The 57,671-nt window shown below is 71.1% G+C and carries 47 protein-coding genes (2 of these 47 only partly in view); 28 read left to right on the top strand and 19 right to left on the bottom strand.

All coding sequences use genetic code 11. The annotated features are described in order from the left end of the window. The 13 genes from OG885_RS05825 to OG885_RS05885 form a co-directional block, all read left to right on the top strand. A protein-coding gene (locus tag OG885_RS05825) for a discoidin domain-containing protein (RefSeq protein WP_405727037.1) crosses the window boundary here: on the top strand, window positions 1–2,715 show its 3' portion. Its footprint begins 564 nt before the window's first position; the window shows 2,715 of its 3,279 coding nt (coding positions 565–3,279); its start codon lies off the left edge, out of view; the stop codon is at window positions 2,713–2,715. Further along, entirely contained in the window at window positions 2,712–4,202 is a 1,491-nt protein-coding gene (locus OG885_RS05830; RefSeq protein WP_405727040.1) for a family 43 glycosylhydrolase, read from the top strand. The genes OG885_RS05825 and OG885_RS05830 overlap by 4 nt, the downstream gene beginning before the upstream one ends. A gap of 127 nt (window positions 4,203–4,329) precedes the next feature. Then, a complete protein-coding gene (locus OG885_RS05835) occupies window positions 4,330–4,923 on the top strand; it encodes an acyltransferase (RefSeq protein WP_405727043.1) in 594 nt (197 codons plus the stop codon). Between the two features lie 281 nt (window positions 4,924–5,204). Continuing rightward, entirely contained in the window at window positions 5,205–6,371 is a 1,167-nt protein-coding gene (locus tag OG885_RS05840; RefSeq protein ID WP_405727046.1) for a hypothetical protein, read from the top strand. Beyond that, window positions 6,368–7,138 (top strand): WecB/TagA/CpsF family glycosyltransferase, encoded by a 771-nt coding sequence (locus OG885_RS05845; protein WP_405727049.1) that lies wholly within the window; start codon window positions 6,368–6,370, stop codon window positions 7,136–7,138. Before OG885_RS05840 ends, OG885_RS05845 begins: the two co-directional genes overlap by 4 nt. Then, window positions 7,138–8,397 carry a nucleotide sugar dehydrogenase gene (locus OG885_RS05850; protein WP_405727052.1) on the top strand — a complete coding sequence of 420 codons (1,260 nt, stop codon included), beginning with the start codon at window positions 7,138–7,140 and terminating at the stop codon, window positions 8,395–8,397. Before OG885_RS05845 ends, OG885_RS05850 begins: the two co-directional genes overlap by 1 nt. 3 nt (window positions 8,398–8,400) lie before the next feature. Further along, window positions 8,401–9,534, top strand: a complete 1,134-nt coding sequence (wecB, locus tag OG885_RS05855) for a non-hydrolyzing UDP-N-acetylglucosamine 2-epimerase (protein ID WP_405727055.1) — start codon at window positions 8,401–8,403, stop codon at window positions 9,532–9,534. Window positions 9,535–9,582: 48 nt separating this feature from the next. After that, window positions 9,583–10,452, top strand: coding sequence for a chain length determinant protein (locus tag OG885_RS05860; protein WP_405727058.1), 870 nt, complete (start codon window positions 9,583–9,585; stop codon window positions 10,450–10,452). A gap of 115 nt (window positions 10,453–10,567) precedes the next feature. Further along, window positions 10,568–12,097, top strand: coding sequence for a lipopolysaccharide biosynthesis protein (locus tag OG885_RS05865; protein WP_405727061.1), 1,530 nt, complete (start codon window positions 10,568–10,570; stop codon window positions 12,095–12,097). 5 nt (window positions 12,098–12,102) lie between these two features. Further along, a complete protein-coding gene (locus OG885_RS05870; RefSeq protein WP_405727064.1) occupies window positions 12,103–13,224 on the top strand; it encodes a hypothetical protein in 1,122 nt (373 codons plus the stop codon). After that, window positions 13,221–14,006 carry a glycosyltransferase family 2 protein gene (locus OG885_RS05875; protein WP_405727067.1) on the top strand — a complete coding sequence of 262 codons (786 nt, stop codon included), beginning with the start codon at window positions 13,221–13,223 and terminating at the stop codon, window positions 14,004–14,006. The genes OG885_RS05870 and OG885_RS05875 overlap by 4 nt, the downstream gene beginning before the upstream one ends. Window positions 14,007–14,061: 55 nt before the next feature. Then, a complete protein-coding gene (locus OG885_RS05880; protein ID WP_405727070.1) occupies window positions 14,062–14,739 on the top strand; it encodes a class I SAM-dependent methyltransferase in 678 nt (225 codons plus the stop codon). After that, window positions 14,733–15,710, top strand: coding sequence for an SAM-dependent methyltransferase (locus OG885_RS05885; protein ID WP_405727073.1), 978 nt, complete (start codon window positions 14,733–14,735; stop codon window positions 15,708–15,710). Before OG885_RS05880 ends, OG885_RS05885 begins: the two co-directional genes overlap by 7 nt. Before the next feature lie 82 nt (window positions 15,711–15,792). Here the strand turns inward: OG885_RS05885 and OG885_RS05890 are convergent, their stop codons facing one another. Beyond that, window positions 15,793–16,692, bottom strand: coding sequence for a glycosyltransferase family 2 protein (locus OG885_RS05890; RefSeq protein ID WP_405727076.1), 900 nt, complete (start codon window positions 16,690–16,692; stop codon window positions 15,793–15,795). Then, window positions 16,689–18,719 (bottom strand): O-antigen ligase family protein, encoded by a 2,031-nt coding sequence (locus tag OG885_RS05895; protein WP_405727079.1) that lies wholly within the window; start codon window positions 18,717–18,719, stop codon window positions 16,689–16,691. The genes OG885_RS05890 and OG885_RS05895 overlap by 4 nt, the downstream gene beginning before the upstream one ends. Before the next feature lie 89 nt (window positions 18,720–18,808). Between OG885_RS05895 and OG885_RS05900 the strand changes: the two genes are divergently transcribed. Further along, window positions 18,809–19,465, top strand: coding sequence for a hypothetical protein (locus tag OG885_RS05900; RefSeq protein WP_405727082.1), 657 nt, complete (start codon window positions 18,809–18,811; stop codon window positions 19,463–19,465). A gap of 17 nt (window positions 19,466–19,482) precedes the next feature. Here the strand turns inward: OG885_RS05900 and OG885_RS05905 are convergent, their stop codons facing one another. The 8 genes from OG885_RS05905 to OG885_RS05940 form a co-directional block, all read right to left on the bottom strand. After that, window positions 19,483–20,529: a glycosyltransferase family 2 protein gene (locus tag OG885_RS05905; RefSeq protein ID WP_405727085.1), complete on the bottom strand. Its 1,047-nt coding sequence runs from the start codon at window positions 20,527–20,529 to the stop codon at window positions 19,483–19,485. Between the two features lie 74 nt (window positions 20,530–20,603). Further along, complete coding sequence (locus OG885_RS05910; protein ID WP_405727088.1) at window positions 20,604–24,137, bottom strand: DUF4082 domain-containing protein; 3,534 nt, start codon at window positions 24,135–24,137, stop codon at window positions 20,604–20,606. A 133-nt stretch (window positions 24,138–24,270) separates the two neighbouring features. Then, window positions 24,271–25,392 (bottom strand): DegT/DnrJ/EryC1/StrS family aminotransferase, encoded by a 1,122-nt coding sequence (locus OG885_RS05915; protein WP_405727091.1) that lies wholly within the window; start codon window positions 25,390–25,392, stop codon window positions 24,271–24,273. Beyond that, window positions 25,389–26,072: an acetyltransferase gene (locus tag OG885_RS05920; protein WP_405727094.1), complete on the bottom strand. Its 684-nt coding sequence runs from the start codon at window positions 26,070–26,072 to the stop codon at window positions 25,389–25,391. The genes OG885_RS05915 and OG885_RS05920 overlap by 4 nt, the downstream gene beginning before the upstream one ends. After that, a complete protein-coding gene (locus OG885_RS05925) occupies window positions 26,069–27,211 on the bottom strand; it encodes a DegT/DnrJ/EryC1/StrS family aminotransferase (protein ID WP_405727097.1) in 1,143 nt (380 codons plus the stop codon). Before OG885_RS05925 ends, OG885_RS05920 begins: the two co-directional genes overlap by 4 nt. Next, complete coding sequence (locus OG885_RS05930) at window positions 27,208–28,182, bottom strand: SDR family NAD(P)-dependent oxidoreductase (protein WP_405727100.1); 975 nt, start codon at window positions 28,180–28,182, stop codon at window positions 27,208–27,210. Before OG885_RS05930 ends, OG885_RS05925 begins: the two co-directional genes overlap by 4 nt. A 32-nt stretch (window positions 28,183–28,214) precedes the next feature. Next, window positions 28,215–29,264 carry a Gfo/Idh/MocA family protein gene (locus tag OG885_RS05935; protein ID WP_405727103.1) on the bottom strand — a complete coding sequence of 350 codons (1,050 nt, stop codon included), beginning with the start codon at window positions 29,262–29,264 and terminating at the stop codon, window positions 28,215–28,217. A 113-nt stretch (window positions 29,265–29,377) separates the two neighbouring features. Beyond that, window positions 29,378–30,817 (bottom strand): sugar transferase, encoded by a 1,440-nt coding sequence (locus OG885_RS05940; protein WP_405727106.1) that lies wholly within the window; start codon window positions 30,815–30,817, stop codon window positions 29,378–29,380. A 366-nt stretch (window positions 30,818–31,183) separates the two neighbouring features. Between OG885_RS05940 and OG885_RS05945 the strand changes: the two genes are divergently transcribed. The 4 genes from OG885_RS05945 (at window position 31,184) to OG885_RS05960 (ending at window position 35,995) form a co-directional block, all read left to right on the top strand. After that, window positions 31,184–32,032, top strand: a complete 849-nt coding sequence (locus OG885_RS05945; protein ID WP_405727109.1) for a glycosyltransferase — start codon at window positions 31,184–31,186, stop codon at window positions 32,030–32,032. Between the two features lie 34 nt (window positions 32,033–32,066). Then, complete coding sequence (locus OG885_RS05950) at window positions 32,067–33,335, top strand: MFS transporter (protein WP_405727112.1); 1,269 nt, start codon at window positions 32,067–32,069, stop codon at window positions 33,333–33,335. A gap of 52 nt (window positions 33,336–33,387) precedes the next feature. Beyond that, entirely contained in the window at window positions 33,388–34,410 is a 1,023-nt protein-coding gene (locus OG885_RS05955) for a TolB-like translocation protein (protein ID WP_405727115.1), read from the top strand. A gap of 190 nt (window positions 34,411–34,600) precedes the next feature. Next, entirely contained in the window at window positions 34,601–35,995 is a 1,395-nt protein-coding gene (locus tag OG885_RS05960) for an MFS transporter (protein WP_405727118.1), read from the top strand. A gap of 42 nt (window positions 35,996–36,037) precedes the next feature. On the opposite strand, the gene OG885_RS05965 is transcribed toward OG885_RS05960, so the two are convergent. From OG885_RS05965 to lnt, 4 genes are all read right to left on the bottom strand, one after another. Then, a complete protein-coding gene (locus OG885_RS05965; RefSeq protein ID WP_405727121.1) occupies window positions 36,038–37,963 on the bottom strand; it encodes a helix-turn-helix domain-containing protein in 1,926 nt (641 codons plus the stop codon). Window positions 37,964–38,031: 68 nt separating this feature from the next. After that, window positions 38,032–38,832, bottom strand: coding sequence for a 3-hydroxybutyrate dehydrogenase (locus OG885_RS05970; RefSeq protein ID WP_405727124.1), 801 nt, complete (start codon window positions 38,830–38,832; stop codon window positions 38,032–38,034). Between the two features lie 54 nt (window positions 38,833–38,886). Further along, window positions 38,887–39,366: an NUDIX hydrolase gene (locus OG885_RS05975; protein WP_405727127.1), complete on the bottom strand. Its 480-nt coding sequence runs from the start codon at window positions 39,364–39,366 to the stop codon at window positions 38,887–38,889. 43 nt (window positions 39,367–39,409) lie between these two features. Continuing rightward, entirely contained in the window at window positions 39,410–41,020 is a 1,611-nt protein-coding gene (lnt, locus tag OG885_RS05980; protein ID WP_405727130.1) for an apolipoprotein N-acyltransferase, read from the bottom strand. Window positions 41,021–41,271: 251 nt separating this feature from the next. Here lnt and OG885_RS05985 point away from each other — a divergent pair, with 251 nt between their 5' ends. Further along, window positions 41,272–42,342 carry an O-antigen ligase family protein gene (locus OG885_RS05985; RefSeq protein WP_405727132.1) on the top strand — a complete coding sequence of 357 codons (1,071 nt, stop codon included), beginning with the start codon at window positions 41,272–41,274 and terminating at the stop codon, window positions 42,340–42,342. A gap of 7 nt (window positions 42,343–42,349) precedes the next feature. Here OG885_RS05985 and OG885_RS05990 read toward each other — a convergent pair whose 3' ends face one another. After that, a complete protein-coding gene (locus OG885_RS05990) occupies window positions 42,350–42,892 on the bottom strand; it encodes a hypothetical protein (RefSeq protein ID WP_405727135.1) in 543 nt (180 codons plus the stop codon). 105 nt (window positions 42,893–42,997) lie between these two features. After that, the gene (locus OG885_RS05995) at window positions 42,998–43,783 is read right to left on the bottom strand and encodes a glutamate racemase (protein WP_405727138.1); all 786 of its coding nucleotides are present in this window, start codon (window positions 43,781–43,783) and stop codon (window positions 42,998–43,000) included. Between the two features lie 57 nt (window positions 43,784–43,840). On the opposite strand from OG885_RS05995, the gene OG885_RS06000 reads away from it, so the two are divergent. Continuing rightward, on the top strand, window positions 43,841–45,016 hold the full coding sequence (locus tag OG885_RS06000) for a glycosyltransferase (protein WP_405727141.1): 1,176 nt from the start codon (window positions 43,841–43,843) through the stop codon (window positions 45,014–45,016). 12 nt (window positions 45,017–45,028) lie between these two features. Here OG885_RS06000 and OG885_RS06005 read toward each other — a convergent pair whose 3' ends face one another. Further along, on the bottom strand, window positions 45,029–46,327 hold the full coding sequence (locus tag OG885_RS06005; protein ID WP_405727144.1) for a TerD family protein: 1,299 nt from the start codon (window positions 46,325–46,327) through the stop codon (window positions 45,029–45,031). A 296-nt stretch (window positions 46,328–46,623) separates the two neighbouring features. Between OG885_RS06005 and OG885_RS06010 the strand changes: the two genes are divergently transcribed. The 4 genes from OG885_RS06010 (at window position 46,624) to OG885_RS06025 (ending at window position 51,252) form a co-directional block, all read left to right on the top strand. Continuing rightward, window positions 46,624–47,055 (top strand): DUF6643 family protein, encoded by a 432-nt coding sequence (locus OG885_RS06010; protein WP_329332307.1) that lies wholly within the window; start codon window positions 46,624–46,626, stop codon window positions 47,053–47,055. A gap of 42 nt (window positions 47,056–47,097) precedes the next feature. Further along, window positions 47,098–47,925 (top strand): MOSC domain-containing protein, encoded by an 828-nt coding sequence (locus OG885_RS06015; RefSeq protein ID WP_405727147.1) that lies wholly within the window; start codon window positions 47,098–47,100, stop codon window positions 47,923–47,925. Between the two features lie 174 nt (window positions 47,926–48,099). Next, window positions 48,100–48,705: a hypothetical protein gene (locus tag OG885_RS06020; RefSeq protein ID WP_405727150.1), complete on the top strand. Its 606-nt coding sequence runs from the start codon at window positions 48,100–48,102 to the stop codon at window positions 48,703–48,705. Window positions 48,706–48,813: 108 nt separating this feature from the next. Next, window positions 48,814–51,252, top strand: a complete 2,439-nt coding sequence (locus tag OG885_RS06025) for a right-handed parallel beta-helix repeat-containing protein (protein WP_405727153.1) — start codon at window positions 48,814–48,816, stop codon at window positions 51,250–51,252. A 7-nt stretch (window positions 51,253–51,259) separates the two neighbouring features. Here OG885_RS06025 and OG885_RS06030 read toward each other — a convergent pair whose 3' ends face one another. Further along, window positions 51,260–53,545 (bottom strand): hypothetical protein, encoded by a 2,286-nt coding sequence (locus OG885_RS06030; protein ID WP_405727156.1) that lies wholly within the window; start codon window positions 53,543–53,545, stop codon window positions 51,260–51,262. A gap of 268 nt (window positions 53,546–53,813) precedes the next feature. On the opposite strand from OG885_RS06030, the gene OG885_RS06035 reads away from it, so the two are divergent. Together OG885_RS06035 and OG885_RS06040 are read left to right on the top strand one after the other, a co-directional pair. After that, entirely contained in the window at window positions 53,814–54,626 is an 813-nt protein-coding gene (locus tag OG885_RS06035) for a DeoR/GlpR family DNA-binding transcription regulator (RefSeq protein WP_399954374.1), read from the top strand. A gap of 71 nt (window positions 54,627–54,697) precedes the next feature. Then, window positions 54,698–55,168, top strand: a complete 471-nt coding sequence (locus tag OG885_RS06040; RefSeq protein ID WP_405727159.1) for an SRPBCC family protein — start codon at window positions 54,698–54,700, stop codon at window positions 55,166–55,168. A 3-nt stretch (window positions 55,169–55,171) separates the two neighbouring features. Here OG885_RS06040 and OG885_RS06045 read toward each other — a convergent pair whose 3' ends face one another. Further along, on the bottom strand, window positions 55,172–56,305 hold the full coding sequence (locus OG885_RS06045; RefSeq protein WP_405727162.1) for a PLP-dependent cysteine synthase family protein: 1,134 nt from the start codon (window positions 56,303–56,305) through the stop codon (window positions 55,172–55,174). Window positions 56,306–56,653: 348 nt separating this feature from the next. Between OG885_RS06045 and OG885_RS06050 the strand changes: the two genes are divergently transcribed. Together OG885_RS06050 and OG885_RS06055 are read left to right on the top strand one after the other, a co-directional pair. Further along, window positions 56,654–56,977: a hypothetical protein gene (locus tag OG885_RS06050; protein WP_405727165.1), complete on the top strand. Its 324-nt coding sequence runs from the start codon at window positions 56,654–56,656 to the stop codon at window positions 56,975–56,977. 188 nt (window positions 56,978–57,165) lie between these two features. Continuing rightward, window positions 57,166–57,671, top strand: partial view of an ATP-binding protein gene (locus OG885_RS06055; RefSeq protein ID WP_405727168.1) — the 5' portion only. Its footprint extends 37 nt past the window's final position; 506 of the gene's 543 nt are visible here — the first part of the coding sequence; its start codon is at window positions 57,166–57,168; the stop codon falls past the right edge of the window.

Here is a 57,671-nt window from a genome sequence, read left to right on the forward strand (position 1 = left end):
CTGCGGGCGACCTCGCCCTACGCCACGACCGGCAGCGGCAGTGAGCTGACCGGCCAGGTCAACGCGTACAACAACCTCACCACCCTCCGCCCCCGCCTCACCGGCGACGGCTTCACGGTGTCGGGCGGTGGCCTGAACCGGTCCGTGACCATCGCGGCCGGCGCGACCGTGACCACCAAGGTGGTGATGGGCTTCGTCACCGACGAGATCCCCGAGTCGCTCACCGAGTACAGCGCCTACGCCGGCTACTCCCCCGCGACCGCCTTCGCCACCCACGTGCGCGCGTACAACCTGTGGTGGGCGCAGAACGTGCCCTACATCGACGTGCCCGAACCGGCGATCAAGAAGAACATTTATTACCGCTGGTGGCTGATGCGCTTCAACAACCTCGACGCGGACATCCCCGGGCAGACCTTCCAGTTCCCGACCTCCGTCGAGGGCGCCCTCGGCTACAACAACGCGATCGCGCTGACCCAGCCGATGCACATCGACGACCTCAAGTACCTGCGCAATCCGGCCTATTCGTACGGGGACTGGCTGAGCGTCGGCCAGACGTCCAAGGGCGCCCGGTTCCTCGACAACCCCGGCGATCCGGAGAACTGGTCCAACAGCTACACCCAGTACATCGCCGAGGCGGCCTGGAAGAGCTACCAGATCCACGGCGGCCAGCCCGCCATAGCCGCCCAGCTCGCACACTACGCCGAGGGCGATGTGAAGGGTCAGCTCGCCTACTACGACCACGACAACAACAAGCTCATCGAGTACGACTGGGGCGCGCTGACCGGCAACGACGCCGACGCCGTCTCCTTCCACTGGAAGTCCGGCACCATGGACCGCGCCGAGTCCGCCTACCAGTACAGCGGCGCGCTCGCCGCCGCGCAGGCCTACGAGGCGACCGGCAACACGGCCAAGGCCACGGAGATGCGCACGCTGGCGACGCAGATCAAGGATGCCATCGTCAACGTCCTGTGGAATCCGAACCGGCAGTTGTTCGAGCACCGGCTCAAGTCGACCAATGAATGGGTTCCTTGGAAGGAGATCAACAACTACTACCCGTTCTCGGTCGGCGCGATCCCCAACACCGACACCTACAAACAGGCGCTGCGGCTGTACGACGACCCGGCGCAGTACCCGGTGTTCCCGTTCTACACCGCCAACCAGGTCGACAAGCAGGCTGCGGCCGACGCCGGGAACCCCGGCTCCAACAACTTCTCGACCATCAACTCCACGGTCCAGTTCCGGCTGTACTCGTCGGTGCTGCGCAACTATCCCAACTCCTGGATGAGCGCGAACGACTACAAGAAGCTGCTGTACTGGAACACCTGGGCGCAGTACGTCGGCGGCAACACGCAGTGGCCGGACGCCAACGAGTTCTGGGCTGACTGGAACGGCAGCTCGATCGACTACCGCTCCTGGATCCACCACAACATCCTGGGCAGCAGCAACTGGACGGTCATCGAGGACGTGGCGGGGCTCAGGCCGCGCAACGACGCCAAGGTGGAGCTCTCCCCCATCAACATCGGCTGGGACCACTTCACCGTCAACAACCTGCGCTACCGGGGCGCCGACCTGTCCATCGTGTGGGACGACCCGGCCGACGGCGTGGTGCGCTACCCGGGCATCCCGGAGGGCTACTCGATCTACGTCGACGGCAACCGCGTCGCCACCGTCAACTCGCTGGTCCCCCTCACCTGGGACCCGGCCACGGGTGACGTGACCACCAGCGGCACGGTCACGCACCACATCGCGGTGCCCGGCCTCAAGGCCCCCAACCAGGTCGTGCAGGACAGCCCCCGCATGGTCGACATGCTCGCCAAGGCCGGCGTCGACCTCACCGCCGACCTGACCAACCTGGCCGCCGGGGCGACCGTGTCCGCCTCCTCCACCGGCTCCGGCAGCAGCGTGGCCGGCGCGGTCGACGGCTACCCCACCAACGAGCCCTTCTGGGGCGCGGGCGGCTCCGCCAACAACCAGGACTGGTACGAACTCAACCTCGGCACCGCGCGCACCCTCAACGAGGTGCGTCTGTACTTCAAGGACAGCCGCCCCGCGAGCACCACCTACCGGGCCCCCTCCTCGTACGCCGTCCAGTACTACAACGGCAGTGCGTGGGTGAACGTGCCGAGCCAGACCAGGAGTCCGGCCGCACCCCGCGCCAACTACAACCTGGTGCAGTTCCCGGCGATCAGCGCCCAGCGCGTCCGTGTCCTCGCCACCAACGCCTCCGGCGCCAGGACCGGCCTGACCGAGGTGAAGATCTACAACCGGGGCGGGGTGCAGCCACCCGCCAACCAGGCGACGTCGGCGACGCCGACCGCGTCGTACACCTCACCCTGGGAGGCCGTCACCGCGATCAACGACGGCGTCGATCCGCCGTCGTCCAACGACACCGTCAACCCGCGCTGGGGCACCTGGCCGGAGACGGGCCAGCAGTGGGCGGAGCTGACCTGGCCGACCGCCAGGGCGCTCAACAAGGCGGACGTCTACTTCTTCGACGACGACCAGGGCATCGACATGCCCTCCGCCTGGAAACTCCAGTACTGGAACGGCAGTTCCTACGTCGACGTCCCGGGCCCGAGCACGTACTCGCTCACCAGGAACCAGTACAACAGCGTCACCTTCACCGCGACGAGCACCACCCGACTACGGGTGCTGCTCACCAGCAACGGCACGAACTCCGTCGGCCTCCTGGAAGCAAAGGTGTACGGCCCGTGACCCGTTCCAGATGTCTGTCCGCGCTCATCGCCCTGCTCACGCTCGCGGTCGCCTTCCTGGTGGCGCCGTCGACCGCTGCCGCCGCCGTCGCGTTCACGTCGACCGGCGTGAACCAGAACGGCGGCAACTGCCTGGACCCGCCCGGCAGTTCGACCACGGCCGGTGCGCAACTGCGTGCGTTCACCTGTAGCTCCGGCGCGAACCAGAATTTCAGCTTCACGCCGGTCTCCGGGACGACCGACGTCTACACGATCACCACGCAGTCCGGCCAGTGCGTCGACGTGTACGGTGCCTCGACCGCCGACAACGCGGCGATCATCCAGTGGCCCTGCCACGGCGGCACCAACCAGCAGTGGCGGCTGGTGCCGGTGTCGGTGAGCGGTACCGACAGGACCTTCAACCTGGTCGCCGTCAGCTCCGGCAAGTGCGTGACACCGAGCGGGGGTTCGTCGGCGTCCAACACCAACCTGGTGCAGCTGCCGTGCAGTGCGGCGAACGGCAGGGTGTGGCGGCTGCCCGCGTTCACCGGGGGCGCGGCGAAGACGTACACCAACCCGCTCTCCCAGCACGGCCCCGACCCCTGGCTGACGTACTACGACGGCTCCTACTACCTGGCCACGACCACCTGGAACTCGACGATCACCATGCGCAGGTCCAGCACCCTCGCCGGGCTCGCCACGGCGACGGACCAGGTGATCTTCAACCTGACCCGGCCCAACGGGGCGGGCACCATGTGGGCGCCGGAGTTCCATCTGCTGGACGGTCCCAACGGCAAGCGGTGGTACTTCTACTACACCGCCGGGCGGGAACCGTACGACCTCGGCACCCAGCGCATCCACGTGCTGGAGAGCGCGGGCCTCGACCCGATGGGCCCCTACTCCTTCAAGGCCGATCTGCTCGACCCGACGCAGGACAACACCTGGGAGCTGGACCCGAGCATCCTCCAGCTCAACGGGCAGCTCTATCTGCTGGGCACCTTCTACAACGGCTCGCAGCCGATGTTCATCCGCCCGCTGTCCAACCCGTGGACCGCGAGCGGCACCCGCCGCGTCCTGTCCACGCCGACCTACAGCTGGGAGACGGTGGGCGGCGCGGTCAACGAGGGTGCGGAGGTGCTCCAGCGCAACGGGAAGACGTTCATCGTCTACTCCGCCAGCCACTGCTCCACACCCGACTACAAGCTGGGCATGCTCACCTACAACGGCGGTGATCCGCTCGACTCCGCGTCCTGGGTGAAGTCGCCGAACCCGGTGTTCCAGCGGTCCAACGCAGGCGGCGTCTACGGGCCCGGACACAACGGCTTCTTCAAGTCGCCGGACGGGACCGAGGACTGGATCGTCTACCACGCCAACAACTCCACGAGCGGCGGTTGCGACATGAACCGGACGACCCGGGCGCAGAAGTTCACCTGGAACGCGGACGGCACGCCGAACTTCGGGACACCGGTGGCCCTGGGGGTCGCACTACCGGCGCCTTCCGGGGAGTAGGCCCCGCGTTCACCCCGAGTGGCCGGATGCATGGCCATGACGCGGCGGAACCCTTCGACCCGTAGCCAGCGAGCGATCGGTGATCGATGATGAGCGCTCCGTGCGACTTGAAGAAGGGTTCCGCCCGATGAACGTCAGAATTCAGCCCACCGCCCAGGTCGACGAGACGGCCGTCCTCGGCGACGGGACGACGGTCTGGGACCTGGCCCAGATCCGCGAGGACGCCCGGCTGGGCGGCGGATGCATCGTGGGCCGGGGGGCCTACGTCGGTCCCGGGGTGCGGATCGGTGACAACGTGAAGCTGCAGAACTACGCCCTGGTGTACGAGCCCGCGGTGCTCGGGGACGGGGTGTTCGTCGGCCCGGCGGCCGTGTTCACCAACGACTACTTCCCCCGTTCCGTGGATACCGAGGGGAAGCTGAAGCGCGGCGGTGACTGGGAGGCGGTGGCCGTCACCGTGGCCGACGGGGCCTCCGTCGGGGCCCGTTCGGTCTGTGTGGCCCCGGTCCACATCGGTCGTTGGGCGTTGGTCGCGGCGGGGGCCGTGGTGACCAAGGACGTCCCGGACTTCGCACTCGTGGCGGGTGTGCCGGCGCGCCGGATCGGCTGGGTCGGGCGGGCCGGCGTACGCCTGGTGGAACGGGATCCGGGCACGTGGGAGTGCCCGGAGACGGGCGGGCTGTACGACGAGAAGGACGGCGGGCTCGTCGAGCGCGCATGACTCCTGTTTCCAGCCGTTCCCAACTGTTTCCCTCAAAGGCCAAATCATCGAACATCTACAGGCATAACATGTGTGCGAAGTGTGCAGACCATGCACAATGACCGCACAAGCCAGTAGTGCCCAGGGGGGGTTACGGGGTGGTGGGGACACCTGTGTCCGCGTCCAGGAGTGACAGCCGCTCCGGCGCCTGACGTCAGCCTTCCGTCGTTGGCCGAATGTGGCCCGACGTTTCACCAGTCTGTCCAACACAGGGCCCACAGGGGGGTTGGTGTGTCCCAAAGATGACCATGTCACGTCTGGCCGCGCTCGGTCGTGAAGAACCGTCGCTGCTCGCGCTCGCCCAACGTCTCCTCACGGTGGCGGAGTTGGGTCTCCCGGCGATGCTGCTGCCCGGCAAGGAGGCCTTCGCCTTCACCATGGCCGGGCGGCGGGCGCCCGACGGTTCCTGGACCCTGGACCAGCGCGGGACCAGCACCCGGTACGCGGCCATCACCGCGCTCGGCGTGCGCTTCCTGCCCGAGGACCGCCAGCGGGCGGCGCTCGGCGGGCGCACCGCGCAGGAGTTCACGGGCCTGCTGGTGGAATCCCTTCCCGGGGTGACCAACCTCGGCGACGCGGCGCTCATCGCCTGGGCCGCCGCCGAGACCGCCCACCCCAAGCTGTCCGACGCCCTCGCCCGGGTCGAGGCGCTGGACGCGTACGACAAGCCGCAGTACACCGTCGAGGCCGCCTGGGTGCTGTCCGCCTATGCGGCGGCCCGTGACACGGTCGACGTGGAGAGACGTTTCGCCTCGGCCCGCGACCGGCTGCTGCGGGCCCGTATCGGCGCCGGTCCGCTGTTCCCGCACGCGACAGCGCCCGGGCTGCTGCCCTGGTACCGGGCCCATGTGAGCTGCTTCGCCGACCAGACGTATCCGCTCCAGGCCCTGGCCCTCGCGCACGCGAGCGGCGACGGGGACGCCGAGGCGCTCGCCGCGGCCGAGGCCTGCGCCCAGCGGATCTGTGAGCTCCAGGGCGACGGCGGACAGTGGTGGTGGCACTACGACGCGCGCACCGGCGGGGTCATCGAGGGCTACCCGGTCTACAGCGTCCACCAGCACGCGATGGCTCCGACCGCCCTGTTCGACCTCACGGACGCCGGCGGCAGCGACTTCGGCGCGGCGATCCGCAAGGGCCTGCGCTGGATGACGGACGTACCGGAGCTGTCCGAACGCCCGGATGTCCGCGAGCCGTTGATCCTGGACGACCTCGGCGTGACCTGGCGCAAGGTCTACCGGGGCGACCCGAAGAAGGCCGTGCGCGCCGCCCGGGGCCTGACCACCCGGGCCGTTCCGGGCCTGCGCCTTGGGGTCCTGGACCGGGTCTACCGCCCGCTGTCCGTGGACCGTGAATGCCGGCCGTACGAGTTCGGTTGGATGCTCCACGCCTGGCAGGGGGGCCGCATATGAGTGGCAGACGGACGCTGTTCGGCGTCGAGCTGGACCCACTGACCATGGACCAGACCGTCGAGCGCTGCCTCGAAGCGGTGCGGGACGGCAGGCAGTTGGAGATCGGTGTCGTCAACGCCGCGAAGCTGGTGAACATGCGGCGCGACGAGCGCCTCGCCAAGGCGGTGTCCGGCTGCGATCTGGTCCTCGCCGACGGACAGGCCGTGGTCTGGGCCGGGCGGGTGCTGAAGGCCCCGCTGCCGGAGCGGGTGGCCGGGATCGATCTGTTCCTGCGGCTGCTGGCCGAGGCGGAGACGGCGGGCATGTCGGTCTACTTCCTCGGCGCCAAGGAGGAGGTGCTGGCGGAGATGGTGCGGCGGGTCGCCGCACGTTTCCCCGGCCTGAAGGTGGCGGGCCACCGCAACGGCTACTTCGACGACTCCGAGCAGGCGGCGATCGCCGATTCGATCGCCGACAGCGGCGCCCAGATGCTCTTCCTTGGCATGACCTCGCCGAAGAAGGAGATCTTCACCGCCGCGTACGGCGAACGCACCGGCGCCCGTGTGGTGCACGGCGTCGGCGGCTCCTTCGACATCCTGGCCGGGATCACCAAGCGGGCCCCGGCCGCCTGGCAGCGCCTGGGCCTGGAATGGCTCTACCGCGTGCTCCAGGAACCGCGCCGCCTGGGCCGGCGCTACCTCACCACCAATGCTGCCTTCCTTCTCATGACGGCGCGCGAGCGTTTCCGGCTCACCCCGTCGACCGCTCCCGCGAACAGGAGTCACTGATGCGTGTCGTCGTGGTGGGACAGGGATACGTCGGACTGCCGCTGGCCATCCGCGCCGCCGAGGTCGGACACGAGGTGATCGGGTACGACGTCGACGCGCGCCGGATCAAGAGCCTCGCCGCCGGTGAGTCCTTCGTGGAGGACGTCTCCTCGGAGCGCGTCCGCGCGGCGCTGGACAACGGCACCTACCGGGCGAGCGAGTCGGCCCGCGACTGCGGCGGTTTCGACGTCGCCGTCGTGACCGTGCCGACCCCGCTGCACGAGGGCACGCCCGATCTGCGGTACATCAAGGAGTCGGCGGTCACCCTCGGCCGTTATCTGCGCCCCGGCGCCACGGTGGTCCTGGAGTCGACCACCTACCCCGGCACCACCCAGGAGCTGTTCGCGCCGCTGCTGGAGGAGGGCTCGGGTCTCACCGCGGGCGCCGACTTCCATCTCGGGTACAGCCCGGAGCGGATCGACCCCGGCAACACGGTCTGGGGCTTCAAGGAGACGCCGAAGGTCGTCTCGGGAGTCAACGAGGCGTCCCTGAAGGCCGTACAGGACTTCTACGCCCAACTCGTCGACACCACCGTGCCGGTGAGCTCGCCGAAGGAGGCCGAGCTCGCCAAGCTCCTCGAGAACACCTTCCGGCATGTGAACATCGCGCTGGTCAACGAGATCGCGATGTTCGCCCACCACCTGGACATCGACGTGTGGCAGGCCATCGACGCCGCGTCCAGCAAGCCCTTCGGCTTCATGAAGTTCACGCCGGGACCCGGCGTCGGCGGTCACTGCCTGCCGATCGACCCGTCGTACCTGTCCTGGCGGGTGCAGCGCGAACTCGGCCAGAGCTTCCGGTTCGTGGAGCTGGCCAACGACATCAACAACCACATGCCGGAGTACGTGGCCCGGCGCGTCACCGACCTGTTCAACGCCAGACGCAGATCCGTCAACGGCTCGCGCGTCCTGCTGCTCGGTCTGGCGTACAAGAAGAACACCGGTGACGCCCGCGAGTCGCCGGCCCTGCGCATCTCCCAACTGCTCCTCGACATGGGGGCCCAGGTCAGGGCCGCCGACCCGCATGTCGTCGAGGGGTTGCCGGTGGACGCCCGGCTGGTCCGGGTCGAGCCGGACGCGGAGGAGCTGGCCGCCGCCGATGTGGTGGTCCTGCTCACCGACCACGACGGCTTCGACTACGAACTCATCGCCGAACAGGCCCCGTTCGTCCTCGACTGCCGTCGTCGCCTGACCCCCGGACCCACGATCGAGGTGCTCTGAACCATGCCGCGCATCGTCTGCGTAGCCGGGGCCCGCCCCAACTACATGAAGATCAAACCGGTGATGGACGCCCTGGAGCGCCGCGGCGCCGAGGTGCTCCTCGTCCACACCGGGCAGCACTACGACCCGGCCATGAACGACGTGTTCTTCGCCGACCTCGGCATCCGGCCGCCCGACCGCTTCCTCGGCGTCGGCTCCGGCAGCCACGCCGAGCAGACCGGGCGCGTGATGACCGCGTTCGAGCCCCTGCTGGTAGAGGTCGCGCCGGACATCGTCGTCGTGGTCGGCGACATCAACTCCACCCTCGCCTGCGCCCTGGTCACCGCCAAGGCGGGGCCACTGCTCGCGCATGTCGAGTCCGGGCTGCGCAGCCGCGACTGGAGCATGCCGGAGGAGGTCAACCGGGTCGCCACCGACCGGGTCAGCGACTATCTGCTGGCCCCCTCCCCCGACGCGGTCGAGAACCTGCGCGCGGAGGGGTACCGGGAGGACCAGATCCATCTGGTCGGCAACGTCATGATCGACACGCTGCTGGTCAACCTGGACCGGGCCCGCGCCTCCGACGTCCTGGACCGGTACGGGCTGACCCGGGGCGAGTTCGGTCTGGTGACCCTGCACCGGCCCGCCAACGTGGACGACCCCGAGATCCTCGCCGGGCTCCTCAAGGCCCTCGGCGAGATCGCGGGCCGCTGCCCGCTCGTGCTGCCCGTGCATCCCCGCGCGGCCGGCAAGCTGGCCGAGCTGGGCGCCCCCGGTGGCATCCAACTCGTCCCGCCCGCCGGGTACCTGGACTTCATCGCACTCCAGGACGCCGCCCGTGTCGTCCTCACGGACTCGGGCGGTGTGCAGGAGGAGACGACCGCGCTCGGGGTGCCGTGCGTGACGCTGCGGGACAACACCGAGCGGCCCATCACCGTCGAGCAGGGCACCAACGTACTGGCCGGACGCGACCCCGACCGGATCGTGGCCACCGTGCACCAGGTACTGGACGCCCCGCCCGCGCCGCGCCGACCCGAGCTCTGGGACGGCAGAGCCAGCGAACGCATCGCCGAGGTGCTGCTGAAGGGAGGCACCTCGAGCACCCGCCCGAGACCCACCGATCAACCGGGACCCACGGACCGAACGCTCCCCATATGATCCGCTTGCAACATACGCTCGTCGAACATCTGGTCACTAGGGGGGACCATGGATCTCGCGGAGATCTTCCGCGTCATGCGCAGGCGCTGGTACGTCCTGCTGCCAGGGCTGCTGCTGACCGCGGGCCTCGTCTTCGGTGTGACCCTCGTGGTGCACGTCACCTACCAGTCGCAGAGCACGGTGGTGCTGCTCAACTCCCAGAAGGCGACGGTCGCTTACGACGGCAACCCCTTCCTGAGCACGCAGACCTCGCTCACCGGCATGGCCGACAGCCTGGCGCGCAACCTCAACTCCGACGACTCGCTGAGGGAGCTCAAGTCCCGTGGCGCGAAGGGCACGTTCGAGGCGAAGCTCGCCGACAACGCGCAGGGGCCGCTGCTGTGGCTGACCGTCACCGGCACCGACCAGGCCTCCGTGCTGTCCTCGGACAAGATCCTGACCGCCTACGCCAAGGAGCGGCTGGAGCAGTTCCAGCAGGATCAGTCGGTCGCCTCGAAGGCCATGATCCGTATGACGACGATCGTGGCCCCGCAGACCCCGGTCGCGCAGACCAAGACCCGGCTCGAGTACATGATCATGGCGGGTGGCGGGGGGCTGGTGCTCACCCTGGTGGCCGTCTTCTACGTGGAGGCGCGCAGGAGGCCGCGGCGTCCGGGTGCACCGGCCTCGCCCGACCTGCCGGACCTGCCGGACGAGGAGGAGTCGACCACCGTGCCGGTGGTGGAGGAGACGCTCGCCATCCGGCGTCCGCCGAGCTGGTCGCAGGCCGCCGAGCAGGAGCGGGCCGCCAAGGACGGACAGGCCGCCGCCCAGCCCAGAGAACCACGGCCCGTCATGGCCGGAGCATCCGCCGCAGAGCCGCGCGACGAGGAGTCGACCCATGGACATCGCCCGCGCACCGGACAGCGGGACCGGTGAGACGAGCGACGCCCCCGGTGGGACCGCTGTCGCGCCGGGTGGGACCGCTGTCGCGCCGGGTGGGACCGCTGTCGCGCCGGGTGGGACCGCTGTCGCGCCGGGTGGGACGGGCGACGTGTTCGCACCTCCCGCTCCGCCCTCTGGCTCAGAACCCGCCGCACCGTCCCTCGGCCGCAAGGTCCGTTCGGCGGCCCGCTGGAGTCTGATCAACACCGTCGTCCTGCGCCTGGGCAACTTCGCCACCGGCATCGTGCTGGCCCGCTTCGCCCTGGGCCCCGCGGAGTGGGGCGTCTACGGCATCGCCCAGACCGTGCTGCTGGTCCTGCTGTCCGCGAACGAACTGGGCGTGGGCCTGGCCATCGTGCGCTGGGAGGGGGACGCACGCCGGTTCGCGCCGACCGTGCTGACCCTGAGCACCCTCTCCAGCGGTCTGCTGTACGTGGCGCTGTTCGTGTCCGCGCCGACGGTGGCCGGTCTGCTCGACTCGCCGGACGCCGCGGGCGTGCTGCGGGTGATGTGCCTGTGTGTGCTGATCGACGGGGTGGCCCAGGTACCCGGCGGCTTCCTCACCCGCGAGTTCGCGCAGGGCAAGCGGATGGCCATCGACGGCCTCAACTTCGTCGTCGCCACCGGCGTGACCCTGGTGCTGGCCTTCGCGGACTGGGGCGCGATGAGCTTCGCCGTGGGGGCCGTCGCCGGGAACGTGGTGACGCTGATCGGCTGCGCGCTGGCCGCGCCGGGCACCCTGAAGTACGGCTGGAACCCCGAACAGGCCCGGGCGCTCCTGCGGTTCGGGCTGCCGCTGGCCGGGGCGAGCATGCTGGCCCTCGCGGTGGTCAACGTCGACACCATGGTGGTCGGCGCGACGCTGGGCAACATCTCCCTCGGGTTCTACGTCCTCGCCTTCAACATCTCCGGCTGGCCCGTGCGGATCATCTCCGAGGCCGCCCGCCGGGTCTCCTTCGCCGGCTTCTCCCGCCTGGCCGACACACCGCAGGCCCTCGCCCAGGGCTTCAGCCGCGCCCTCGGCGTCCTGATGACCGGCACCGTCCCCCTGTGCGTCCTGCTGGCCGGCCTGGCGGAACCCGTCATCCGGCTGATCTACGGCGACCAGTGGGCACCCGCGGCCAGTGCGCTGCCGTGGCTGATGGCCCTCGGGCTGATCCGGATCGGCAGCGAACTCGCCTACGACTGTCTCGTCGCGGTCGGCCAGCGCCGCTCGCTCTTCCTGGTGCAGGGCCTGTGGCTGGTCGCCCTGATCCCCGTACTGCTCGTCGCCGCCCGTCTCAACGGCACCGCAGGCGTCGCCCAGGGCCATGTCCTGGTCGCCGGCGGCCTGGTGGTGCCGGTGTTCCTGATCGCCCTCCGCCGGGGCGGCATCGGCGTCGGCCTGATCGCCCGGGCCTGCGCCTGGCCCTTCCTCGGCGGCGCCGTGATGGCCGCGGTCGTCCTCGGCCTGGAGCCCCGGTTCGGAGACAGCCGGCTCGCCCTGCTCGCCATCGGCACGATCGCCCTGGCCGGCTACACGGTGTGCGTCCTGCCCAGCCGCGGCTTCCTGCGCGGCGTCGACCCCGGCGAGCGGGCCCACCGCGGCCGGCACCGGGCGACCGCACCGGTCCGGTCTCCCCAACAGGACTTGAGGTGACCCGGATGTCACGGCCCACCAGCCGACGCTCACTCCAGGGGCTGCTGCTCGCGGCCTTACTGACGGTCGCGACCGCGGCCTGCTCGGGATCGGACAGGTCCGCGTCCGCGGGCTGCCCGAAAGACACACCGTCCTGCCGTACGAGCGCGTCCTCGACGGCGTCGAGCGCCACGCCGTCGGCCGAGATCGGCGACCCGACCGGCACCCCCGCCGCCTCGTCGCCCCCGCCGTCCTCCGCGTCCGCCTCCGCCTCCGCGAAGCCCTCGGCGAAGGAGTCCGGGACCGGCACGCCCGCGGCCCGGACCGGCTGCGCCTCCCCCGGAGCCTGCGGCTTCCCCGACGCCCGCACCACCGGACCCCGCACCCGCCTCACCCCCAAGAAGACCGGCTACAAGACCATCCGCACCGACGGCACGGTCATCCGGGGCCAGGACATCACCGGCGCGCTCGACATCTACGCCAACGACGTCACCATCATCGACACCAAGATCACCTCGGACAGTTGGTGGGGCGTCAACCTGCGCCCCGGCTTCAGCGGTCTGAAGGTTCTGCACTCCACGATCACGGCCGTGCCCGGCACCGGTCCTGACAACGGCGGTGTGGACTACGCGGTGTCGAACATGGGCGGCAGCTCCATCGAGGTCGGCTGGTGCGACATCTCGGTGTTCGGGGACGCCCTGTCCATGGGGCAGGGCAACATCCACGACAACTACGTCCACGACATCGAGCCGTTCGTGAACCTCGGCGGCGAGTGGCAGCACACCAACGCGGTGATCAGCGGCGGCGGCAACACCGGCCACCTCCTCATCCGCCACAACACCCTGCTCAACGAGACCAGCCTCAAGCAGGGCGCCTCCGGCAGCATCGGTCTGTTCGCGGACGTCGGCGTGGTCCGCAACGTCACCGTCGACGACAACTGGATCGCCGGCGGCGCCTACGCCCTCTACGGCGGTTCCACGGGCGCCACCGGGATCAGGGTCACCGACAACATCTTCTCGACCGAGTTCCATCCCGCGTCGGGCGGGTACGGCGTGGTCGCGCACTGGAACGAGAAGGGCGCCGGGAACGTGTGGCGCAACAACCGGCTCTCCACCGGCCGCCTCGTCACCCCGGAGCCCGCCTCGTGAGCCGCGTCGTCCGGATACCGTGGACGTTGCTCAAGGCGGTGTTCGGCTGGCTGGTGCTCTTCGAGGCCAGGAACAAGGTGCTGCTCGCGCCTTCCGCGGTCCGGCTGCGCCGGGTCGAGGACGCCGAGGTCCGGCGGCTGGCCGCCACCTTCCCGTCGCTGCCGTCGGCGCGGGTGGCGACGGTGATCGCCACCCACCGACGCCCGGAGGCACTGCTCGCCGCGGTGCGCTCGGCCCTCGGCCAGACCGTGCGCGACCAGGTCGTGATCGTGGTCGACGACGGCGCCGGACTGCCCGAACTCCCCGCCGACCCCCGGCTGTTCGCCGTCTCCCTGTCCCGCAACACCGGAGTGGCGGGCGTCGTGCGCAACGTCGGCATCCGCCTGACGCGTTCGCGGTACGTCGCGTTCCTGGACGACGACAACCTGTGGGAACCCGACCATCTGGAACGGGCGTTGGCGGTCCTGGACGCCTCCGACGGGCCCGACGCCGTCTACACGGCACTGCGCCGCGTACTGCCGGACGGCAGCGAGAAGGACATCCTGTCCGTCCCCTACGACCGGCGCCGCTCCGCCCGTGAGTCCTTCCTGGACACCAACGCCTTCGTCGCCCGCCGCACGCGCTCCCTGCACTTCAGCCGGCTGCGCCGGACACCGGAGGTGCTGCCCCGGGAGGACTGGGAGCTCATCCACCGTTACGGGCGCGGGCACCGGGTGCGTCATGTGCCGCATCCGACCGTCCGGTACCTGGTGAATCCGGCCAGCTTTTACACGGACTGGTGACAGCCCGTGCCCCTCCTCCCCTTCTCTCCCGCTCCGATCTCAGGTGGTTGATCCGATGGCCCCGTCCCGCGCCCTCAGAAACAAGTTCGTCGACGCCCCCGGCTCGCTGGGCGAACGGATGCGCGTCGCCCGCTGGGAGCGGTTCCGGCGCTGCTTCCCCGGCATCGAGGGCATGCGGGTCGTCGACCTCGGCGGCACGGCCGAGATGTGGCTGCGGGCTCCGGTGCGCGCCAAGCACGTCCACCTGATCAACCTGGAGGCGCACCCCGCCGACCTGCCCGACTGGATCACCGCGGAGAACGCCGACGTCACCGACCCGGAGATCGCCGCCGAACTGAGCGCCCAGGGCGGCTACGACCTGGTGTTCTCCAACTCGACCATCGAGCACGTCGGCGGCCACAGCCAGCGCCAGAGGTTCGTCGCCGCGGTCGAGCAGCTGGCGCCGCTGCACTGGATCCAGACGCCGTACCGCTACTTCCCCGTCGAGCCGCACTTCGTGGCGCCCGGCTTCCAGTTCCTGCCGCTCGCCGCCCGGGCCCGCCTCGTCCGGCGCTGGCCGCTGGTCCACAGCCGCCCCGACAGTCCGGAGTCGGCCATGAACGCCGTGATCAACATCGAGCTGCTGACCCGTACCGAGATGCGGTATCTCTTTCCGCGCTCGGTGCTCCTCAGCGAGCGGGTGCTCGGTGCCCCCAAGTCGCTCATCGCCGTGAGAACGGAGACCGCATGCTGAACAACCTGGTCAACAGACATGACGCGGACCGGCTCCTGCGCAAGGCGCGCAGACTCGAACTCGACTCCGTGCTGGCCAAGTTGCGGGTGCGGGGCGGCGCCCGGGTGGTGCAGCACTGGTCGCAGGTCGACCCGTCGCTGACCGAGTGGTGGGCGATTCCGTCGGTGATCAAGCGATGGAACCTGCTGATGACCGGTGACGCGCAGGTGTCCTTCCCCGAGTACGTGGCCGCCAAGCACTTCGCGCCGCGTACCGATCTGCGGGGTCTGTCGTTGGGGTGCGGGACCGGCGGCAACGAACTGCTGTGGGCGAAGACCGGTGCGTTCTCCCTGCTGGAGGGCGTGGACGTGGCGCCGGAACGCATCGACTTCGCCACGCGCGCCGCCGGCGAGGAGGGTCTGTCCGACGTCCTGCGCTTCCGGGTCACCGACGTCAACCGGATGACCGCGGACGGGGAACGCTTCGATGTGCTGCTGGGTTTGCAGTCACTCCACCACTTCGACCATCTCGACGAGACGCTGCCCCGTCTTGCCCAGCTCATCGAGCCGGACGGGCTGTTCGTGATCGACGAGTTCGTCGGCCCCACGCGGTTCCAGTGGACGGACGCCCAACTCGACGCGGCCAACGCGCTGTTGTCGTGGGTGCCGGAGGAGCGGCGACGGTTGGCCGACGGGCGGATCAAGCGGCGGGTCGTGCGGCCCAGTCGGATGGCGATGGTGCTGGACGATCCGTCGGAGGCGGTGGACGCGGCGGCGTTGCTGCCGGGGTTGCGGCGGGAGTTCGAGGTCGTGGAGGAACGGCCGTACGGGGGCACGGTGTTGCATATCGCGTTCTCCGGGATCGCCCATAACTTCCGGGATGGGGCGCCGGAGACGTTGGAGTTGTTGGAGCGGTGTTTTGCCGCGGAGGATGCGGCGCTGGCGGATGTGGGGCATGACTTTGTCGCGATGGTTTGCCGACGTCGGCCCTAGGTTCGTCTGCGGGTTCGTTGTGGCTGGTCCCGCCCACGCGGCGGAGCCGCAAATCGATACAGCCCCGCGCCCCTAAAAGACGTCAGGGACCCGGCGTTACATTCAAAGCGCCCGGTCTTGCCAAGGCTGCCGCTGCCGCTCGGCTCGCCTTGCGGCCCAGCGCCGCACGGGAGGTCTCCCTCAGGAGGACTGCCGCGCGGAAGGCCGTCGTGGACAGGCGACCATGCCTACGGCCGTACAGGCGGACCCGGTTGAGGGTGAGCAGCGTCCAGAGTCGGGGTGACACCTGGGAGTCGCCTCCCAGGTGCACCGCCTCGGCGGACGGCTCCAACTGGGTCGCGTAGCCCAGGTCCCGCGCCCGCAGGCAGAACTCCGTCTCCTCCGAGTAGAGGAAGAAGGACTCGTCCCACGGCCCGCAAGCCGCCGCGCACTCCCCCGAGATGGCCATCAGCGCGCCCGTCGCCCAGTCCGCGCGCGTGGGTCGCTGGTACGCGGCGGGGTCGGTGACCAGCTCGCTCAGGGCCGGGAAGCGTCCCGCCCGGGTGTTGCCGATGACCGCCTCGCCCAGCGCCCGCAGCACGGTCGACTCACGGCGCAGCGAACGATGCGGTACGTCCTGGCCCTCCTCGTACAGCAGGGGTACGGCGATCCCGACACCGCCCCCGAGGCTGTCCACCAGGCGTTTGGCGCAGCCCTGGCGCATTCTGACGTCGGGGTTGCAGATCAGCGCCACCTCGTGGTCGCCGGCCGCGCCCAGCGCCGCGTTGATCCCGGCCGCGTACCCGGCGTTGCGGCCGGTCTGGACGATCGTGGTGTCCGGGGCCAGCGTGCGCAGGACCTCCACCGTGTCGTCGGCCGAGTCGTTGTCGGCGACGACGAGCCGCCAGTCGAGGCCGGCCATGCCGTCGGGGAGCGCGGCGAGGAATCCGGGAAGCACCGCGGCGCTGTTCCAGGTGACGACGATGACGGCGACGGTGCTCATCGGGACTCCACGAGTTGGGGGAGCTTGGTTTCTTCGGTCGGCTTGCGGAGTGCGGGCACTTCGCGGGCTGCTTCCGCCTCGCGGCGGACGAAGCCGAGGTAGCTGCCGCCCGCGCCCAGCACCAGGAAGAACATCCCCGCGTACATGGGGAAGCTGAGCGCGTCGAAGGTGGCGCTGATGACTAGGGCGACCAGGGCCGAGGCGAGGAAGGCCTGGCCGAGTTCGCGGTCCGAGTCGGTGCGGGCGAGGCGGCGGATGGCGCCGCCGGTGTGCATCCCCGTGATGAAGAGGGCGAAGAGCGCGACCAGGCCCAGGATGCCCATCTCGGCCAGGGTGAGCATGTACTGGTTGTCCGTGAAGAAGTAGAGGTCCGGGGTGAAGGTGCCGAAGCCCCGGCCGAACCACGGGTGTTCATTGAAGTACGGGACGATCGCGCTGTACTTGACCGTGCGGGCCTGGGTGCTGCTGTCGGAGTTGGACAGGAAGCTGGCGAACAGGTTGGTGATCGTGCCGATCAGGCCGGGAATGATCACCTTGAACACGGCCACCGATCCGAAGACCAGGCCGATGGCGGCCCAGCGGCGCTGCGGCTTCCAGCGCGGGATCATCACCAGGATCACGATCAAGGCGCCGATGATCGACGTCCTGGACACGGTCAGCGGCAGGGCGCCCGCCATGATCGCCACGGGGGCCCACCGGCGCCACGCGCGCACGTGTCGCCGTACCGGGTCGAAGGCCTGGTGGACGGCGAAGGGGACCAGGATGGCCAGCATGCCGCCGAACTCCAGCGGGTGGGCCGTCGTGGAGCGGGGCCGGGTGAACGAGCCGCGGTCCATGGCGCTGATCCCGGCGGTGCTGGACTGGAGGCCGGGGATGTGGATGGAGTCGGCGATGTTGGTGGCGGCGAAGAAGTCGTAGTAGCCGATCAGGGCGACCACCGTGCCCATGACCACGAGCCGCCGCATCAGGGTCTCCAGCCGGCTGCGCTCCTGGATGCCGGCCGAGGCCAGCACCACCAGCGCCACCCAGACACCGAGCCCGATCAGACCACGGTCGGCGCCGAGGACCTCCTCGTGCGAGCTCTCCCGGGTCGCGTCCGCCAGGTAGGACAGGAGTACGGCCGCGGCGAGCAGGCACATCACCACGCGCACGAGCCGGGTGCCCCGGGCGGGCAGGATGCGGCCGCCGAGCCAGGTCGCGAGGTACCACAGAAGGCCGAGGAGGGCGAAGACGTTCGCCGGGGTGCCGACCCCGCCCAGTGCGGGCAGGGTGAGGTTCGACGGGACGAAGAAGGCCAGCGCCAGATAGCCGGTGAGGATCGTGGTCGCGTCCAGGCGCCGGGCCAGCAGCCCCTTGGGCCGCTCGGGGGGACTGGCCCGGTGGCGCCGGGGGACGTAGCCGGGCTGGGCGCGCCCTCGGCGCCGTACCACCGCGACGCCTTCGGCCAGGATCGACAGCAGGAACGCGCCGACCATCCCGACGATGACGACCGCCGCGATGTTCTGGTAGCGGCTCTTGGGCTGCGAGACCGGTGTCTGCGGCAGGACGACCGGCGCCGTCTGCACCGCGTAGACCGCGGGCACCTTCGAGGCGGCCTGGAGTGCCTTCAGCTGCTCGCCGGTGAACTTGGTGAGTGTGGTGGTCTCCCGGAGCACCTTCGCCCGGTCGGTGCCGGTGACGCTCAGGGTGAGCAGCGGGCTGTCGGCGTCCGGCGCGAAGCCGACCGTGTACCGGTCGGTGACGCCACGGGAGTGCAGCTCCTTGGCCGAGTCGCTCGACTGCAACGTCCTGATCAGGACGTCCGCGGTGACGACCAGCGAACCGCCCGCGTTCGACAGCGGGTTGCCGAAGGTCGGCGCCAGGTCGGCGATCGCCGAGGAGTCGAGCAGGGTGACGGAGCTCTGGGACTCGTAGGAGACCGGGACGGTCCGGAACAGATAGCCGCCCGCGAGGACGCTGAGCAGCATGAGCGGCACCATGCAGTACCAGCGCCTGCGCATGATCGCCAGGATGTCGCCGAGGCTCATCGCCCCTCCCTTCCGGGCAACCCAGGTGATCCGGTGGCGACTTGCCCCGGTTGATGCGAGTATCGGGGCCGACGGAAGGAATCCCCGCTGTGTCGCCTCGTGAGGTCGCCGAAGCGCTGCTGCGCCGCTGGTACGTGCTGGTGTTCGCGCTCGTGCTGACGGCCGCCGGAGCGTACCAGGTGCTGCATCCCGCCCCGCGGTTCCTGAGTTCGGCGGTGGTCGTCCTCAAGCCGCCGGTCACGGGCAACCAGCCGAACCAGCTGACGAACCTCCAACCGCCGCTCGCCACCCTCTCGTACGGCGTCGTCCAGCAGCTCGACTCGCCCGCCGGGCGCAAGGAGCTGGAAGCCGCCGGAGTCCATGGGGCGTACCAACTGATCCCGCGCAACAGCGGCACCAGTGCCACACCCCGCTACCTCATCCCCTCGCTCCAGGTGCAGGTGAAGGGGGCGAGCGCCGCGGAGGCGGACACGGCGGTCAGCCGGGTCATCGACGTCTACACCCGGCATGTGACCGCACTGCAGGAGGCCGAGGGAATCCCGGCCGGGTCGCGGATCAGCGCGTCCGTCCTGGTGGCGCCGAGCGCCGCCCCGGTGCAGGGCACCCGGACCCGCGCCCTGGCGGGTACGGCGCTGCTCGGTGGCATCGGCGGCGTGCTGGCGACGCTGTGGTTCGACCGGTTCGCCTCGCGCCGCAGGCGTCCGGAGCCACGTCGTCCTGCGGAGGAGCTCGCCGTGGCGGGCTGAGTGGTGGTTCACGGGCATCAGATACCGCGGCGCTTCCACGACTCCCACCACAGCCACTCCCGGCCGCGTTCGGCCACGGCCGACCACACCAGGGGCTGGAGGTACGGCATCGCCTTCGCACCGATCCGTCTGCGCAGCCGCAGCGCGCGGTACTCGGGCAGAGCCCGGTATCCCGGCAGGCACTCCTCGGCGAACGCCACACACTCGTCGACCGGTACGACGCCGGTGCGGCCCCGGTCGTAGGCGCGGTAGGCGCGGCGCAGCGCGTAGCGGGCGAGGCGGGTGTGGACCTGGTCGGCGAGGCGGTCGGCGTGCGGGAGCCGGTCGCCGCACTTGGCGAGCACGGAGTCGTACGCGATCAGCCGCTGGCGCAGGTCGTCGAGCTGTCCGCCGAAGTCGGTCGTCGACATGTTGTTGCCGTGGACGCGGTAGAAGGCCTGGTCGGCGCCGCGGATGTAGCCGACGTCGGCGTGGGCGGCGAGCCGCATCCACATCTCGATGTCGCCGGCGTGCGGAAGCGCAGGGTCGTAGCCGCCGACCTTGCGCTGGAGGCCGGTGCGGACGACCACCTCCGGCGAGGTGATGCAGCCGGTGCCCTCCCGGAACCGCCGCTCCAGCCACCACTGTCCGGGGTAGACCGCCGAACCGGTGCTCCGGGTACGGGCCTTGGGCAGCGGGCCGCCGTGCTGGAAACGCAGCGGTCGCCCGTAGGCGAAGCCCGCCTCGGGGTGGGCGTCCAGCAGTGCGGCGGCCCGGGTGAGGGCGCCCGGGACGAGCCGGTCGTCGGCGGAGAGCAGAGCCACGTAGTCCCCGTCGGCCCACTCCAGCAGGCCTTCGTTGTAGGTGGCGATGTGGCCCTTGTTGGTCTCGTGGACGTGGACCTCGATCCGCGGGTCGGCGGCGGCGAGCTTGCGTGCCGTCTCCGCCGAGTCGTCGGGCGAGGCGTCGTCGATGATGAGCACGCGGACTTCGACCCCGGGGTTCTCGTCGAGGACGCTGCTCACACAGTCGGCGAGGAAGTGGCCGTACTTGTAGCACGGGATGACAACACTGACGCTGCTCATCGGTGGGGGTAGCCAATCCCCGGTGGTGGTCTCCCCGTTGCGCGGGGAGACCACCACCGGTGGGTTCCGGTCGGTCAGTTCTTCTTCTTGCGGACGGTCTTGCTGGTGAGGGTCCAGGTCTGGGACTTCACCTTCTCGTGGTGCTTGTCCTGGGCCGTGACCCTGACCTTGAACCTCGTGCCGTCCGGCAGCGGACCGGACAGGTGGACGGACACCGTGTGGGTGGCCCTGTTGTAGGAGACGACCGTCGTGACGTGCAGCTTCTTGGCGGCCTTGGCACCCGTGAGGATGGTCAGGTCCGCGTCGACGGACGTCACCTTGGCCTTGGCCGGTACGGCCATGACGAGGGCCTTCTTCGCGTCGGCGGTGTAGGTCACCGTGGACGCGGTCTCCTCCGAGGCCGCCGTCTCCGCCGCCAGGGAGGCGCTCGGGTTGTCGGCGGTGAAGACCGGGCCGACCCAGTAGTTCGCCGAACCGTAGGAGCCGGTCGGGAAGGCCGAGTCCGCACCGTACTTGTAGAGCCCGTTGTGGTGGGCCGTGGTGTCGGCGGTGGCCGTCAGCGGATAGGACTGGTGGGCCGACGCGAAGTAGCCGCCGTCGACCGCGTAGTGGCCGTTCGGCGCGTGGTAGGAGACGACGTACGCCGTGTCGGCGGTGACCGCCACCGGGGTGGCGAAGGTCAGCGTCTGCCAGCCGGTCGCCGTCTCGTTGGTGAAGGTGCCGCTGGCCAGCAGCGTCCCGCCGTCGGTCCACAGGCTTCCGGTGTGGGTGCCGGTGTTGCCTGCGCCCTTGTAGAAGGTGACGCCGGTGATCCAGCCGGCCGCCGAGGACGTGAACCGGGTGCCCAGCTCAAGGGAGTTGGGGTCGGCGGTCATGTCCGTGGTGGACGGCACCACCGAGGAGCTCCACAGACCGCAGGGGCAGGTGACCGCGGGCGGGGTGGCGCTGGTGGTGAAGGACCAGGTCACCGGGTCGGCCATGGCGTTGCCCCACACGTCGGAGGCCTGCACCGACGCCGTGTACTGGGTGTGCAGCGACAGCTCGGTCGACGGGGTGAACGTCGCCTTGTTGGCCGCGGGCAGCGTCACCGCACCCGGCACGGTGTTGCCGTTCGGGTCCTTCAGCGTGAACGTCAGGTTGTCGGAGTCGATGGACGCGCTGAGCACGGCCGACACCGACGCGGTGATCGCGGTGTCCGTCGCCCCGGAGGTCGGGGAGGTGGAGGTGACGGTGGGCGGGGTGGTGCTGGCCGTCGAGGTGTCCAGGACCACGTCGACCCAGTAGTTGCTGCCGGCGGCCGCCGAGGTCGGGAAGGCGCTCGTCGAGGTGTACCGGTAGAGGCCGTTGCCGCCGTCGGTGCCGGACTTCAGTGCCGTCAGCGGCGCGAGACCGGCGTCGCTCCCGGCGAAGGTCGTGTCGTAGGAGTAGCCGCCGTTGGGTGCGAAGTACGAGGCGACATAGGTGGTGTTGGCCTTCACGGTGACCGGGGTGGCGAAGTTGAGCTGCTGCCAGCCGGAGGCCGACTCGCCCGTGAAGGTGCCCGTGGCGAGCAGCTTGCCGTCCTTGGTCCACAGGTTCCCGGTGTGGGTGCCGGTGTTGTACGGCGACTTGTAGAAGCGGACGGCGGTGATCGAACCGGCGACCGTGGTGCGGAACTTGACGCCGAGCTCGACCGAGCCGCCGTCACCCGCGTTGACCGTGCCGGGCACGGCCGTGGCCGGCCAGACGGTGCACGGGCAGGCCTGGGGGCCGACCGTGAGCGGGATCGTGGTGACGGCGCCGATGTTGACGCTGTCGTCGACGGCGCGGACCTTGATGGAGGCCGAGCCCGGGGTCGTGGGGGTCCAGCTGTAGGTCCAGGAGGTGAGCCCGGTCGCGGCCTGCCAGGTCGTGCCGCCGTCGGTGGACACCTCCACGCGGGCGACCACTCCGCCGCCGGAGTCGGTGGCGGTGCCCTTGACGGTGACCGGCTTCAGCGCGGGCACGGTGACGCCGGAGGCGGGGCTCGTCACGGTGATGGCCGGGCCGGTGGTGTCGGTGGACTTGGTGGCGGCGACGAGACCGCTCTGCAGCGTCAGCGGCTGGACGCCCATGTCGGCGAGGAGGTTCACCGTCGCCTGCTGCATCCGGGCGTCCTCGGTGACGACCTGGTCCTCCGGGTTGTACGTGGGGAGGTTGGTCAGGCCCCACGACCACTGCACGGTCCCCGACCCGAACACCAGGGCGCCGGAGTCCTGGTCGCGGAAGGCCACGAGGCTGTGCTTCGCGGTGCCGTTGCCGTAGGTGTTGCCCCAGTCCATGCGCAGCTTGCCGTCGTTGATGTCCACGGTCGTGGACGACAGGTCGATGGCGCCGGCGGGTCTGGTGGCGTTGTCGATGTCGCTGTCCCACTCGTAGCCGAGGGTGCCCTCCGGGAAGGTGGCCGTCTGGCTGGAGGTGAGGTTCGCGACGGAGGTGTTGCGCCACAGCCGGTTCTTGCCGTACGAGCCGGGAACCGTGATGGCGTCGGCACGGTAGCCGTTCACCGTGAACATGGAGCCGGTGAGGATGTTCGGCGGCTGGTAGGACTGCCCGTACTGGGTGCTGGTCGGGTCCATCCAGGTGCCGGTCCACTCGCCGCTCGGGTCGGCGATGCCGTTGTTCTGGGCCATCTTGGTCATCTTGTAGCAGACCAGGGTGCGGTTGCTGGTGCTGGTGCCGTCGATGCTCGGGGTGAGCCGGGTCTTCCAGAACACCTCGTTGCCGCTGAAGAAGGCCTCCTGCACACCGGCCTTCCGGGCGGCGAGGACCTTGGAGTACTGGTCCTGCGTCCAGTACTCGTCATGCCCTGAGGACAGGTACACCTTGTGGTTCTTCAGCAGTGTCTCGCCGCGGGTGGAGACGTCCACGCCGGACAGATAGCTGACGTCGTAGCCGTTGCGCTCCAGCCACGACAGCATCATGTACTCGGAACCGTAGATGCCGTTGTCGCCGCCGATGTCCAGCGGCCGGTTGTAACTGACCTCGTAGGCACGGCCGTCGGGCGCGGGCCCGGCACCGCCGTAGAGGTCCTGACCGCCGTAGTCGTTGTAGGCCTGCCAGGTCTGGTCGCTGGTCTGTACGACGATGGAGGAGGTGCTGGAGTCCTTGCGGACCACGAACGGGTAGGGCATCAGACCGTCGCCATCGGTCTGCGTCAGGTTCGCGATGTAGAGGCCGGACACGGCGTCGCTGGGCACGGTCCAGCTCTGGGTCACCGGCCAGTTGCCGCAGTCGACCAGACCGGTGGCGGCCTTCTTGGTGCAACTGGCGGGGTTGGACGTGTAGTTGGCGGGATAGACCGTCGCCGCCTGCGCCGCCGTCGACATCAGACGCGCGCCGTCACCGCCGTACCAGCCAAGGCGGTAGATCTCGATGCGGTACGAGGTCTTCGACTGGACCTTGAACTGGAGGGTGTCCCCGGCCTGGACGCTCTCCTTGGTGGTGAACCCCTGGATGTCGCCGTAGGAGTTGGGCGAGTACCAGTCGGTCGACGGGCTGCCGGCCTTGGAGTTCTCGCAGACGATCGGGTTCGAGCCCGATCCGCACGGATCGACCGCGGCCTGGGCGGATCCGGCCTGTGGGAGCACCGCCCAAACCAACGCTGCTGCGACGGCGAGGCGCACGCCCCTGAACCGTCTGCTCCATCTGTTCATGTGTACCTCTCAGCGGTGCTGTGCTGTGCTGGATCGACCCGTGCGGGTGGGGTGAAGCGGGGACCAGTCAGCCGGCGAGTGCGTCGGTGAGCGTTTCCACCACGCGCTGCTGCTGGTCGGGGGTGATCTGCGGGAAGAGCGGCAGTGACAGAATCCGGTCCGCCGCCCGCTCCGCGTTCGGGAAGTCGCCGCGCTCGTGGCCGAGGTGGGCGTAGGCCGGGGTGAGATGGACCGGGGCCGGATAGTGCACCCCGGCGCCGATGCCCTCGGCGTTGAGCTTGCCGACGATGTCGTCCCGGTCGGCGTCGGCGACCTGGACGACGTACAGGTGCCAGACATGGACGTTGCCGACGGCCGTCACCGGCAGCACGATCCGGCCGGCGTCCACGAGGGAGGCGAGCAGTGCGTCGTAGCGGGCGGCCGCCGCCCGCCGGGCCGCGTTGCCGGCCGCCAGCCGTTTCAGCTTGGCCCGCAGGACGACCGCCTGGAGTCCGTCGAGGCGGCTGTTGAACCCGGGCACGTCGTGCCGGTACTTGGCGACGCCACCGTGGTTGGCGATCGCGCGCACCAGGTCCGCCGCCGACTCGTCGTCGGTCAGCACGGCGCCGGCGTCGCCGTAGGCGCCCAGGTTCTTGCCGGGGTAGAAGCTGGTCGCCGCGATGCCGGCGGTGCCGGGCGTACGGCCGTCGCGGGTCGCGCCCTGGCACTGGGCGGCGTCCTCCACGACCCGTACACGGTCGGGCAGTTGCCTGGCGAGTTCGTCCACCTCGGCCAGCTGGCCGTACAGGTGCACCGGCACCACGGCCCGGGTCTTCGGGCCCACCGCCGCCAACGCGGCCCCGGGGTCGAGGAGATGGCTGCCCGGCAGGCAGTCCGCGAGGACGGGGCGGGCGCCGATCCGGGCCACCGCTCCGGCGGTGGCGATGAAGGTGTTGGCCGGTACGACGACCTCGTCGCCGGGGCCCACGCCGCTCGCGCGCAGGGCGAGTTCGACGGCGTCGGTGCCGTTGGCGACACCCACGACATGGGCGACCTCGCCGAAGTCGGCGTACTCCCGCTCGAACTGGCGCACCTCGTCGCCGCCGACGAACGCGGTGTGGGCGAGGACCCGTTCGAAGCCGGCCCGCACCTCCTCGGCGACCTCCTCGTGAGCCGCCTTCAGGTCCACGAGCGGTATCTGGTTGTTCACGTGGCCGGTCCCCCCATAGTCACAAGTTCTTCCAGCGCCGCGGCGCCCGCCGCGCGCAGCCGCCGGGCCGGGCTCCCCACCCAGACCTCGCCCGGCGGTACGTCGCCGAGCACACCGCTGCCCATGCCGATCTGCGACCAGGCGCCGATCGTGGTGCCTTCCCTGACCAGGGCGCCGGAGCCGACGTAGGCCCCGCGCTCCAGCCGTACTCCCCCACCCAGCCGGACGCCCGCGGTGAGCGTGGCGAAGTCCTCGATCACGTCGTCGTGGGTGAGGACGACGTGCGGCATCACCGAGACATGCGCCCCGACGCGCACGGCGGCGGTGAGGACGCAGTGCGCGAGCAGGACCGAACCGGGGCCGATCACCGAGGTGCCGGACACCGCGGCCGTCGGGTGGACGACGGTGGCGTAACGCTCCTCGGGCAGCTCGAACCGGCGGACCAGTCGGGCCCGGGCGGCGTAGTCCCGCGGATTGCCGACGCACACCACGACCTGGACGTCGGGCAGTTCGTGCACCAGGTCGCCGCCGCCCAGCACGGGGACACCGTCCACCTCGGTGCCGTGCAGGGCGGGGTTGTCGTCGAGGTGTCCGAGCAGCTCGAACTCTCCCGCGTCCCGCACGGCCTGTGCGGTCTCCCGGGCGAAGCCACCGGCGCCGACGATCACAAGTGCCGTCATCTACCCGCCTGTTCACGCAGGGCGGCCACGACCCGGTCCTGCTGGGCCTCGGTCATCGTGTGGAACAGCGGCAGGATCAGCGAGTCGCGGGTGATCCGCTCGGTGACGGGCAGCGGGGCGTGCGGGTGGTCCGCGTAGGCCGGTTCGAGGTGTGCGGCCATGATCCCGCGCCGGGCGGAGACCCCGGCGTCGGCGAGCGCGCCGAGCAGCTCGTCCCGGCCGACGGGGAAGGCCGCGTCCAGCAGCACCCAGTACGACTGGAAGTTGGACTGACCGTGCGCGGGATCGCGCACCACGGTCAGACCGGGGACGTCGTGCAGCAACGCGTCGTAGCGGGCGGCCAGTTCGCGGCGCCGGGCGATCATCGCGTCGAGCTTGCCGAGCTGGACCGTGCCGATCGCGGCCTGGACGTCGGTCATCCGGTAGTTGAAACCGACTTCCAGGTAGCTTTCCAGCACGGGCTTGTTGCTGGCGTGGCGCTCGGCCGCCGAGGCGTTCATGCCGTGCTCGCGCAGCCGGCGCAGCCTCGCGGCCCACTCGGCGTCGTCGGTGGTGAGCATCCCGCCCTCGCCGGCGGTGACGAGCTTGCGCGGGTGGAAGGACCAGGCGGCCAGCAGCGCCCCGTGCCCGACCGGTTTGCCGCCGACGGTGGAGCCGATGGCACAGGCCGCGTCCTCTACCAGGGGCAGATCCCAGTCGGCGCAGGCGGACCGCAGGGCGGTCACGTCGGCCGGGACGCCGCCCTGGTGAACGGCCAGCACCGCCTTGGTCCTTGACGTCCGGACCGCGTCCACCGTCGCCGGGGTCAGATTCCCGGTGGGGAGGTCCACATCGGCGAACACCGGCTCGGCGCCTACGTACCGTACGGCGTTGGCGGTCGCGATGAACGACAGCGAGGGCACCACGACCTCGTCGCCCGGCCCCAGGCCGAGCGCGACCAGGGACAGATGCAGGGCGGTGGTGCAGGAGCTGACGGCGATGCCGTGCTCGGCGCCGACCCGTTCGGCGAAGGCCTTCTCGAAGGCGGCGACGCGGGGGCCCTGGGCGACCCAGCCCGACAGCACGGCGTCGGAGGCGGCCTTGGCCTCCTCCTCACCGAGCCACGGGATCATCACCGGGATGCGGTCGGCGCTGCTCACTGGGCGGCCTCCCGCTCGGCGCGCCACCACTGGACCAGGTCACGCAGGCCGGTGCGCAGATCGATGTCGGCGGTGAACCCGAGCCGTTCGGCGGCCCGGGAGGTGTCGGCGAGGCGGCGCACCACCGAGTTCACCGAGCGGGCGGGCCCGTGCACCGGCTCCAGCCCTTCGGCGCCCATCGCCTCCAGCAGTCCGTCGGCGAGCTCGCGCAGCGAAGTCTCCGTGCCGCTCGCCACGTTGAACACCTCGTCGGTGACATCCGACTCGGCAGCCAGCACATTGGCCCTCGCGATGTCACGGACGTCGACGAAGTCCATGGTCTGCGTTCCGTCGCCGAGGATCAGCGGCGGCTCGCCCGCCTCGATGCGCTCCATCCAGCGGATGAGGACCTCGGTGTAGAGGCCGTGGATGTCCATGCGGGGGCCGTAGACGTTGAAGTAGCGCAGCGCCACGTAGTCCAGGTCGTACATGGCGTGGAAACTGCGCAGCATGCCTTCGTTGAAGGCCTTCGCGGCTCCGTAGAAGGTGTCGTTGTTGTACGGGTGGTGGCGCTCGGTCGTCGGGAAGTCCTCGGCCATGCCGTAGACGGACGCCGAGGACGAGGCGATCACCTTGGCGACGCCGGCCGCTGCCGCCGCCTCCAGCACGTTGAACGTCCCGTCCACCAGCACCTCGTTGGCGAGCCGGGGCTCCTCCGCGCACTGGGTGATACGGATCGCGGCGAGGTGGAACACCAGGTCGGCGCCCTCGGTCACCTTCTTCACGGTGTCGACGTCACGGACATCGCCCTCGACGACCTCCACCACACCGCTCGGCAGTGCCTGGGCGAGGTTGGCGCGCCGCCCGCGCACGAAGTTGTCGAGTACGACGATCTCGCGGGCGCCGCCTTCGGCGAGGAGGTCGACGAGGTTGGAGCCGATGGTGCCGGCGCCCCCGGTGACCAGGATCTTCTTGCCACGAACGCTGCTCAACTGCTGTGCCCTCTCACGTGTGGTGACTTGGTTCAACGCCCGGCGCGCAGGCCGACGACCGCGCCCTTGAACTCGAGGCTGCGGGAGGCCGCCTCAAGAATGTCCAGCACGCGCAGGCCCGCCCGGCCGTCGGTCAGCGGCGCCCGGCGCTCGCGGATGGCGTCGCCGAACTCGTCGACCATGCTGCGCAGCGCCTCCTTCTCGCCGATGGCGGGCGCGACCATGTCGCCGGAGCGGTACGAGACGAGCATGTCCCGGCGTTCGTCCGCGCCGATCTCCTGCGGCGAGGCCAGGTCCACGCCCCGGTCGTAGACCGCCACCCGCTGAAGGGGGTTGAGGTCGTCCCAGACGAGGGTGCGCTTCGCGCCGCCGACCATCGTGGTCCGTACCTTCGTCGGGGAGAGCCAGTTGACGTGCACGTGGGCGATGGCGCCGGTGTTGAGCGTGAGCGTCAGATAGGCCACGCAGGCCTGTCCGGCGCCGATCGGGTCGGCCCCGTGGGCGGCGACGGCGACGGGCTCGACGCCCGCGGGGAGGATGAAGTCCAGGATCGACAGGTCGTGCGGGGCGAGGTCCCACATGACGTCGATGTCCTTCTGGACGAGCCCGAGATTGATGCGGACGGAGTCGACGAAGTGGATCTCGCCGAGTTCCCCGGAGTGCACCATGTCCCTGATCCGGCCCACGGCGGGTGTGTAGCAGTAGGTGTGGTCGCACATCAGGGTGAGGCCGCGTTCCTCCGCCTCGGTCACCAGGCGCATCCCGTCGGCGTAGGTCGCCGCGAGCGGCTTCTCGACGAGGACGTGCTTTCCGGCGCGCAGGGCGGCCAGGGCGATGTCGAGGTGGGTGCCGGCGGGGGTGGCCACGGCGACGGCGGCCACGTCGGGGTCGGCGAGGACGGCCGCGTAGTCGTCGGTGGCCTGGACGGTGGAGTAGCCGCCGAGGACCCGCTGGGCCCGGTCGACGTCGAGGTCGCACAGCCAGCGCAGCCGGAAGCGGTCGCTGGCCTGGAAGTTGCGTACGAGGTTGGGGCCCCAGTAACCGGCCCCGACGACCGCGACCCCCAACGGCTCCTGCGTCACAGCGCCCCTCTTTCCTCGGTTCTTCGGTAGGTCCTGGCTCTTGGGTAGGTCCCGGCTCTTGGGTAGGTCCTGGGCCTTGGGTACGTCCTGGGCCTTGGGTACGTCCCGGCTCATCAGTAGGCCCCCGTTCCACGCACCACCGCGGACCCGGTGCGCAGCAGGATGGTCAGGTCGAGGCCCATCGACCAGTTGTCCACATAGCCGAGATCGAGCCGGACCGCCTCGTCCCAGGGCAGGTCGGAACGGCCGCTGACCTGCCACAGTCCCGTGAGTCCCGGCTTGACGAGCAGCCGGCGCTTGATGTCGGAGGTGTACTCCTCGACCTCTTCGGGCAGCGGCGGACGCGGTCCCACGAGCGACATGTCGCCCCGCACCACGTTGAGCAGCTGCGGGAGTTCGTCGAGCGAGCTGCGGCGCAGGAACGCGCCGACCCGGGTGACACGCGGGTCCTGCTTCATCTTGAACAGCAGTCCGTCGCTGTTCTCGTTGAGGTGCTTCAGCTCCGCCTTGAGGGCCTCGGAGTCCGGCCGCATCGTGCGGAACTTGAGCATGGTGAAGTGGTCGCCGTACCGGCCCACCCGCTGTTGGCGGAAGAGTGCCGGTCCCGAGCTGTCGAGGCGGACGACAAGAGCGACGAGGAGCATCGGCAGCGCGAGGAGAAGCAGCAGTACAGCCGCGAGGGAACGATCCAGCAGTTGTTTGGGCAGCCGGGCGAACCGGGAGAGGTTCGGCGCCTGGATCCGCACCAGCGGCACCCCGTTGGTGGGCCGGACCGCGAGCCGCGGCGCGGACACGTCGGCCAGCATCGGGGCCAGCAGGAAGTCGACGCCCTGGGCGGCGGCCGTCCAGGACATCCGGCGCAGGACGGAGGCGTCGAGCTCGGGCGCCGGGAGCACCACCATGGTGCTGACGCCCATGACCCGCACGACGTCGTGCATGTCGTCGACGCCACCGAGCACGGGGATCCCCAACTTGCGGATCTCCGTGGCGTTCTCCGGGTCGGTCAGACACACCCCGGCGAGCTGCAACTCCTGTGCCCCGCCGCGGCGCAGCACGGCGACCAGTTCCAGGATGCCCTGCGCCGGGCCGACCAGCAGGGTCGAGCTCCGGTCCCGGCCGCGCGCCCAGCGCCTGAGCAGTCTGCGTCGCAGCAGATGCCGTACGGGCAGGGCGATCGCGACAGCCGGTACCGCGGCCATGGTCATGTCATGGAAGAGGTCCGAGTCGTGCGCGAACAGCCAGTACGCGACCGCCGCCAAGGCGGGCAGTGCGACGGCTCCCCGCAGCACCCTTCGGTACTCCTCGGTCCCCTGTCCCAGGGCACCGCGGTCGTATGTGCGATGGGCGAGCATCGCCAGGATCCAGGTCGGCGGCAGCACCAGGGCCACCGCCCAACGGCCGTAGGCGCCGTGGATCAACAACGCCGCGACGACGGCCGCGAGGCCGTCCGCGACCAGCAGAACGGTCCGGTACTTCCGGTCCCAGGGTCTTCGGCGAGCTGCCGGACGTCTAAGTTCCACATCCAATTGCTCATGCGTGACCTCAATGGTCATGGCCCCCCACCACAGGCGCAGCTACCCCTGGCCGCAAGAGATCAGGACATACCGTCGCACGTCCGCGGCAGGGCTGGATCAGTGCCGATGTGTCTCCTCCACACAGCGACACCGGAATCAAGAAAGCAGAGCCAGAAAGCAATCAAAAAGGTCCGCGACGGTTCCCCAACCGCCCCATGACCTTTGCAAGTTGGTCAATGAGAGTTTCCCATCCGGTTACCAAGGCGGTGCCTTGACGTGCCTGCTGAGGCAAGTTCCCCTCCCTCACCGGCCCGGCGGACCTCAATCTAGAGCATTGAACGCAGTCACGGGAACAGTTGGACGAAACACACATCGCAATCGCGACACCGACGTCATACTGCCCAGGTGACGAGCATCGTGATCCCGGCGCACAACGAGGAGCGCGTCATCGGCCGGCTCCTCGATTCGCTGCTGGAGGACCCCGGGGACGACCGGACGGACATCGTGGTTGTGTGCAATGGCTGCACCGACGACACCGCCCGGATCGCGGCCGAACGCGGCCCCCGTGTACGGGTGGTGGAGATCCCCGTCCCCTCCAAACACGCCGCGCTGCGGGCGGGCGACGATCACGCGCTCGGCTTCCCCCGGATCTATGTGGACGCCGACGTCGTCCTCTCGGCGGCCGATGCGCGGACCCTGGCGGAGCCCCTTGCGGACGACGCCTCGGGCATCCTCGCCACCGCTCCGGAACGACACCTTCCACTGACCGGCTGCGCCTGGCGGGTCCGGGCGTATTACCGGGTGTGGCAACGCCTTCCGGCGGTGCGGGAGGGCCTGTTCGGCCGGGGTGTGATCGCGGTGTCCGAGAAGGGCCACGCCCGTATCGCCGCGCTGCCCCCGCTGATGGCCGACGACCTGGCCGCGTCCCTGGCGTTCACCACCGAGGAACGACGCGTGGTCGACGCGGCCCGGGTCGTGGTCCATCCGCCGCGCACCTGGCGGGACTTGATCAAACGGCGGATCCGGGCCATGGTCTCCACCGCGCAGGTCGAACAGCACCGGGACCCGGCGGAGGCCTCCGCACGCACGAGTGTGGCCGACCTCAAGGGCCTGCTCCGCAGGGAGCCGAGGCTCCTCGCGGCGGTCGTCGTGTTCGTCGGCGCGGCGGTCGTCTCCCGGCGCCGGGCCCAGAAGGCCATCCGGGACCGGGACTTCGACACCTGGCTGCGGGACGACAGCAGTCGGCAGAACTGATCGCACGGCGCGCACCGCACCTGGAGTACCGCACATGTATCTCACCGACCGCTCCGCCACGCCGGAGGCGGACACCACCCCGGGCCGAAGACGTGGCCCGGGGCCCAAGGTCGCCCCGGTCGTGCTCGTCCTGGGCACGGTCAGTCTGATCACCGACGTCTCCTCGGAGATGGTCACCGCCGTCCTCCCCCTCTATCTCGTCACCACCCTCGGCTTCAGCCCCCTCGGCTTCGGCGCCCTCGACGGCGTCTACAACGGCGTCAGCGCACTGGTGCAGCTCACCGGCGGCCATCTCGCCGACCGGATCCGCAACCACAAGCTGCTCGCCGGGCTCGGCTACGGCCTGTCCGCGCTGTGCAAGCCGCTGCTCCTGCTCGCCGGCAGCATCGGCGCCCTCGGCACGGTCCTCGCCCTGGACCGGACCGGAAAGGGCCTGCGCACCGCCCCGCGCGACGCGATGATCTCCCTGTCCACGCCGGTCGAGCGGCAAGGTCGCGCCTTCGGTGTGCACCGGGCGATGGACACCACCGGCGCGATGCTCGGCCCGCTGGCCGCCTTCTTCATCCTGCGCGCCGCGGCCGACGGCTACGACGCCGTGTTCGGCGTGAGCGCGTGCGTCGCCGTGCTCGGTGTGGTCGTCCTCCTGCTGTTCGTGCCCGGCAGACGACGCGACACCCTCGACGACGAGGCCGGGGCCGAACCGAGGCCGCCCGTCCGGGTCGGGGAGGCGCTGGCGCTGCTGCGGGTGCCGAGGCTGCGGGCGCTCGCCGGGTGTGCCGCGCTGCTCGGTCTGACCACCGTCAGCGACGCGTTCGTCTATCTGCTGCTGCAACGCCGGGCGGGGGTCGGCGAGGAGTGGTTCACGCTGCTGCCGCTGGGCACCGCCGTGGTGTTCCTGCTGCTGGCCGTGCCACTCGGTGCGCTGGCCGACCGGATCGGGCGGCGCACGGTGTTCCTCGCCGGCCACGTCGGCCTGCTCACCGCGTACGCCCTGCTGCTGTGGGCCCCGGACACCCCGCTGCTCGTGCCTGCCGTACTCGCCCTGCACGGCGCGTTCTACGCGGCCACCGACGGGGTGCTGCCGGCCGCGCTGGCCGCGGTCGTGCCCGAGCATCTGCGCGCCAGCGGCCTCGCCATCGTCGGCACCAGCCAGGCACTGGCCCGCTTCTGCTGCTCGCTGGCCTTCGGCGCCGCCTGGACCCTGTGGGGCGACGGCCCGGCCCTGGCCGGCTCGGCGGTGGGCCTGCTGTGCTGTGCGGTGGTCGCGGGTGTGGTGCTGCGGCCGTCCGGCGGGTCACGATGACCGTCGCACCCCCGGCATCACCACGGAACCGACAACCGCCCCAAGGAAACCCATGACCTCGCTCCGCCGCCGCCTGCTCATACTCGTCGCGGCGGTCGTGCTGCTCGCCGGTCTGGCCACCGGCCTGGTCCTGCACGCCGCCGACCGCGCGGACCGGGCGAACCAGCCGCAGGCCGGCGGACCCGCCGTCAGCTCGGGCAAGTTGACGCTCGACCGCAAGAACCTGCTGACCTTCGTCAACGCGGCCGCGGGCCCGCACCGCACCGCCGTCGCCGCCGTACCGTCCGCCGACCCCGGCGCCGGGCGGACCGCGTCGGACCTGAAGTGCGCCCGCTTCTACGCGGCGGCGGGAACGGGCATCTGCCTCCAGTCCGACACCGGCGTCCTCAAGCAGAGCAACCGCGCCCTGCTCCTGGACGCCGACCTGCGCACCGTGCGCACCATCCCGCTCGCGGGCATCCCCAGCCGGGCCCGGGTCTCACCCGACGGCCGCTTCGTCGCCTGGACGGTCTTCGTGTCCGGCGAGTCCTACGCGTCCGCCTTCTTCTCCACCCGCACCTCGATCCTCGACACCCGCACGATGAAGCTGATCCCGAGCCTGGAGACGTTCTCGATCAAGCGGGACGGGAAGTCGTACAAAGCGGCGGACGTCAACTTCTGGGGCGTCACCTTCGCCACCGACGACGACACCTTCTACGCGACGCTGAACACCGCCAACAAGACCTACCTGGTACGCGGTTCGCTCTCCCAGCAGTCGGTGACCACGCTCATGGAGAACGTGGAGTGCCCCTCCCTCTCCCCCGACGGGACCCGCGTCGCCTTCAAGAAGCGGGTGCTGTCCCGCACCGACCTCTGGCGCGAATACGTCCTCGATCTGCGCACCCTGCGCGAGACCCCGCTCGCCGAACGGCACAGCGTCGACGACCAGGCCACCTGGCTGGACGACGACACCGTCGCCTACGCCCTCCCCGCCGAGGGCAAGGTCGGCACCACCGACCTGTGGAGCGTCCCCGCCGACGGCAAGGGCACACCGAGCCTGCTGATCGCGGGCGCGTCGTCCCCGGCACCCCTGTAGCACCTCCTCGGCGATGAGTTCCAGGTGGTCGAGGTCGTCCAGGCGGACCGCCGATCCGCGCCCACGCATGGTGTTCTGACGCACAACAGCGCCCCGAACTATGTTGTCCCACCACATGTGCGCCTGACCTGCGTGTTTCTACGGTGTGCGACACGTACCCGTCCCCACAGCACACGAGGAAGTGGCGCTCATGGCCTCCGCAGCATCCGCTCCGCCCACGCCCGCGACACCGGGCAACCTGAAGCGCATCGTCGCCGCCAGCCTCATCGGCACGACCATCGAGTGGTACGACTTCTTCCTCTACGGCTCCGCCGCCGCCCTTGTCTTCAACAAGCTGTTCTTCCCCGACTCCGACCCGCTCGTTGGCACCCTGCTCTCCTTCCTGACGTACGCCGTCGGATTCGCGGCCCGTCCGCTCGGGGCGCTCGTCTTCGGGCACTACGGCGACCGGCTCGGCCGCAAGAAGCTGCTGGTGCTGAGCCTGCTGCTGATGGGTGGGGCGACCTTCGCGATCGGTCTGCTGCCCACCCACGCGACGGTCGGCTCGGCCGCCCCCGTGCTGCTGACCGCGCTGCGTCTGGTGCAGGGCTTCGCGCTCGGCGGCGAGTGGGGCGGGGCCGTGCTGCTGGTGTCCGAACACGGGGACGCCAGGCGGCGCGGGTTCTGGGCCTCCTGGCCGCAGACCGGCGCGCCCGCGGGGCAACTGCTGGCCACGGGTGTGCTGTCGCTGCTCACCGCGGTTCTCTCGGACAGCGCCTTCACCAGCTGGGGCTGGCGGATACCGTTCCTGCTCTCCGGTGTCCTGGTGATGGTCGGTTTGTGGATTCGTCTGTCTGTCGACGAATCGCCGGTCTTCAAGCAGGCGTTGGCGCAGGCGGAGGCCCGCAAGGCCGAGCGGGGCGGCGACGCGGAGAAGCTGCCGATCGTCTCCGTGCTGCGCCACCACTGGCGGGACGTGCTCATCGCGATGGGCGCCCGGATGGCCGAGAACATCAGCTACTACGTCATCACCGCGTTCATCCTCGTCTACGCCACCACCGCCGCCGACGTCTCCAAGCAGACCGCGCTCAACGCGGTCCTCATCGCCTCGGCCGTGCACTTCGCGGTGATCCCGCTGTGGGGCGCGCTGTCGGACCGGGTCGGCCGACGTCCCGTGTATCTGCTGGGCGCGGCCGGCATCGGCCTGTGGATGTTCCCGTTCTTCTCCCTCATCGACACGGGCAGTTTCGGCAACCTGATCCTCGCCATCACCGTGGGTCTGGTGCTGCACGGTGCGATGTACGCGCCCCAGGCCGCCTTCTTCGCCGAGATGTTCGCGACCCGGATGCGCTACTCCGGCGCCTCGATCGGAGCCCAGTTCGCCTCGGTCGCGGCGGGCGCCCCGGCGCCGCTCATCGCCACCGCGCTGCTGGACGACTACGACAGCTCCACGCCGATCGCCCTGTACGTCATCGCCGCGGCGGTGCTGACGCTGATCGCGGTGGGCGTCGCCAAGGAGACCCGCAACCGGAACCTGGCGGACGTGGACCCCGCGACCGACGCGGCCCCCGTGACGACAAAGACCGCGGACGCCCGCACCGTCTGATCTCCCGCACGCCGGCCCCCGTACGCGACCCGCGTACGGGGGTCAGTGCTGGGCGGGAGCGGACAGTATGTGCAGGCGCAGGGCGAGCTGGATCTCCAGGGCGCGGGCGGGACTCTGCCAGTCGTCGCCGAGGAGGCGGCCGATGCGCTCCAGGCGCTGGGCGACGGTGTTCACATGGACGTGCAGTTCGTCCTTGGTGCGGGCCGGGCTCATGCCGCAGGCGAAGTAGGCGTCGAGAGTGCGCAGCAGGTCGGTGCCGCGTCGCGCGTCGTAGGAGACGACCTGGCCGATGGTGCGGTCGACGAAGCCGGTGATGTCCCGGTCGCCGGCCAGGAGCAGGCCCAGGAAGCCGAAGTCCTCGGCCGCCGCCCCGTCGCCGGTACGGCCGAGGAGCCGCAGCGCGTCGAGGCAGCGCCGGCCCTCCTCGTAGGCGGCCGTCACGCTGTCCGCTCGGGTGGCCAGGTCCGCCACGGGGGCCGAGGCTCCGACGGTGACCTCTTCGTGGACGGCCGTGCCCAGGTGGCGGGCGGTGCGGCGGGCCAGGGCGGTCGCGGTGTCCCCGGGTTTCAGGGGCAGCAGCAGGACGGTGCCGCCGTCGCGGGCGGCGGCAAGGCCGTGCCGGGTGGCGGCGAGGTGGGAGGCGGCGGACCACAGGCGTCTGCGCGCGTCGGCCTCCTGCTCGGCGTCGGCGGTGGTGCCGTCGAGGCGGGCGGCGAGGACGACATGGGTGGCGTCGAGGTCGGCGTGCAGACGGGCGGCGCGCTCGCGCAGGAGGCGGGGATCGCGGTCGCGGGCGTCGAGGAGGTCGTCGAGAAGCTCACCGCGGACGCGCTGTTCGGCCTCGGCGGCGGAGCGTCGGGCGAGCAGCAGCAGCGAGGTGACCATCGCCGCGCGCTCCAGGGTGAGCTGGTCGACGGGGTCCAGGCCCGGGTGGCCGCGCAGCACGAGCGCACCGAGCAGTTCGCCGCCGGCGGCCACGGCCGCGACCCAGTCGTCCCGGTGTCTGACCGCGTGTCCTTCGGCGCGGGAGGCCTCCAGGGCCTCGGCCGGTGCGGCGACGGCCTCCAGGAACTCGACCGCGCCGTCGAGCACTTCGGCGACGGCGGCCGCCACGTCGTGCACCCCGCCGCCGCGCAGGACGAGTTCGGCGAGCCGGTCGTGGACGTCGGAGGCACGCTCGATGACACCGCTGCGGTCGCGGATGATCTCGTTGGCCCGCTCCAGGTCGGCGAGGGCCGAGCGGGTCTCGGTGAGGAGGTTCGCGGTGTCGATGGCGGCCGCTGCCAGCGCGGCGAAGGAGCCGAGCAGGGCGATCTGCTCCCGCTCGAAGACCCGGGCGCGCCGGTCGGCGGCGAAGAGCACCCCGATGACATGGTGCCCGAGGGTCAGCGGCACACCGAGGATGGCGACCAGGCCCTCGTCCCGTACGCCGTTGTCGATGCTGCGGGTGTGCTGGAAGCGGTCGTCCTTGAAGTAGTCGTCGGTGACATAGGGGCGGGCGGTCTGGGCGACGAGGCCGCCGAGCCCCTCCCCCATGCCGAGCCGCAGCTGCTGGAAGCGGGCGGCGACGGAGCCCTCGGTGACCCGCATGTAGGTGTCGCCCCGGGCGGGGTCGTTGAGGCTGAGATAGGCGACGTCCGTGCCCAGCAGCGACCGGGCGCGTTGGACGATGGCCCGCAGGACGGCGTCCAGGTCGCGCAGTCCCGCCAGGTCGTGCGCGGTCTCGAAGAGCGCGGACAGCTCGGCCTCGCGGCGGCGCCGGCCCTCCAACTCGGAGCGCACGCGCAGCGCGATCAGCTTGGCCTCCTCCAGCGCGGCGACGCGCTCGGCGGGCCGTCCCTCGGCGCGGGCGAGCAGCACCGGCTGCTCGTAGGCGTCGGCGGACGCGCCCCGGGCCAGCAGTTCGAGGAACGGGGCCTCGGTGCTGCCGGTGGGGCGTTCGGCGGACTGCACGTGATCGCGGGACATGTTCACAGGATTCCTCATCACGCACTCACCTCGTCAGCCCTGTGGAAAACCCCGGCGGGCGCCACCGGTCAGTGCGCCGTCCAGCCGCCGTCGAGCACCAGGGACGTGCCGGTCACGAAGGAGGCCTGCGGGCTGCACAGATAGGCGACGGCCTCGGCGACCTCCTCCGGTTCGATGAGCCGCTTGACCGCGCTGTCCTGGAGGAGCACCTCGCTCAGGACGCGCTCCTCGGGGATGCCGTGCGCCCGCGCCTGGTCGACGAGCTGCTTCTCGACGAGGGGGGTGCGGACATAGGCGGGGTTCACGCAGTTCGAGGTGACGCCGTGCGGGGCGCCCTCCAGGGCGGCCGTCTTGGACAGGCCCTCCAGGCCGTGCTTGGCGGCCACGTACGCCGACTTGAAGGCGGAGGCGCGCAGCCCGTGCACCGAGGAGACGTTGACGATACGGCCCCACCCCTGCCCGTACATGTGGGGCAGGGCGCCCCGCACGAGGCGGAACGGGGCCTCCAGCATGACGGTGAGGACCGTGTGGAAGACGTCGGGCGGGAACTCCTCGATGGGGCGCACCAGTTGCAGCCCGGCGTTGTTGACCAGGATGTCGGTCCCGGCGGCGGTGAGCTCGGCGGCGTCCAGGTCGGTGAGGTCGAGGACGTGTGGCTCGACGGCGCCCGCGAGGTCCCGGGCCGCGTCCACGAGCTCCTCCAGCCCGGCGGCGTCCCGGTCCACGGCTCTGACCTTGGCCCCGGCCGCGGCGAACCGCAGCACACAGGCGCGCCCGATGCCGCCGGCGGCGCCGGTGACGAGGGCGGTACGGCCGCCGAGGTCGAGCGTGGGGGCGTGGGGGGCCGGGAGGGCGCGAGCAGCTGTCATGAAACGACCCTAGGCAGCCGTCGCACCTCACCCCATGTGGCCGTAACCCATACTTCAGCTGGATCCAGTGGGGTCGAACCATGTGGGTGCGTCCGCCAGGGCCTGCTTGATCCGGAACTTCCCGAACTCGTTCAGGTCCGGCAGGGAGTCCACGGCGAACCAGCCCACCTCCAGCGACTCGTCGTCGTTGACCTTGGCCTCGCCGTCGACGGCCCGGCAGCGCACCGTGATGTCCATGTACTGGCAGACGTCACCGTTGGGGTAGGTGATCGGCTCCAGGGCCTGGACGAGAACGACACGCTCGGCGACACAGCGCACCGCCGTCTCCTCGAACACCTCGCGCACCGCGCAGGCGGCGGGCTGCTCTCCCGGCTCCGGGATACCGCCGATCAGCGACCACCGACGGGTGTCGGAGCGCCGGTTCAGCAGCACCCTGCCCTCGTCGTCGAAGACGACGGCGGCGACTCCGGGGAGCCACAGCAGCTGATGACCGACGGAGGCACGGAGATCACGGATGAAGTCGGGAGTAGCCATGCCCCGACCCTAGGGCCTGGCGGCGGATCATGCCGCAGACGACCTAACCGGCCGCTCCGGCCCGCCTGTTGCGCACGCGCGTGGAGATCGCCCAGCCCAGTCCGCCCGCGGCGACCAGGACCAGCAGCATTTCGGGCAGGATGCCGAGCTTCGTGGCCGGCGTCTCGGAGGACCGCAGCGGCACCTTCTGGACGAGGGAGTCGGCGACGAACATGCCGGTCTTCTGGGTGATCCGCCCGTCCGGCATGATGATCGCGCTGACGCCGCTGGTGACCGGGACCGTCACGGTCCGGCTGTGCTCGACGGCGCGGACGCGGGACATGGCGAGCTGCTGGTAGGTCATCTCGCTGCGGTCGAAGGTGGCGTTGTTGCTGGGTACGGAGATCAGCTGGGCGCCGTCGGTGACCTCGGAGCGCACGGCCCAGTCGAAGGCCGCCTCGTAGCAGGTGACCAGGCCGACCTTGGCGCCGGCCATGGTGAACACGCCCGGTTCGGTGCCGCGGCTGAAGTCCTGGCGGACCATCGAGGTCCAGTCGCTGTTGATCGCCCCGATGAGCGAGCGCAGCGGGAGGTACTCGCCGAAGGGCTGGATCTGCCGCTTGTCGTAGGTGTCGGTCGGGCCCTTCACCGGGTCCCACAGGATCTGCTCGTTGTAGAGCTTGCCGTCCCGCTCGACGACGCCGCCGACCGAGATCGGCACGCCGATCGCCTTGGCGGCGCCGTCGATGACGGCGCGCGCGTCGGAGTTGGCGAACGGGTCGACGTCCGAGGAGTTCTCGGGCCACAGCACGAAGTCGGGCTTGGCGACCTTGCCGGCCCTGACCTTCTCGGCAAGGCGCTCGGTCTCGCGCGCGTGGTAGTCGAGGACGGCACGCCGCTGGGCGTTGAAGTCGAGGCCCGCGCGCGGCACGTTGCCCTGGATGACGGCGACGGTCACCGTGCCGTTCTCGGCCTTGTCGCTGACCAGCGGGCGGGCGGCCAGCGCCCCGACGACCGGGACGACGAGGCTCAGCAGGGCGACCGCGGCGGCCGACCGGCGAACATCCTGCCCGCGGCGCTGGGCGAGGAGGACGCGGACGACGTCGTACAGCCCGAAACCGCACAGGACGACCGCGAAGCCGAGCACCGGTGTGCCGCCCACGGCGGCCAGCGGCAGGAAGACGCCGTCAGCCTGGCCGAAGGCGATCTTGCCCCAGGGGAAGCCGTTGAAGGGCGCACGCGCACGTGCCGCCTCGCCGGCGATCCACAGGGCGGCCGACCACAGGGGCGCGCCGGGCAGCTTCGACACCGTGGCGATGCCCGCGCCGACCAGCGCGACGAAGATCGCCTCGATCGCCACCAGCGCGATCCACGGCCCGGGGCCGACCTCCACGCCGGTCCACACCAGAAGCGGCAGCAGGAAGCCGAGGCCGAAGAGGTAGCCGAGGCCCAGGCCCGCCTTCCAACTGCGGCCGCGCAGCACCCAGCCGAACACGGCGAAGGCCGGCAGCGCGAGCCACCACAGGGTGCGGGGCGGGAAGCTGACGTAGAGCAGTACTCCGGAGAGCGCGGCGGCGAGGGCCGGGACGAAGCGCACGAGGCGGGCCCCGCGCGAGGCGGCGGCGGGCGGCTGGGCCCGGTCCGACTCGTCCACGGATGTTGCGGTGACGGTCACTCCGGGAGTGTACGGCGGGTGACCTGGGCACCGACAGCGCGGTCCGGACGGCAGCGCTCGCGCACGAAAGCCGTACCGACCGCCCAGGACCCCCCGTACCACATCCGTCCTGCGCAACTCGTCCACAAACCGTCCATCAGCCGTTACGGTGTGCCGGAGCCTTTGTCGTGCGGCCGGTCAGGCGGCCGTGCGAGCGGGCCCGGCACAGGTCGGGGGGAGACCGGTTCGGGGGGTCGGTGGGATCCACGGGGATGACGTCTGCGTCCGGTCCTGGGGAGGACAGCGACAGACGAAACGTTTCTGACGCGGCGGGTGTCGTGGTGCTCGGGGCCTGTGCGGTCTGGGCGCTGATCACGGCGGCCGTGCGCGCGGGCCGCCCCGAGGGCGTGCTGCTGGCGGTCCTCGCGGTGGCCGCCGGCTACGCGGCGGGGCGGATCTGCGGAGCGCTGCTGCCGGTCGCGCCCCTGTGCGCGGCGGCGCTGACCGGGGTCGGTCTGGTGGCGGCGGCCCCACGTCTCTCCCCCGGGCCGGAGATCGTCGCGCCGCTCGGACACGCGGGCGGCGCCGCGGCGGTGCTGACGCTGTCCACGGGCGCCGCGTGCTGTGCCGCCTGGGCCGCACGCGCCCCGGTACCGCGGCTCGTGCTCCGGACCCTGGCCGCCGGCATCGTGGTGACGGCCGCAGTCCTCGGTTCGATCGGCGGCTGTGTCGCGAGCGGCGCGGTGCTGCTGGCCTCGCTCGCCGCCGGCCGGATGCGCGGCCACCGCGGTGCGGGCTTCGCGGGGCTGGCCCTCGCCGCGGCCCTGACCACCGCACTGCCCTGGGCGGTCGCCGGCCGGGCGCTGCCGGAGGGACTCACGGCGTCACTGGAGGGGCAGCTGACCCGGCACCGGGTCGACCTGTGGCACGACGCGCTCCACATGGCGCACCGGGACGCGGGCCTTGGCGTGGGCCCCGGGCGGTTCGGCGAGCTCAGCACGACGGCGGCCCAGAGCCTGCTGTCCGACGGCAAGCCGCACTCGGCACCGTTGCAGCAGGCCGCCGAACAGGGAGTCGTCGGCGTGCTGCTGCTCGGCGCGGTCTTCTGCTGGATGCTCTCCACCCTGTGGCGCTCCCCGCGCCCCACGCCGGTGGCCCTCACCGCGGGAGCGGCGCTGACGGCACTGGCGGCGATCGTCTCGGTGGGCAACGCCCTCAGCTTCACGACGGTGTCGGTGGGTGCCGGACTGCTCGCGGGGCTGGCCGCGGCCCGCCCCCTGGCGGACGAGTCGGCACGCCCTCAGACGGAGGTACGCCCCGCGCGCGACCGGCTGGCTCCGTGAGACGCGCTCAGTGCGCCGCACCGGGCGTACGCGGGCGCAGCCGGTCCCGGATGATCTGTACGGCGGCCTCGGCGTCGTCCACGGTGATCGTGAACGTGTGCCCGTCCCACAGGCTCAGCCGTACGCCCTCACCACGGCGTACGACGACGGCGGTGCCCTTCTCGGGCCGCCAGCGGTAACCCCAGCCGCCCCAGTGCCGCGGCGTCACGTGCGCGACCTCGGCGCCGGCCACCAGGGAGAGGGGGATGCGGCGGCGGGGCAGGCCCATGTGGCCGCAGCGCACCTCCAGGTGCTCCTCGTCGACCCTCAGCGCGACGTGCACGAACGCCAGCGTGCCGAACAGGACCAGCAGCCCGGCCGCGATACAGCCGACGACGGCCATGGCGAGCGGGGCGATGCCGGAGGTCCATGCCGAGTCGACGGCGAGCTCGATACCGAGCGCCAGGCACGCGGCGCCCACGAGCGCCAGCAGCCACTGGTACCGGTTGGTGGCCCGTCCGGTCCAGACGTCGGAATGCGGCGTGCTCTCGCCCTGGGGGTGGTCCCTCATGCCTACGAGATTACTCAGGTTTCGCCGTGCGGGTAGCGCGTGGCGGAGAGTGACCGGGCCGGGCGCGGATGCGGGAACAGCGAGCGCGCCGTCCGTGAACTTCGCTCAGCGGGCGTGGGTGACCGACTGGAGGAACCTTCCTTCCTCGTACGTCAGGGCGGTCTCCGGCAGCGCTTCCCGCCGTCCGCTGAGCAGCACCGTGAGCGTGCCGTCCGCGGCGGCGTCCGGTGCGGGGGCCGCGCCGATGCGGCGCAGGGCCTGGGCCGCCACGGCTCCGGCCGTGCCGTGCAGGATGAGCGGCGGCCGGCCGGGCCGCTGGACGGCCGACCGGATGGGCTCGGCGACCAGTTCGTAGTTGGTGCAGCCCAGGACCACCGTGGTCACGTCCTCGGGCGTGAGCGCGGCGGCCGCGGCGACGGCGACCGCTACGGCCGCCTCGTCCGCGTGGTGCACGGCGTCGGCCAGCCCCGGGCAGGGCACTTCGGTGACGTCCACGCCGACGGCGAACTGCTCGATGAGACCGCGCTGGTAGGCGCTGCCGGTCGTGGCGGGGGTGGCCCAGATGGCGACGGGTCCGCCGCCGGCCGCGGCCGGCTTGATCGCCGGGACGGTGCCGATGATCGGCAGACCCGGTTCGAAGCGGGCACGCAGCGCGGGCAGGGAGTGCACGGACGCGGTGTTGCAGGCGACGATCAGGACGTCGGGGTCGTGCTCGGCGGCGGCGCCGGCGACGGCCAGGGCCCGCTCGGTGATGTCCTCGGGGGTGCGCGGTCCCCACGGCATGCCGTCGGGGTCCCAGGACAGGACGAGATCCGCGTCGGGCCGCAACCGGCGTACCGCGGCGGCGGCGGGGAGGAGGCCGAGTCCGGAGTCCATGAGCGCGATCTTCACCCGGCCACGATAGACGATGAGCCCTTTCCGGCCGGTCCCGTGGGGCAGACTGCGCCCGTGAGCGCCATCGCGTGGACCGCCGCCGTATCCCTCACCGCCTGGCTGTGGCTGTTGCTGTGCCAGGGCTTCTTCTGGCGTACGGACGTCGGACTCCCCGAGAGGCGCGAGCCGGAGGACTGGCCGTCGGTCGGTGTCGTCGTCCCCGCGCGCGACGAGGCCGAGGTGCTGCCCGCGAGCCTGCCCTCGCTGCTCGCCCAGGACTATCCGGGACGGGCCGAGGTCTTCCTCGTCGACGACGGCAGCACGGACGGCACGGGAGAGCTGGCCCGGGAACTGGCACGGCTGCACGGCGGACTGCCCCTCACCGTCGGCTCGCCGGGTGAGCCGCCCGCGGGCTGGACCGGCAAGCTCTGGGCGGTGCGCCACGGCATCGGCCTGGCACGCGCGCGTGACCCCGAGTACCTGCTCCTGACGGACGCCGACATCGCCCACGCCCCCGACAGTCTGCGCGAGCTGGTCGCGGCGGCGCGCACCGGAGGCTTCGACGTCGTCTCCCAGATGGCCCGGCTGCGCGTGGAGAGCCGGTGGGAGCGCCTGGTGGTACCGGCCTTCGTCTACTTCTTCGCGCAGTTGTATCCGTTCCGCCGAATCGGGAAAAAGGGGTCGCGTACGGCGGCCGCGGCGGGCGGCTGTGTGCTGCTGCGCACCGATGCCGCCGCGCGGGCGCGGATCCCGGACGCGATCCGGCACGCCGTCATCGACGACGTGGCACTCGCGCGGGCCGTCAAGGACGGCGGCGGGCACATCTGGCTGGGGCTGGCGGACGGGGTGGACAGCGTGCGTCCCTATCCGCGGCTGCACGACCTGTGGCGCATGGTCTCGCGCAGCGCGTACGCGCAGCTGCGGCACAGTCTCCTGCTGCTGACCGGCACGGTGGCGGGGCTCGCGCTGGTCTATCTGGTGCCGCCGGTGGCGCTGTTCGCGGGGCTCGTGGCGGGGGACGCCACGGCCGCCGTCCTCGGTGGCGCCGCGTGGCTGGTGATGACGGGGACGTACGTGCCGATGCTGCGCTACTACCGGCAGCCGCTGTGGCTCGCTCCGCTGCTGCCGGTCACGGCGTTCCTCTATCTACTGATGACGGTCGACTCCGCGGTGCAGCACTACCGGGGGCGCGGTGCGGCCTGGAAGGGCCGCACCTACGCACGTCCGGGCACGGTGTCCGAGGAGGGGTGAGCGAGTGGCTCCCTACTTGCGGCCGGGGGTCCAGTTCATGCCCCAGCCGTAGGCGTAGTCGACGGTCCGCTGCGGGCTCACGCCGCGCTCGGGCACCAGGTAGCGGGCCTCGCGTTGGACGACGAGGTCGGAGCCGGTGTTGGTGATGAGGGCGAGCGCGCACACCGTCGAGGGGACATTGCACTCGTCGAGGGAGAAGTCGATCGGGGCGCCGAACTGCGGCTGGAGCGTCACGGTGGCGTGCAGGTCGGCGAAGGAGCGCGCGCCCTCGTAGATCGTCACGAAGATCAGGACGCGACGGAAGAGCTGCTTGTGGTCGAGGTTGATCGTGAGGTTCTCGCCGCTCGCGACGGCGCCGGTGCGGTCGTCGCCGTCGAGGTGGATGAACGGCGGCTGGTGCAGGGAGCCGAAGGCGTTGCCGAGGGCCTGGACGACGCCCTTGCTGCCGTCGGTGAGTTCGTACAGGGCGCACAGGTCGAGGTCGAGGTCGTTGTGCATGGCGACCGGGCGGCCCAGCTTGCTCGCCCACCCCGAGAACTGCTTGCGCACCTCCCAGTTGAGGTTGACCCGCATCGCGCCGGAGGTGCCGCCCTGCTTGGTCAGCGACACCGAGGGCGAGGCCTTGGTGAGCGTGACCTTGGTGAGGCGGACCGGCTGGGCGGGTGTGGGAGGTGCCGTCGGCGGTGCGGCGGGCGGCGGCGGCATGGTCACCGGGGGCATGGGCGCGGGTGCGGTCACGGGGGGCGCCACGGGAGCGCGCGGCGCGGTCGGCGCCGGGGCGGCGGCCTGCTGGGGTTCGTCGACCGTGATGCCGAAGTCGGTGGCCAGGCCTTCGAGTCCGCTGCTGTAGCCCTGGCCGACGGCACGGAACTTCCAGGAACCCTGGCGGCGGTAGAACTCACCGAGCACGAAAGCGGTTTCGACGGTGGCGCCGGTGCTGTCGAAACGGGCGACGGAGGTCCCCTGGGTGGCGTCCTTGACCTCGATGTGGAGGCCCGGCACCTGTCCGAACGCGCCGCCGTCGGAGGAGGCGGCCAGGACGATCGTCTCGATCGCGGGCTCCACGCGCGCGAGGTCGACGAGCAGACTGTCGACCACCTGACCACCGAGATTGCGCTTGCCCTCGTGCCGGACCGCGCCGGAGGAGTGCGCCGGCTGGTTGTAGAAGACGAAGTCGGCGTCGGAACGGACCTTCCCGCCGACTAGGAGCAGCGCCGACGCGTCGGCGTCGGGCACCCCCGGTCCGGTGTTCCAGCCCAATTCGACCCTCAGCGCCGTGGTCGGCACCGGAGTATTGGATCCTTTCGACATTGACATGTCCGCCCCCATCACGTGGCACCGCGCCAGGCATGTCCCGGCAGCCCATTGGTTCTCTACAGGGTCAACCTATTCCCCGCGACCGCGAACTCCCACGGGGTGCGCGGGAAGATCACTGTCCAACCCCCGGTAACCCGCTCGGAACTCGGGCTTTACAGGATCCGAACGCAGGTCGAGGTCCCTTTTTGCCGAGTTCGCTCGCATTGGGGATCCCAGGTCACTGCCGACACGGAAAACAACCCTCTTATCGGTCTCCCCAACCAGCACATCGTGGGCTTAACTTATGTGCCATGACCTCCCCCCGCTCCACTTATGGCGGCGGCTACTACTCCGCCTCTTTCCCGGACACTCCGATCTACGACTCGCTCGTGGCCGAGCGGGGCACCCCGCAGATCGCCCCGATCCGGGTCCCGGCGGAGTACGCCATGCCGAGCAGCAGCAACCTGCCCGCGCTGCCGTCCGCGCTGCCCGCCCTCCCGGCGGGACCGTCCCAGCCCTCCTACGGCTACCCGCAGGCGCAGCAGCCCTCGCCGCTGCAGCAGGCGCCCGCCGCGTACATCCCGCAGCAGGCCTCCGCGCCGCGCGGTTATCCCGGGCCGCAGCAGCAGCCCCGTCCGATGAACCAGGGCATGGGCTACGAGGCGATGCGCCCCGCGGCTCCCCGGCCCGCTCCGGCGCCGTATCAGGACCCGTACAACAACCAGCAGTACCGCGGCTACTGAGCCGACCCGCGGACTGTCCGTGCCTGCTGGCACGATGGATCCATGGGCAACGCGCAGCTGCAGTCGATTCACGTACATCCGGTCAAGGCGTTCCGGGGCCAGGCGCCCCGGGAGGCCGTCGTGGAGCCCTGGGGGCTGGCCGGAGACCGGCGCTGGGCGCTGATCGACGACGGGGGAAAGGTCGTCACGCAACGGCAGCAACCGCGCATCGCGCTCGCCGCCGCCGAGCTCCTGCCCGGCGGCGGCGTTCGCCTGTCCGCGCCCGGTGCGCAGCCGCTGACGGTGCCCGTGCCGCGGCCGGTCGGGACCGTGCCGATGCAGATCTTCCGCGACAAGGTGGAGGCGGTCCCCGCGGAGGACCCGGCCGTGCACGCCTGGTGCAGCGCCTATCTGGGCGCCGACGTCCGACTCGTGCACATGGACGACCCCGCCACGCGCCGGCCCGTGGACCCCGAGTACGCGCGCGAGGGCGAGACGGTCTCCTTCGCCGACGGCTATCCCCTGCTGGTCACCACGACCGCCTCGCTCGACGCCCTCAACTCCCTCGTCTCACAGGGTGATCACCCGGCGGAGGGCCCGCTGCCCATGAACCGGTTCCGGCCCAACGTGGTCGTGTCCGGGACCGGCCCGTGGGCCGAGGACGACTGGTCGAGGATCACGATCGGCGAGGTCGGGTTCCGCGTCGCCAAGAGCTGCGGCCGGTGCGTGGTGACCACCACGGACCAGGACAGTGCCGTGCGCGGCCGCGAGCCCCTGCACACGTTGGGGCGCCACCGCAGACTGGAGGGCAAGCTGGTCTTCGGCCAGAACCTCGTCCCCCTCTCCCCCGGTGTGATCCGGGTCGGCGATCCGGTCACGGTCCTGGGCTAGCCGAGATCCGTTCGAGGACGGCTCGCGGGAACTCGCTCCCAGGGGCCTGGCGTTGGCATGTTGGAGACGTTCGTGGGACGACCCGGCGCAGGTGATTTCGCTCTCTCTTTGACCGGTCCCGCGGGTGAAACGCCGTAGCGAGGGTTATCACGGAGCGGGAAGGGGGTGCGGACGGTGCGAGCGATCAGCGGACTCTGGCGCTGGCGGCACAACCCGCTGCGCCGTGCGACCGACCTCGCCGAGGCCTGGGTCGCCCTCGCGGCCCTGCTGCTCATCCTGGTCGTCACACCCCTGGCCGGCGCGGTCGTCGGCGGTGTCGCCCAGGACGCGCTCCAGGAGTCCGTGCGACAGCAGCAGAAGTCCCGCCACCTGGTCACCGCCACCGTGGCCCGCGCCCTGGACCGCTCGCCACTGGACGCCGATCCCGAGACGACCACCGGCCGGGACCTGCGCACCCGCGTCGTCGCCGACTGGACCGCACCGGACGGCACCACGCAGCACGGCCCGGCCATGGCAAGCCTCAAACACCCGCACAGCGGCGACCACTTCACGCTGTGGACGGACGCCCACGGCCGCATAGTGGCCCGCCCACTGGACTCCGCGACCGCGACCACCCACGCCGTCCTCGCCGGAGTCGGCGCGGCCCTGCTCGGCATCGGTCTCGTCGAGGGCAGCCGAAGACTGATCGTCTGGCGCATGGTCCGCCGCCGGTACGCCCGTTGGGACCAGGCCTGGGACAAGGCGGGCCCGGACTGGGGCAGGACCGGGACCGGCAGCTGACGGCCTTCCCACTCTGGTCAACCCACCGCGTGCGCGCACGCTACGGTGGACCGGCCGAGGCATTCGGCATCCAACCCGCGTACCACGAGGTGGGGGCACAGCAGCGCCATGGCACAGGGCACGGTCCAGGTGACGCACACCGGCACTTCGAGGTGGCGGCGCCGCACAGGTGAGTACGCGTCGCTCGCCGCCGCCCTGGAGGCCGCGGCCGACGGCGACGTCCTCACCGTCGCCCCCGGCACCTACCGCGAGAACCTCGTCGTCCAGCGGGCGGTGACCCTGCGCGGCCCCGAGGGCTCGCCCGGTTCGGTGCGCATCGCGCCCGTGGACGGGGTGCCGCTCACGGTGCGGGCCTCGGCGGTGGTGCAGGACCTGCATGTGGAGGGCCAGGACGCGGCGGCCCCGGCGCTGCTGGTCGAGGAGGGCACCCCGGAGCTGTCGGACATCCGGATCGTCACCCGGTCCGCGGCCGGCATCGAGGTGCGCGGCGGCGCCCGCCCGACCGTGCGGCGGTGCACGGTCGACAATCCGGCCGGCATCGGCATCGCCGTGGTCGACGGCGGGGGCGGTGTGTTCGAGGAGTGCGAGGTCGTGGCGGCCGGGCAGGCCGGTGTCGCGGTCCGCGGCGGCGCCCACCCCCGCCTGGAGCGCTGCCGGGTGCACCACACCTCGGGCACGGGCCTGACGGCGACCGGGGAGAACTCCGCGCTGGAAGCGGTCGGTTGCGAGATCTACGAGGTCCGCGGCAGCGGCGTCCAGATCACCGGCCGGGCCAGCGCGCACCTCACCGACTGCGATGTGCACCGCACCACCGCCGACGGGGTCACGCTCGACACGGACGCCGTGCTGACGCTGGCCGACTGCCGGATCCACGACATCCCGGAGAACGCGGTGGACCTGCGTTCCCGCTCCGTCCTGACGCTGACCCGCACGACGGTGCGTCAGTTCGGGCGCAACGGCCTGTCGGTGTGGGACCCGGGCACGCGCGTGGACGCCAACCAGTGCGAGATCTTCGACAGCACCGGCGACTATCCCGCGGTGTGGGTCAGCGACGGCGCGACCGCGGTGCTGGACTCCTGCCGGGTGCACGACGTGCCGGACGCGCTGTTCGTCCTCGACCGCGGCTCCCGCGCGGACGTCGTCGACAGCGATCTCTCCCAGGTGCGCAACACGGCCGTGTCGGTGAGCGACGGCGCCACCGCCCAGCTCGACGACTGCCGCATCCGCGACGCCGCGACCGGCGCCTGGTTCCGCGACCACGGCAGCGGGGGCACGCTCAACAACTGCACCGTGGACGGCACCCAGACCGGGGTGATCGTCACCAAGGGCGCCGATCCCACCATCGAGCGCTGCACGGTCGACTCCCCCGCCGAGGCCGGTTTCTACGTCTCCGCCGGCGGCCGGGGCAGCTTCCTCAACTGCCGGGTCACCGGCAGTTCGGGGTACGGCTTCCATGTCATAGACGGCTGCCGTACGACGCTGCGCAAGTGCCGCACGGAGCGGTGTGCGCGCGGCGGGTACGAGTTCGCCGACGCGGGCCCCGACGGCGGCTCCGGCACCGGCCCGGTCGTGGAGGACTGCACGAGCGACGAGAGCGCGGGCCTGACCCCGCCCCCCTCGCCGGCGACCGCCGTGCAGACGGCGAGCCAGTCCCCCGGGCTGCTCGGCGCCATCCCCGGGCAACGCACCACCGAACAGGAACCGCTGGTCACCCCCGCCGAGCCGGAGCAGCCCTCGCGCAGCTCGAAGGCCGTGCTCGGTGAACTCGACGCCCTGGTGGGCCTCGACAGCGTCAAGCGCGAAGTACGCGCCCTCACCGACATGATCGAGGTCGGCCGCCGCCGCCGGGAGGCCGGCCTCAAGGCGGCGTCCGTCAAGCGTCATCTGGTCTTCACCGGTTCCCCGGGCACCGGCAAGACGACGGTGGCCCGCCTCTACGGCGAGATCCTCGCCTCCCTCGGTGTGCTGGAGAAGGGCCATCTCGTCGAGGTGTCCCGCGTCGACCTGGTCGGCGAGCACATCGGTTCGACGGCCATCCGCACCCAGGAGGCCTTCGACCGGGCGCGGGGCGGGGTGCTGTTCATCGACGAGGCGTACGCGCTGTCGCCGGAGGACTCGGGCCGTGACTTCGGCAAGGAGGCCATCGACACGCTGGTGAAGCTGATGGAGGACCACCGGGACGCGGTCGTGGTGATCGTCGCGGGCTACACGGCCGAGATGGAGCGCTTCCTGTCGGTCAACCCCGGTGTGGCGTCCCGCTTCTCACGGACCATCACCTTCGGCGACTACGCGCCCGACGAACTGCTGAGGATCGTCGAGCAGCAGGCCGACGAGCACGAGTACCGGCTGGCGAAGGGCGCGCCGGAGGCCCTGCTCACGTACTTCACGGCGATCCCCAAGGGCCCCGCCTTCGGCAACGGCCGCACCGCCCGCCAGACCTTCGAGGCGATGGTGGAGCGGCACGCCAGCCGGGTCGCCCAGGTCGAGGACCCGAGCACGGACGACCTGACCCTGCTGTTCCCGGAGGACCTGCCGGAGCTCCCCTGACCTGGTGCTACCGCTGCGCCGGTACGTCCGGTCGCAGCCTCGCCAGGAGCTTCGCCCGTTCCTCGGCGAACGCCGGGTCCGCCTGGTAGTCGGAGTGGCCCAGGATCGGTGCGGGCAGCGGATGCCGGTCGGTGCGGCCATAGGCCAGCGGGTCCCGGAGGGGTTCGTGGTCGACCTCGGGGCCGCACGCGCCGGACAGGCGCATGGGGCCGCCGATCGGGTCGGTGGGCCGGTACAGATTGCGCCAGCAGGCGACGTCGTGGTGCAGGGCGCTCAGGGCCGCCGGTCCGAAGTGGGCCGGGAACCAGCGGCCGTAAAGGCGCTCCAGCGGTGAGCCGTAGGTGAGCAGGGCGACCCGTCTGCGGTCGGCGGGGGTCAGCTGCCAGGCCGCGGCGGCGGCGAGGACACTGCCCTGGGAGTGCCCGGAGATCACCAGGCGGCCGCCGGTGGCCCGCGTCCAGGTGGCCATCCGCCAGGTGAGGTCGGGCACCGCGCGCTCGGCGTAGCAGGGCGGCGCGAAGGGGTGGGCGGCGCGCGGCCAGAAGGTGCCGACGTCCCAGAGGATGCCGATGGTGCGGCGCGCGGAGGGGTCCTTGTAGGCGCGTCTGCCCCAGGTGACGAAGAGTATGAAGCCGAACCCGATCAGCCAGGAACCGAGTGCCTGCGCGGTGTCGGCGGCGCCCTGGAGGAAGGCGTACGAGCCTCCCGCCGCCTCGGCCGGTACCTGCTCCGTCGTCATGGCGCCGACCAGGGCGCCCGCGCCCAGCAGCAGGGTGGTGGCGGAGGTGACGGCGAGGATGCGCGGGGCCCGGTCGGTGAGCGTGGCCAGGGCACGGGCGGTGGCGATGCTCCGGGTGCGGGCCCGGTCCTTGGGTTCGTCCGGGTAGTCGGTGTCGATGGCGGTCAGCTCGGCCCGGCGCAGCAGCCAGGCGCGCCGGCCCAGCCAGCCGCCCAGCACCAGCAGCACGACGAGCAGCGGCGGGATCACGGACGCCTGCCAGGTCAGCAGGACCGGCGGGCCCGGGATCGAGGCGCCGGTGCCGTCCAGCCAGTCGGCGACCCGCTGGGAGACGCCGCCGGACATCACCCCGCCGAGCGCGCAGGCCAGCATGGCGACCGCGGGACCGCCGAGGCCGCGCATCGCGGCGCGCGGATCGGGATGCGTGCGGTGCAGGACCTGGGCGACGACAGCCATCACGATCACGATCAGGCCCTGGGCGAGGGCGATGCCGCCGAAGGTCGTGTCCCCCGGCAGCCGCCCCCGCGACTCCCATCCCGGCCGGTCCCAGCCGGCGTACACCAGGCTGAGCAGGAGCAGCACGAGCGCGGCGAGCGGCAGACGTCGTACGAGACGTTCGTCGAGTTCGCGGTCGAGACGGTTCTCACTGCGGCCCCGGCGGCAGACCACCCCCACCACGACGGCCGCGCCGGCGGCGATCGCCGCGAGCAGGAGCAGGCCGAGGGTGTCGAGCGGGGCGGGTCCGCCCGCGCGCCGGTCGAAGCGGGCCGCCGCGGAGGCGACGGCCGCGGCGATCGTGAGCAGGGCCGCGGCGGTGTGGGCGGCGCGCAGCCGGGCGACCAGCCGACGGCCGTACCAGAAGCCGGGGCGGCCGAGCGCGGTACGGGCGGTGTCCTCGTCGTGCTCGGCCGGACGGGTCAGGGGCTGCTGGGACTCGTACGCGTTCCAGGTGCGGTGGGACAGGTACCAGAGCAGGCAGGTCAGCGCGGCGGGCAGCAGGGCGGCGAGTGCGAGGCGGCGGCCGGGCCCGCTCCACCAGCCGCCGTCGGAGACCGTCGGCGACAGGAAGCCGAGCCAGGAGTGCCGGTCGGCGCACGCGCGCGTGCCCGCGCACTGCCAGGCGGTGAGGTCGAGCGCGACCTCGCAGACGGCCGCGACCAGCAGCACGGTCAGGGTGAGGGCGGCGAGCCGTACCAGCAGCCCGTACAGGCGGACCGTGCGGGTACGGCCGCGGGCGGCGGGGCGCATCCAGTGGGCGAGGTTGACGACCATGAAGGGCAGCAGCAACAGCCACAGCGCGCGGGAGGAGTTGCCGGAGGTCAGATTGCACCAGACGTAGGCCTCGGGCACCGGCTCCTGGCGTGGGTCCTTCGGTCGTCCGGTCTCGGCGTCGACGTCCTCGGCGCGCCGGAACACGGCCGCCGTGTCGTCGCCGGTGATCCGCACGGTCCGCGGATCGTCGAGCATCTTCTCGGGCGTCGTACCGCCCACCCCGTGGACCAGCAGCTCCAGGGCGGAGCCGGTCGTCGAGGCACGTTCCTGCGCACGTTCCACTGTTCGCACTTCCCCCGTGACGCGCCGTCGGCATGTGTCGTGCGGGCTCAAGGATCTCCGCTGGGGCGGCCTCGTACACCCCTCGTCACGGAATCTCCCCGATCCGTGTGACAGGCGGGAGAACGATGGGGTGAAGGTGACATGCGCGCGTCGTGACAGTCGGTGCCGCGACCCGTACCGTGACGTGCGAGGATGGGACGTCCGCGGGCTGGTGGGAGCAGGTCGCCGGGCGGGTCGAACGGATTGCGGCGAAAGGACCGGAGCGTACGTGAGTGAGAATCAGAACCTCCTCGCGGAGCAGCGGCGCGCCCTCATCCTGGACGAGGTGCGGCGGCGCGGCGGCGTCCGGGTCAACGAGCTGACGCGCAAGCTCGGCGTGTCGGACATGACGGTGCGCCGCGACCTCGACGCGCTGGCCCGCCAGGGTGTCCTGGAGAAGGTGCACGGCGGCGCGGTGCCGGTGGTCGAGGCGAGCACGCACGAGCCGGGTTTCGAGGCCAAGTCGGGCCTGGAGCTGACGGCCAAGGAGGACATCGCGCGCGCGGCGGCCGAACTGGTCGCGCCGGGCAGCGCGATCGCCCTGTCGGGCGGTACGACGACGTACGCGCTGGCCCATCATCTGCTGGACGTCGCGGATCTCACGGTCGTCACCAACTCGGTGCGGGTGGCCGACGTGTTCCACGCGGCGCAGCGCACCTCGGGTCCGCGCCAGGGGGCGGCGACGGTCGTGCTGACCGGCGGTGTGCGCACCCCGTCCGACTCGCTGGTGGGCCCGGTCGCCGACCAGGCCATCGCGGCGCTCCACTTCGACGTGCTCTTCCTCGGTGTCCACGGCATATCGGTCGAGGCCGGCCTGTCCACGCCGAACCTCGCGGAGGCCGAGACCAATCGCCGGTTGGTGCAGTCGGCGCGCCGGGTCGTGGTGGTCGCCGACCACACCAAGTGGGGCACGGTGGGCCTGAGTTCGTTCGCGGCGCTGGATCAGGTCGACACGCTGGTGACGGACGCGGGGCTGCCGGCCGCGGCGCGCGAGGAGGTCGCCGAGCAGCTGCGGCGGCTGGTGGTCGCGGGCGAGGACTGAGGCCCTACAGACAGTTGATGGTGCGTCAGCTACCGTGACACTCCCCGTCCGTCACGAGGAGGTTGTGCGTCATGGCGCACCAACTGCGCGAGGTGGGGCTCGACTTCGTCGAGTCGGCACCCGTACGGCTGGTCTTCGCACGGGAGATGTCCGCCTCTCCGGAGCAGGTCTTCCGGGCGCTCGCCGATGATGTGCCGGGGTGGGCCGAGTGGTTCGCCGCGGTGACGCTGGCCCGGCCCACCGGCGACGGCACCACCCGGGAGATACACCTCAAGGGCGGCGGACGTTTCCAGGAGACGATCATCGCGGCCAAGGAGCCGGAGGTGTACGCCTACCGCGTCGACGTCGGCAATGTGCCCGGCGTCCGGGCTCTCGTCGAGGAGTGGCGGCTCGCCCCCTCGGGCACCGGCACCCGTGTGCGCTGGACGTTCGCCACGGACGGCACGGCCGCCTACCGCCTGGCCGCGAAGCTCGCGGCCCCTGGGCTGGGACGCGCGTTCCGGGAGGCGGCCACCGCTCTGGACCGAAGGTTGACGGGGTAGACCTCAGCAGGGCCAGACGCCCGTCTCCAGCAGTGAGTCGATCGCCGTGCTGTACGGCGTGATGTCCAGGCCCTGTTCGGCCAGCCACGTGTCCGAGTAGTACTTGTCGAGGTAGCGGTCGCCCGGGTCGCACAGCAGGGTCACGACACTCCCCTGCCGTCCTTCGGCCACCATCTCGGCGACGATCTTCAGTGCGCTCCACAGCCCGGTCCCGGTCGAACCGCCCGCCTTGCGGCCGATGGCCCGCTCCAGGGCGCGTACGGCGGCGACGCTGGCCGCGTCCGGGACCTTCATCATCCGGTCGACGGCACCGGGCACGAAGCTCGGTTCCATGCGCGGTCGGCCGATGCCCTCGATGCGCGAGCCGCAGTCACAGGTGACGTCCGGATCGCCGGTGGTCCAGCCCTCGAAGAAACAGGAGTTCTCCGGGTCGGCAACACAGATGCGGGTGTCCCGCTGGGTGTAGTGGACGTAGCGGGCGATGGTCGCCGAGGTGCCGCCGGTGCCGGCCGTGGCGACGATCCACGCGGGCTCCGGGAACCGCTCCAACTCCAGTTGCCGGAAGACGGATTCGGCGATGTTGTTGTTGCCGCGCCAGTCCGTGGCCCGTTCCGCGTAGGTGAACTGGTCCATGTAGTGGCCGCCGGTGTCGACCGCGAGGCGGGCCGACTCCTCGTACATCTTGCGTGGGTCGTCCACGAAGTGGCACTGCCCGCCGTGGAACTCGATCAGTCGGATCTTCTCGGCGCTGGTCGTGCGCGGCATGACGGCGATGAAGGGGACGCCGATCAGCCCGGCGAAGTAGGCCTCGGAGACCGCCGTCGAGCCGCTGGACGCCTCGATCACCGGGCGGCCCGGCCGGATCCAGCCATTGCACAGGCCGTAGAGGAAGAGGGAGCGGGCCAGTCGGTGCTTGAGGCTGCCGGTGGGGTGGGTCGACTCGTCCTTCAGGTACAGGTCGATGCCCCACCGCTCCGGCAGCGGGAAGCGCAGGAGATGCGTGTCGGCCGAGCGGTTGGCGTCGGCCTGGACCTTGCGGACGGCCTCTTTCAGCCAGCCGCGGTACGCGGCGTCGCTGCGGTCGACGTCGAGGGTGTCGAGGGTCTCGCCCGTCCGGGTCTGCTGGGGAGTGCTCACAGCGGGTCTCCTAAGAGGTGGCGCCGACGGCGGGTCGCGCTGCCGACGCATCGATCATATGCACCTTCCGCACGCTTCTCACCTGCATAAACACACCTTTGAGCACCTCAAAGACCCCCCTTGGGGACGTGCTTCGCGGGGGCATGGGGGCGCATTCGGACGAGTGCTCCGGACGTTCGGACCGAGCCCGTCATGCGTACTGGTGCTCGACGCCGGGTGCGGGCAGACTTCACCGGACGGGACGCGGGTCCCGACGGGGGTGCACACTGGATCACACAGGCAGCCGGTTCAGGACCCACGCAGGATCGCGAGCCGGCCCGACGAGGGCGCACTAGGGGGCGGGGAGGCATGGCGGAACCGGAGTTCACGGCCACGGGCGTGCGGATCGGGAAGCGGCTGCGCTCCCTCACCCGGGCCGGTCAGGTGCGGATCAGCGGCGGCAGACTGGAACTGCTCACCAGCTACGGCAGCGAGATCGACAGCGCGCCGGTGCAGGCGGTGCGCGCCTCCAAGCCCTGGTTCGCCGCCGACGACAGGGCCCTCGCGGACCTCAACGGCAAGCGGTACCTGCTGACCCTCGGCGACCACGACCCCGCTCCGGGCGAGCCGGGGCCGCCGGCGGCACGCCGGTTCATCGAGGCGGTACGGAAGGCTGCCGGACGCACGAGGTGAGTCACCGCGAGTTGCGGTACCTCACCCCCTGAGTCACGCTGTTCACACGTCACTCTGGGTTTACCGGCGATAACGCTGCGAACCAGCCCGCCGGGCACGACGGCAGGCGGCCGTTTTCATGCAGGGCCCCTGTTGGATCGATCCGAACTCCGTGTTCTTCCGGACCTCTCAGTCGGGGAGTCGCAGCCGTGATCAGTAACCCAACCAGGCATTGCACGGTAGAGCTTCAGGCCCTGCCGTCGCGGATCGGCCAGGTCCGCAGAATCGTATCGGCGCAGTTGCGCTACTGGCATCTGGACCCGCTCATAGACCGCGCGGCGCTCGGTGTGACCGAGCTTTTGACCAACGTCCACCGCCATGCGCAGCCCGACAAGATGTGCACCGTGGAGATCGAGCTGCTGCTCGACCGGCTCACGGTCTCGGTGCACGACCACGACCCGCGTCTGCCGGCCGTGGACACCATGACGGACGACGACTCGCTCGCCACGTGTGGACGTGGGCTGGCGATGGTGGCCGCCGTCAGCGAGAGTTGGGGGGTGCGGGCCGAGGGGGACGAGGGCAAGGTCGTCTGGTTCGCGCTCTCCGCGCCCGCCGCCGTGGGCGCCGGTACTTCGCAGCCGCTTCGGCGGACCGGTGGGGAGAAGACCGAGCGGGTGTTCGCCGAACTCGAACACTCGGTCGATGGCCGCAGGGC

Source organism: Streptomyces sp. NBC_00028 (genome assembly GCF_045041065.1).
Lineage (GTDB): Bacteria > Actinomycetota > Actinomycetes > Streptomycetales > Streptomycetaceae > Streptomyces.

What these genes read in the sequence shown, in the direction of transcription:
- OG885_RS05835 (WP_405727043.1), top strand. Translation starts at nt 4,330, where the DNA reads ATGAACGTCAGAATTCAGCCCACCGCCCAGGTCGACGAGACGGCCGTC.
- OG885_RS05840 (WP_405727046.1), top strand. Translation starts at nt 5,205, where the DNA reads ATGACCATGTCACGTCTGGCCGCGCTCGGTCGTGAAGAACCGTCGCTG.
- OG885_RS05845 (WP_405727049.1), top strand. Translation starts at nt 6,368, where the DNA reads ATGAGTGGCAGACGGACGCTGTTCGGCGTCGAGCTGGACCCACTGACC.
- OG885_RS05850 (WP_405727052.1), top strand. Translation starts at nt 7,138, where the DNA reads ATGCGTGTCGTCGTGGTGGGACAGGGATACGTCGGACTGCCGCTGGCC.
- wecB (WP_405727055.1), top strand. Translation starts at nt 8,401, where the DNA reads ATGCCGCGCATCGTCTGCGTAGCCGGGGCCCGCCCCAACTACATGAAG.
- OG885_RS05860 (WP_405727058.1), top strand. Translation starts at nt 9,583, where the DNA reads ATGGATCTCGCGGAGATCTTCCGCGTCATGCGCAGGCGCTGGTACGTC.
- OG885_RS05870 (WP_405727064.1), top strand. Translation starts at nt 12,103, where the DNA reads ATGTCACGGCCCACCAGCCGACGCTCACTCCAGGGGCTGCTGCTCGCG.
- OG885_RS05880 (WP_405727070.1), top strand. Translation starts at nt 14,062, where the DNA reads ATGGCCCCGTCCCGCGCCCTCAGAAACAAGTTCGTCGACGCCCCCGGC.
- OG885_RS05885 (WP_405727073.1), top strand. Translation starts at nt 14,733, where the DNA reads ATGCTGAACAACCTGGTCAACAGACATGACGCGGACCGGCTCCTGCGC.
- OG885_RS05890 (WP_405727076.1), bottom strand. Translation starts at nt 16,692, where the DNA reads ATGAGCACCGTCGCCGTCATCGTCGTCACCTGGAACAGCGCCGCGGTG.
- OG885_RS05895 (WP_405727079.1), bottom strand. Translation starts at nt 18,719, where the DNA reads ATGAGCCTCGGCGACATCCTGGCGATCATGCGCAGGCGCTGGTACTGC.
- OG885_RS05905 (WP_405727085.1), bottom strand. Translation starts at nt 20,529, where the DNA reads ATGAGCAGCGTCAGTGTTGTCATCCCGTGCTACAAGTACGGCCACTTC.
- OG885_RS05920 (WP_405727094.1), bottom strand. Translation starts at nt 26,072, where the DNA reads ATGACGGCACTTGTGATCGTCGGCGCCGGTGGCTTCGCCCGGGAGACC.
- OG885_RS05940 (WP_405727106.1), bottom strand. Translation starts at nt 30,817, where the DNA reads ATGACCATTGAGGTCACGCATGAGCAATTGGATGTGGAACTTAGACGT.
- OG885_RS05950 (WP_405727112.1), top strand. Translation starts at nt 32,067, where the DNA reads ATGTATCTCACCGACCGCTCCGCCACGCCGGAGGCGGACACCACCCCG.
- OG885_RS05955 (WP_405727115.1), top strand. Translation starts at nt 33,388, where the DNA reads ATGACCTCGCTCCGCCGCCGCCTGCTCATACTCGTCGCGGCGGTCGTG.
- OG885_RS05960 (WP_405727118.1), top strand. Translation starts at nt 34,601, where the DNA reads ATGGCCTCCGCAGCATCCGCTCCGCCCACGCCCGCGACACCGGGCAAC.
- OG885_RS05965 (WP_405727121.1), bottom strand. Translation starts at nt 37,963, where the DNA reads ATGTCCCGCGATCACGTGCAGTCCGCCGAACGCCCCACCGGCAGCACC.
- OG885_RS05970 (WP_405727124.1), bottom strand. Translation starts at nt 38,832, where the DNA reads ATGACAGCTGCTCGCGCCCTCCCGGCCCCCCACGCCCCCACGCTCGAC.
- OG885_RS05975 (WP_405727127.1), bottom strand. Translation starts at nt 39,366, where the DNA reads ATGGCTACTCCCGACTTCATCCGTGATCTCCGTGCCTCCGTCGGTCAT.
- OG885_RS05985 (WP_405727132.1), top strand. Translation starts at nt 41,272, where the DNA reads ATGACGTCTGCGTCCGGTCCTGGGGAGGACAGCGACAGACGAAACGTT.
- OG885_RS05990 (WP_405727135.1), bottom strand. Translation starts at nt 42,892, where the DNA reads ATGAGGGACCACCCCCAGGGCGAGAGCACGCCGCATTCCGACGTCTGG.
- OG885_RS06005 (WP_405727144.1), bottom strand. Translation starts at nt 46,327, where the DNA reads ATGTCGAAAGGATCCAATACTCCGGTGCCGACCACGGCGCTGAGGGTC.
- OG885_RS06010 (WP_329332307.1), top strand. Translation starts at nt 46,624, where the DNA reads ATGACCTCCCCCCGCTCCACTTATGGCGGCGGCTACTACTCCGCCTCT.
- OG885_RS06015 (WP_405727147.1), top strand. Translation starts at nt 47,098, where the DNA reads ATGGGCAACGCGCAGCTGCAGTCGATTCACGTACATCCGGTCAAGGCG.
- OG885_RS06025 (WP_405727153.1), top strand. Translation starts at nt 48,814, where the DNA reads ATGGCACAGGGCACGGTCCAGGTGACGCACACCGGCACTTCGAGGTGG.
- OG885_RS06040 (WP_405727159.1), top strand. Translation starts at nt 54,698, where the DNA reads ATGGCGCACCAACTGCGCGAGGTGGGGCTCGACTTCGTCGAGTCGGCA.
- OG885_RS06050 (WP_405727165.1), top strand. Translation starts at nt 56,654, where the DNA reads ATGGCGGAACCGGAGTTCACGGCCACGGGCGTGCGGATCGGGAAGCGG.